Annotated in this window: 58 protein-coding genes and 1 tRNA gene (2 of these 59 only partly in view); 27 read left to right on the plus strand and 32 right to left on the minus strand. The window is 56.4% G+C overall.

Annotation, left to right across the window (positions count from 1 at the left end; all coding sequences use genetic code 11):
- From ligA to AC2FIO_RS02515, 3 genes are all read left to right on the plus strand, one after another.
- Window positions 1-2,115, plus strand: the 3' portion of a protein-coding gene (ligA, locus tag AC2FIO_RS02505; protein ID WP_496695427.1) for an NAD-dependent DNA ligase LigA. The gene continues 12 nt to the left of window position 1, outside the view; 2,115 of the gene's 2,127 nt are visible here — the last part of the coding sequence; its start codon lies beyond the left edge, outside the window; it ends in the stop codon at window positions 2,113-2,115.
- The gene (gene recG, locus AC2FIO_RS02510) at window positions 2,112-4,202 is read left to right on the plus strand and encodes an ATP-dependent DNA helicase RecG (RefSeq protein ID WP_496695647.1); all 2,091 of its coding nucleotides are present in this window, start codon (window positions 2,112-2,114) and stop codon (window positions 4,200-4,202) included. Before ligA ends, recG begins: the two co-directional genes overlap by 4 nt.
- Before the next feature lie 111 nt (window positions 4,203-4,313).
- Window positions 4,314-4,436, plus strand: coding sequence for a hypothetical protein (locus AC2FIO_RS02515; protein WP_255414864.1), 123 nt, complete (start codon window positions 4,314-4,316; stop codon window positions 4,434-4,436).
- Window positions 4,437-4,622: 186 nt separating this feature from the next.
- Here AC2FIO_RS02515 and AC2FIO_RS02520 read toward each other — a convergent pair whose 3' ends face one another.
- Together AC2FIO_RS02520 and AC2FIO_RS02525 are read right to left on the minus strand one after the other, a co-directional pair.
- Window positions 4,623-5,261, minus strand: a complete 639-nt coding sequence (locus tag AC2FIO_RS02520) for a MarC family protein (protein ID WP_058277905.1) — start codon at window positions 5,259-5,261, stop codon at window positions 4,623-4,625.
- 59 nt (window positions 5,262-5,320) lie between these two features.
- Window positions 5,321-5,773, minus strand: coding sequence for an iron-sulfur cluster assembly scaffold protein (locus AC2FIO_RS02525; protein ID WP_496695429.1), 453 nt, complete (start codon window positions 5,771-5,773; stop codon window positions 5,321-5,323).
- Window positions 5,774-5,821: 48 nt separating this feature from the next.
- Here AC2FIO_RS02525 and hisI point away from each other — a divergent pair, with 48 nt between their 5' ends.
- On the plus strand, window positions 5,822-6,211 hold the full coding sequence (gene hisI, locus AC2FIO_RS02530; RefSeq protein WP_496695431.1) for a phosphoribosyl-AMP cyclohydrolase: 390 nt from the start codon (window positions 5,822-5,824) through the stop codon (window positions 6,209-6,211).
- Window positions 6,212-6,216: 5 nt separating this feature from the next.
- Here hisI and gluQRS read toward each other — a convergent pair whose 3' ends face one another.
- The 4 genes from gluQRS to AC2FIO_RS02550 all read right to left on the minus strand — a co-directional run bounded on the left by gluQRS (window position 6,217) and on the right by AC2FIO_RS02550 (window position 10,152).
- On the minus strand, window positions 6,217-7,113 hold the full coding sequence (gene gluQRS, locus AC2FIO_RS02535; RefSeq protein WP_496695433.1) for a tRNA glutamyl-Q(34) synthetase GluQRS: 897 nt from the start codon (window positions 7,111-7,113) through the stop codon (window positions 6,217-6,219).
- Window positions 7,110-7,724: a class I SAM-dependent DNA methyltransferase gene (locus AC2FIO_RS02540; RefSeq protein WP_496695435.1), complete on the minus strand. Its 615-nt coding sequence runs from the start codon at window positions 7,722-7,724 to the stop codon at window positions 7,110-7,112. Before AC2FIO_RS02540 ends, gluQRS begins: the two co-directional genes overlap by 4 nt.
- A gap of 37 nt (window positions 7,725-7,761) precedes the next feature.
- Window positions 7,762-9,102 (minus strand): methylenetetrahydrofolate--tRNA-(uracil(54)-C(5))-methyltransferase (FADH(2)-oxidizing) TrmFO, encoded by a 1,341-nt coding sequence (gene trmFO / locus AC2FIO_RS02545; RefSeq protein WP_058271586.1) that lies wholly within the window; start codon window positions 9,100-9,102, stop codon window positions 7,762-7,764.
- A gap of 264 nt (window positions 9,103-9,366) precedes the next feature.
- Window positions 9,367-10,152, minus strand: a complete 786-nt coding sequence (locus AC2FIO_RS02550; protein ID WP_496695436.1) for an enoyl-CoA hydratase — start codon at window positions 10,150-10,152, stop codon at window positions 9,367-9,369.
- Between the two features lie 58 nt (window positions 10,153-10,210).
- Here AC2FIO_RS02550 and AC2FIO_RS02555 point away from each other — a divergent pair, with 58 nt between their 5' ends.
- Window positions 10,211-10,654, plus strand: coding sequence for a PaaI family thioesterase (locus AC2FIO_RS02555; protein WP_496695438.1), 444 nt, complete (start codon window positions 10,211-10,213; stop codon window positions 10,652-10,654).
- Between the two features lie 59 nt (window positions 10,655-10,713).
- Here AC2FIO_RS02555 and AC2FIO_RS02560 read toward each other — a convergent pair whose 3' ends face one another.
- Entirely contained in the window at window positions 10,714-10,941 is a 228-nt protein-coding gene (locus AC2FIO_RS02560) for a DUF1127 domain-containing protein (protein ID WP_058271589.1), read from the minus strand.
- A gap of 99 nt (window positions 10,942-11,040) precedes the next feature.
- Between AC2FIO_RS02560 and AC2FIO_RS02565 the strand changes: the two genes are divergently transcribed.
- Window positions 11,041-12,444, plus strand: coding sequence for an aminotransferase-like domain-containing protein (locus AC2FIO_RS02565; RefSeq protein ID WP_108858649.1), 1,404 nt, complete (start codon window positions 11,041-11,043; stop codon window positions 12,442-12,444).
- 4 nt (window positions 12,445-12,448) lie between these two features.
- Here AC2FIO_RS02565 and AC2FIO_RS02570 read toward each other — a convergent pair whose 3' ends face one another.
- On the minus strand, window positions 12,449-12,811 hold the full coding sequence (locus AC2FIO_RS02570) for a nuclear transport factor 2 family protein (RefSeq protein ID WP_496695441.1): 363 nt from the start codon (window positions 12,809-12,811) through the stop codon (window positions 12,449-12,451).
- Between the two features lie 242 nt (window positions 12,812-13,053).
- Between AC2FIO_RS02570 and rplM the strand changes: the two genes are divergently transcribed.
- Window positions 13,054-13,512, plus strand: a complete 459-nt coding sequence (gene rplM / locus AC2FIO_RS02575; RefSeq protein ID WP_058271592.1) for a 50S ribosomal protein L13 — start codon at window positions 13,054-13,056, stop codon at window positions 13,510-13,512.
- 5 nt (window positions 13,513-13,517) lie between these two features.
- Window positions 13,518-14,003: a 30S ribosomal protein S9 gene (gene rpsI, locus AC2FIO_RS02580; protein ID WP_058271904.1), complete on the plus strand. Its 486-nt coding sequence runs from the start codon at window positions 13,518-13,520 to the stop codon at window positions 14,001-14,003.
- A 74-nt stretch (window positions 14,004-14,077) separates the two neighbouring features.
- On the opposite strand, the gene AC2FIO_RS02585 is transcribed toward rpsI, so the two are convergent.
- The 16 genes from AC2FIO_RS02585 to AC2FIO_RS02660 form a co-directional block, all read right to left on the minus strand.
- Window positions 14,078-15,238 carry an ABC transporter substrate-binding protein gene (locus AC2FIO_RS02585; protein ID WP_496695443.1) on the minus strand — a complete coding sequence of 387 codons (1,161 nt, stop codon included), beginning with the start codon at window positions 15,236-15,238 and terminating at the stop codon, window positions 14,078-14,080.
- Between the two features lie 30 nt (window positions 15,239-15,268).
- Entirely contained in the window at window positions 15,269-17,155 is a 1,887-nt protein-coding gene (locus AC2FIO_RS02590; protein WP_496695444.1) for an AMP-dependent synthetase/ligase, read from the minus strand.
- Window positions 17,156-17,160: 5 nt separating this feature from the next.
- Window positions 17,161-17,934 (minus strand): ABC transporter ATP-binding protein, encoded by a 774-nt coding sequence (locus AC2FIO_RS02595; protein ID WP_282168330.1) that lies wholly within the window; start codon window positions 17,932-17,934, stop codon window positions 17,161-17,163.
- Entirely contained in the window at window positions 17,931-18,695 is a 765-nt protein-coding gene (locus AC2FIO_RS02600; RefSeq protein ID WP_282151185.1) for an ABC transporter ATP-binding protein, read from the minus strand. The genes AC2FIO_RS02595 and AC2FIO_RS02600 overlap by 4 nt, the downstream gene beginning before the upstream one ends.
- On the minus strand, window positions 18,692-19,789 hold the full coding sequence (locus tag AC2FIO_RS02605; protein WP_282168329.1) for a branched-chain amino acid ABC transporter permease: 1,098 nt from the start codon (window positions 19,787-19,789) through the stop codon (window positions 18,692-18,694). Before AC2FIO_RS02605 ends, AC2FIO_RS02600 begins: the two co-directional genes overlap by 4 nt.
- A gap of 3 nt (window positions 19,790-19,792) precedes the next feature.
- Window positions 19,793-20,668, minus strand: a complete 876-nt coding sequence (locus AC2FIO_RS02610) for a branched-chain amino acid ABC transporter permease (RefSeq protein WP_058277918.1) — start codon at window positions 20,666-20,668, stop codon at window positions 19,793-19,795.
- 75 nt (window positions 20,669-20,743) lie between these two features.
- On the minus strand, window positions 20,744-21,772 hold the full coding sequence (locus AC2FIO_RS02615) for an alcohol dehydrogenase catalytic domain-containing protein (RefSeq protein ID WP_496695447.1): 1,029 nt from the start codon (window positions 21,770-21,772) through the stop codon (window positions 20,744-20,746).
- 183 nt (window positions 21,773-21,955) lie between these two features.
- Entirely contained in the window at window positions 21,956-22,450 is a 495-nt protein-coding gene (locus AC2FIO_RS02620) for a hypothetical protein (protein ID WP_282118451.1), read from the minus strand.
- Window positions 22,451-22,885: 435 nt separating this feature from the next.
- The gene (locus AC2FIO_RS02625) at window positions 22,886-24,307 is read right to left on the minus strand and encodes an AMP-binding protein (protein ID WP_496695449.1); all 1,422 of its coding nucleotides are present in this window, start codon (window positions 24,305-24,307) and stop codon (window positions 22,886-22,888) included.
- Window positions 24,300-25,145: a hypothetical protein gene (locus AC2FIO_RS02630; RefSeq protein ID WP_496695451.1), complete on the minus strand. Its 846-nt coding sequence runs from the start codon at window positions 25,143-25,145 to the stop codon at window positions 24,300-24,302. The genes AC2FIO_RS02625 and AC2FIO_RS02630 overlap by 8 nt, the downstream gene beginning before the upstream one ends.
- Window positions 25,142-26,473, minus strand: a complete 1,332-nt coding sequence (locus tag AC2FIO_RS02635) for a hypothetical protein (RefSeq protein WP_496695453.1) — start codon at window positions 26,471-26,473, stop codon at window positions 25,142-25,144. Before AC2FIO_RS02635 ends, AC2FIO_RS02630 begins: the two co-directional genes overlap by 4 nt.
- A complete protein-coding gene (locus AC2FIO_RS02640; RefSeq protein ID WP_496695455.1) occupies window positions 26,470-27,570 on the minus strand; it encodes a BtaA family protein in 1,101 nt (366 codons plus the stop codon). Before AC2FIO_RS02640 ends, AC2FIO_RS02635 begins: the two co-directional genes overlap by 4 nt.
- Window positions 27,563-30,019, minus strand: coding sequence for a PEP/pyruvate-binding domain-containing protein (locus AC2FIO_RS02645; RefSeq protein WP_496695457.1), 2,457 nt, complete (start codon window positions 30,017-30,019; stop codon window positions 27,563-27,565). Before AC2FIO_RS02645 ends, AC2FIO_RS02640 begins: the two co-directional genes overlap by 8 nt.
- On the minus strand, window positions 30,016-30,927 hold the full coding sequence (locus AC2FIO_RS02650; RefSeq protein WP_496695458.1) for a UbiA family prenyltransferase: 912 nt from the start codon (window positions 30,925-30,927) through the stop codon (window positions 30,016-30,018). Before AC2FIO_RS02650 ends, AC2FIO_RS02645 begins: the two co-directional genes overlap by 4 nt.
- Window positions 30,924-32,162, minus strand: coding sequence for a hydroxymethylglutaryl-CoA reductase (locus AC2FIO_RS02655; protein WP_496695460.1), 1,239 nt, complete (start codon window positions 32,160-32,162; stop codon window positions 30,924-30,926). The genes AC2FIO_RS02650 and AC2FIO_RS02655 overlap by 4 nt, the downstream gene beginning before the upstream one ends.
- A 553-nt stretch (window positions 32,163-32,715) precedes the next feature.
- Window positions 32,716-32,805 (minus strand) — tRNA-Ser (locus AC2FIO_RS02660).
- Between the two features lie 123 nt (window positions 32,806-32,928).
- Here AC2FIO_RS02660 and AC2FIO_RS02665 point away from each other — a divergent pair.
- The 10 genes from AC2FIO_RS02665 (at window position 32,929) to AC2FIO_RS02710 (ending at window position 40,874) form a co-directional block, all read left to right on the plus strand.
- Window positions 32,929-33,771: a DUF2059 domain-containing protein gene (locus tag AC2FIO_RS02665; protein ID WP_496695462.1), complete on the plus strand. Its 843-nt coding sequence runs from the start codon at window positions 32,929-32,931 to the stop codon at window positions 33,769-33,771.
- Complete coding sequence (locus tag AC2FIO_RS02670; RefSeq protein WP_496695464.1) at window positions 33,771-34,571, plus strand: DUF2059 domain-containing protein; 801 nt, start codon at window positions 33,771-33,773, stop codon at window positions 34,569-34,571. The genes AC2FIO_RS02665 and AC2FIO_RS02670 overlap by 1 nt, the downstream gene beginning before the upstream one ends.
- 208 nt (window positions 34,572-34,779) lie before the next feature.
- Window positions 34,780-35,397: a 50S ribosomal protein L21 gene (locus AC2FIO_RS02675; protein WP_058271645.1), complete on the plus strand. Its 618-nt coding sequence runs from the start codon at window positions 34,780-34,782 to the stop codon at window positions 35,395-35,397.
- Between the two features lie 11 nt (window positions 35,398-35,408).
- Complete coding sequence (gene rpmA / locus AC2FIO_RS02680; protein WP_058271644.1) at window positions 35,409-35,678, plus strand: 50S ribosomal protein L27; 270 nt, start codon at window positions 35,409-35,411, stop codon at window positions 35,676-35,678.
- An 84-nt stretch (window positions 35,679-35,762) separates the two neighbouring features.
- Window positions 35,763-36,263, plus strand: coding sequence for a GNAT family N-acetyltransferase (locus AC2FIO_RS02685; protein ID WP_496695466.1), 501 nt, complete (start codon window positions 35,763-35,765; stop codon window positions 36,261-36,263).
- Complete coding sequence (locus tag AC2FIO_RS02690; RefSeq protein ID WP_496695468.1) at window positions 36,260-36,868, plus strand: LysE family translocator; 609 nt, start codon at window positions 36,260-36,262, stop codon at window positions 36,866-36,868. Before AC2FIO_RS02685 ends, AC2FIO_RS02690 begins: the two co-directional genes overlap by 4 nt.
- Window positions 36,865-37,401, plus strand: coding sequence for a GNAT family N-acetyltransferase (locus AC2FIO_RS02695; RefSeq protein ID WP_058277925.1), 537 nt, complete (start codon window positions 36,865-36,867; stop codon window positions 37,399-37,401). Before AC2FIO_RS02690 ends, AC2FIO_RS02695 begins: the two co-directional genes overlap by 4 nt.
- Before the next feature lie 37 nt (window positions 37,402-37,438).
- Complete coding sequence (gene obgE, locus AC2FIO_RS02700; protein ID WP_108858609.1) at window positions 37,439-38,473, plus strand: GTPase ObgE; 1,035 nt, start codon at window positions 37,439-37,441, stop codon at window positions 38,471-38,473.
- Complete coding sequence (gene proB / locus AC2FIO_RS02705) at window positions 38,461-39,567, plus strand: glutamate 5-kinase (RefSeq protein ID WP_496695470.1); 1,107 nt, start codon at window positions 38,461-38,463, stop codon at window positions 39,565-39,567. Before obgE ends, proB begins: the two co-directional genes overlap by 13 nt.
- 44 nt (window positions 39,568-39,611) lie before the next feature.
- Window positions 39,612-40,874 carry a glutamate-5-semialdehyde dehydrogenase gene (locus tag AC2FIO_RS02710; RefSeq protein ID WP_496695648.1) on the plus strand — a complete coding sequence of 421 codons (1,263 nt, stop codon included), beginning with the start codon at window positions 39,612-39,614 and terminating at the stop codon, window positions 40,872-40,874.
- Here the strand turns inward: AC2FIO_RS02710 and AC2FIO_RS02715 are convergent.
- Window positions 40,871-41,467 carry a histidine phosphotransferase family protein gene (locus tag AC2FIO_RS02715; protein ID WP_496695472.1) on the minus strand — a complete coding sequence of 199 codons (597 nt, stop codon included), beginning with the start codon at window positions 41,465-41,467 and terminating at the stop codon, window positions 40,871-40,873. The two genes, AC2FIO_RS02710 and AC2FIO_RS02715, sit on opposite strands and share 4 nt — an antisense overlap.
- A 44-nt stretch (window positions 41,468-41,511) precedes the next feature.
- Here AC2FIO_RS02715 and AC2FIO_RS02720 point away from each other — a divergent pair, with 44 nt between their 5' ends.
- The 5 genes from AC2FIO_RS02720 (at window position 41,512) to tsf (ending at window position 45,311) form a co-directional block, all read left to right on the plus strand.
- Window positions 41,512-41,694 carry a DUF3553 domain-containing protein gene (locus tag AC2FIO_RS02720; protein WP_058271637.1) on the plus strand — a complete coding sequence of 61 codons (183 nt, stop codon included), beginning with the start codon at window positions 41,512-41,514 and terminating at the stop codon, window positions 41,692-41,694.
- A gap of 98 nt (window positions 41,695-41,792) precedes the next feature.
- Complete coding sequence (gene olsB / locus AC2FIO_RS02725; RefSeq protein ID WP_496695474.1) at window positions 41,793-42,548, plus strand: L-ornithine N(alpha)-acyltransferase; 756 nt, start codon at window positions 41,793-41,795, stop codon at window positions 42,546-42,548.
- A gap of 4 nt (window positions 42,549-42,552) precedes the next feature.
- Complete coding sequence (gene olsA, locus AC2FIO_RS02730) at window positions 42,553-43,389, plus strand: lyso-ornithine lipid O-acyltransferase (protein WP_496695476.1); 837 nt, start codon at window positions 42,553-42,555, stop codon at window positions 43,387-43,389.
- 166 nt (window positions 43,390-43,555) lie between these two features.
- Window positions 43,556-44,359 (plus strand): 30S ribosomal protein S2, encoded by an 804-nt coding sequence (gene rpsB / locus AC2FIO_RS02735; protein WP_496695478.1) that lies wholly within the window; start codon window positions 43,556-43,558, stop codon window positions 44,357-44,359.
- 76 nt (window positions 44,360-44,435) lie between these two features.
- Window positions 44,436-45,311 carry a translation elongation factor Ts gene (tsf, locus tag AC2FIO_RS02740; RefSeq protein ID WP_108858613.1) on the plus strand — a complete coding sequence of 292 codons (876 nt, stop codon included), beginning with the start codon at window positions 44,436-44,438 and terminating at the stop codon, window positions 45,309-45,311.
- A 373-nt stretch (window positions 45,312-45,684) separates the two neighbouring features.
- Here tsf and AC2FIO_RS02745 read toward each other — a convergent pair whose 3' ends face one another.
- The 3 genes from AC2FIO_RS02745 to AC2FIO_RS02755 form a co-directional block, all read right to left on the minus strand.
- A complete protein-coding gene (locus AC2FIO_RS02745) occupies window positions 45,685-46,440 on the minus strand; it encodes a LuxR family transcriptional regulator (RefSeq protein ID WP_108858614.1) in 756 nt (251 codons plus the stop codon).
- Window positions 46,437-46,886 (minus strand): type II 3-dehydroquinate dehydratase, encoded by a 450-nt coding sequence (gene aroQ, locus AC2FIO_RS02750; protein ID WP_496695480.1) that lies wholly within the window; start codon window positions 46,884-46,886, stop codon window positions 46,437-46,439. Before aroQ ends, AC2FIO_RS02745 begins: the two co-directional genes overlap by 4 nt.
- A gap of 126 nt (window positions 46,887-47,012) precedes the next feature.
- The gene (locus tag AC2FIO_RS02755) at window positions 47,013-48,014 is read right to left on the minus strand and encodes an NADPH:quinone oxidoreductase family protein (protein ID WP_496695482.1); all 1,002 of its coding nucleotides are present in this window, start codon (window positions 48,012-48,014) and stop codon (window positions 47,013-47,015) included.
- Window positions 48,015-48,148: 134 nt separating this feature from the next.
- On the opposite strand from AC2FIO_RS02755, the gene AC2FIO_RS02760 reads away from it, so the two are divergent.
- On the plus strand, window positions 48,149-48,967 hold the full coding sequence (locus tag AC2FIO_RS02760; protein WP_496695484.1) for an SDR family oxidoreductase: 819 nt from the start codon (window positions 48,149-48,151) through the stop codon (window positions 48,965-48,967).
- Window positions 48,968-48,990: 23 nt separating this feature from the next.
- Window positions 48,991-50,016, plus strand: a complete 1,026-nt coding sequence (locus AC2FIO_RS02765; protein WP_282168316.1) for a phosphotransferase family protein — start codon at window positions 48,991-48,993, stop codon at window positions 50,014-50,016.
- 8 nt (window positions 50,017-50,024) lie between these two features.
- Here AC2FIO_RS02765 and AC2FIO_RS02770 read toward each other — a convergent pair whose 3' ends face one another.
- The gene (locus AC2FIO_RS02770; protein WP_282168315.1) at window positions 50,025-50,633 is read right to left on the minus strand and encodes a 2-hydroxychromene-2-carboxylate isomerase; all 609 of its coding nucleotides are present in this window, start codon (window positions 50,631-50,633) and stop codon (window positions 50,025-50,027) included.
- 196 nt (window positions 50,634-50,829) lie between these two features.
- Between AC2FIO_RS02770 and AC2FIO_RS02775 the strand changes: the two genes are divergently transcribed.
- A complete protein-coding gene (locus AC2FIO_RS02775) occupies window positions 50,830-52,059 on the plus strand; it encodes a serine hydrolase domain-containing protein (RefSeq protein ID WP_496695486.1) in 1,230 nt (409 codons plus the stop codon).
- A 49-nt stretch (window positions 52,060-52,108) separates the two neighbouring features.
- On the plus strand, window positions 52,109-52,978 hold the full coding sequence (locus AC2FIO_RS02780; protein WP_496695487.1) for an acyl-CoA thioesterase: 870 nt from the start codon (window positions 52,109-52,111) through the stop codon (window positions 52,976-52,978).
- Here AC2FIO_RS02780 and AC2FIO_RS02785 read toward each other — a convergent pair.
- From AC2FIO_RS02785 to phoB, 3 genes are all read right to left on the minus strand, one after another.
- Window positions 52,975-53,742: an SDR family oxidoreductase gene (locus AC2FIO_RS02785; protein WP_496695489.1), complete on the minus strand. Its 768-nt coding sequence runs from the start codon at window positions 53,740-53,742 to the stop codon at window positions 52,975-52,977. The genes AC2FIO_RS02780 and AC2FIO_RS02785 overlap by 4 nt on opposite strands.
- A 120-nt stretch (window positions 53,743-53,862) precedes the next feature.
- Complete coding sequence (locus tag AC2FIO_RS02790) at window positions 53,863-55,092, minus strand: acyl-CoA dehydrogenase (RefSeq protein WP_058271625.1); 1,230 nt, start codon at window positions 55,090-55,092, stop codon at window positions 53,863-53,865.
- A 125-nt stretch (window positions 55,093-55,217) separates the two neighbouring features.
- A protein-coding gene (phoB, locus tag AC2FIO_RS02795) for a phosphate regulon transcriptional regulator PhoB (protein WP_109311502.1) crosses the window boundary here: on the minus strand, window positions 55,218-55,404 show its 3' portion. The gene runs 503 nt beyond the window's last position; 187 of the gene's 690 nt are visible here — the last part of the coding sequence; its start codon lies beyond the right edge, outside the window — the gene reads right to left on this strand; its stop codon occupies window positions 55,218-55,220.

Genomic DNA, 55,404 nt, shown 5'->3' on the forward strand with positions numbered 1-55,404 from the left:
ATTGCGGTAACAGAGCTGACGGAAGATCAAGCACGTGCCGAGCTGGCACGGCTTTCGGAATTGATTGCGCGGGCCAACACGCTGTATCACGCCGAGGACGCCCCAGAGATCTCGGACGCCGACTACGATGCGCTAAAGAGGCGAAACGCGGACATCGAGGCGCGTTTCCCCAAGTTGAAACGGCTCGACAGCCCCACAGATCAAGTGGGCGCAAGACCGGCGGAGGGATTTTCAAAACTCGTACACGCTGTCAGAATGATGTCCCTGGGCAATGCGTTCAACGATGAGGACGTTTCGGATTTTGACAGGTCAATCCGCAAATATCTGGGATTGAGCGACACGGCCGAGCTGGGTTTTACTGCTGAACCCAAGATTGACGGTCTGTCCCTATCGCTAAGATATGAACAGGGGAAGCTCCTGCAGGCGGCAACCCGAGGCGACGGCGAGATTGGTGAAAACGTGACTTCGAACGCGCGGACGATCTCGGACATTCCGCACAGCGTCAAAAACGCTCCGGAGGTTCTGGAGGTGCGCGGTGAAGTTTATATGTCGCATGAAGACTTCGACAAGCTGAACGCGCGACAGATAGAGCTGGGCGAAAAGATATTTTCAAATCCACGAAACGCTGCCGCGGGGTCGTTGAGGCAGCTTGACGCGAAAATCACACGATCCCGTCCGCTGCGGTTTTTCGCTTATGCCTGGGGTGAGTTGTCTGCCCCTTTGGCCGATACACAAATGGGTGCCATCGAACGGTTGGCGGAATTCGGTTTCTCAACCAACCCACTGACAGCATTGTGCGAAACAACAGATCAGTTGATCGGACATTACCGCAGAATCGAAGCCCAACGCGCCACTCTTGGCTATGACATCGACGGCGTTGTCTACAAGGTGAACGACTTGGCGCTGCAGGCCCGGTTGGGGTTCAGGTCCACGACCCCAAGATGGGCCATTGCGCATAAGTTTCCCGCTGAACTTGCATGGACAAGGCTGGAAGCCATCGACATTCAGGTGGGTCGAACGGGTGCGCTCAGCCCGGTTGCCCGGCTGCACCCGGTAACTGTTGGTGGCGTCGTCGTGTCCAATGCCACGCTGCATAACGAGGACTATGTCGCTGGTCGCGACGCAAAGGGCGGTACGATCCGGGATGGGAAAGATATTAGGGTCGGCGACTGGGTGCAGGTTTATCGCGCGGGCGACGTGATCCCAAAAGTGGCGGATGTCGATATTTCGAAACGTCCAGATGGCGCGCAACCTTATGATTTTCCCACAACCTGTCCGGAATGCGGCAGTGATGCGGTTCGGGAAGAAGGCGATGCCGTTAGACGTTGCACCAGTGGGATTATTTGCCCGGCGCAGGCTGTTGAAAAATTGAAACATTTCGTATCTCGGAAAGCGTTCGATATCGAAGGGCTGGGCGCCAAGCAGATTGAAATGTTCTACGATGACCCGGACTTGCCAATTAAAACCCCGGTGGACATCTTTACACTGCAGACCAGAGATGCGGCCAATCTCAACAAGCTCGCCAACCGTAAGGGTTGGGGTGCGCAAAGTGCCGGGAACCTTTGGGCTGCAATTGATGAAAAACGCCAAATCCCATTCGGACGCCTTCTTTTTGCATTGGGCATTCGACATGTCGGAGAGGCCGCATCGAATCTGATCGCGAACCACTATGGCTCCTGGCAAGAATTTGAACGCGCCGTCACCGCAGCCGCTGATTTCGAAGGTCCTGAGTGGGACGAGCTTTTGGGTATTGATGGCGTAGGTGACGTCATGGCGCGCGCGTTGGTTTCTGCATTTGCTCAGGACGCAGAACGCGCCAGCATCGACGCTTTGGTCGAGCAATTGGACGTGCAGGACGCCAAACGACCCGACACATCGGGCAGTCCGGTGGCTGGCAAGACGGTTGTCTTTACAGGGTCACTTGAAAAGATGACCCGCGCCGAAGCCAAGGCCCGGGCCGAGGCACTGGGGGCCAAGGTCTCTGGTTCGGTCAGCAAGAAGACCGATTTGCTGGTAGCAGGCCCGGGTGCGGGCTCCAAGGCCAAGAAGGCAGCAGAACTTGGTATCGAGACGCTGGACGAAGATGAATGGCTGCACCTGATCGGCACCGCATGAGCGGCCGCCCTGAAATCCTGTTTCCCCTTTTCGCGGGGCTCGAGACTCTGGAGGGCGTTGGCCCCAAGACTGCGCAGACAATGGTGCAGGCGGGGATCGAGTCGCCGCGTGATGTGCTGTTCGGCTTGCCCTACGCTGTCGTGGACCGCAGGCGGCGCGATACAATCCAGGGGGCTGATCTGCCAACGACATTGACGGTTGAGGTCACGGTCGGTACCCACCGACCGTCGCGAAGCAAGGGCGGGGCCTACCGCGTTCATGTCGAAGACACGCAGACCGAGTTTCAGTTGGTCTTTTTCCACGCGCGTGGCGACTATTTGAAAAAAGTTCTACCACAAGGCAGCCGTCGTGTGATCTCTGGCAAGCTCGAACTGTTCGACGGCATGGCGCAGATGGTCCATCCAGATCACATGCTGCCCGTGGAAAGCGCGGATGACATTCCTGAGTTCGAGCCGGTTTATCACCTGACGCAGGGCATCACCCAAAAGACGGCGTACAAGGCGGCACGTAGCGCATTGACCCGCGCACCAAAGCTGGCTGAGTGGATTGACCCTGCGCAAGTGTCAAAACAGGGCTGGGCGGATTGGGCCACGGCTGTATCCGCGGCGCACAATCCACAGGGGGCGGGTGATGTGGCCGCGCATGCGCCAGCCCGGGAACGCCTTGCCTATGATGAGCTTTTTGCCCATCAGGTGACGCTGGCTTTGGCGCGACAACGCGAGCGAAAGGCCCGGGGCATCGTGAGCGTCGGCACTGGTGCTCTGCAAGCTAAAGTTCTTGCTAATCTGCCTTACAAACCCACCGGGGCCCAGGCGCGGGCGATCAAGGAAATAACCGCCGACATGGGCTCGGACGCACGGATGAACCGATTGCTGCAAGGCGATGTGGGCGCAGGGAAGACCTTGGTCGCCTTCATGGCACTTCTGGTCGCGGTCGAGGCTGGTGGACAGGGTGTCATGATGGCGCCGACCGAGATTCTGGCCAGGCAGCATTTGGAAGGCCTGCGCCCGCTTGCCGAAGAGGCCGGAGTCGTTCTGGAAATCCTGACGGGACGGGACAAGGGCGCCGAACGGCGTGCAAAGTTGGCCGCCCTAAAACTGGGCGATATTCACATCCTTGTCGGCACCCACGCGGTGTTTCAAAGCGATGTGGAGTTCCACGCCCTGCGACTTGCCATTGTGGACGAACAGCACCGGTTTGGGGTCCGACAAAGGATGGAGCTGTCCGAAAAAGGGCAGGGCGCGGATGTTCTGGTGATGACCGCGACACCGATTCCGCGCAGCCTGGCTTTGGCGCAATATGGGGACATGGACGTCTCTGTTCTGGATGAAAAACCACCGGGGCGGAAACCTATCAAAACGGCGATTATCAGCACCGAGCGTATGGATGACGTCGTGGCGCATTTGCGTCGGGCTATCGATGAAGGACGTCAGTGCTATTGGGTCTGTCCGCTGGTCGATGAATCCGAAGTCTCGGACCTGACGGCAGCGGAAGAGCGGTTCAAACGGCTGCGTGCCATACTGGGCGAGGGTATTGTCGGCCTGGTCCATGGCCAGATGCCCGCGTCCGACAAGGATGCCGCAATGGCCGCGTTTCAAGAGGGCCGAACAAAAGTACTTGTTGCCACGACTGTAATCGAGGTTGGCGTGAATGTTCCGAACGCCTCGATCATGGTGATCGAACGGGCTGAGATATTCGGGTTGGCTCAACTACACCAGCTGCGCGGCCGCGTGGGACGGGGTGAGGCGGACTCGACCTGCTTGTTGATGTATCAACCCCCGCTCAGTGAAGGTGGGCGCAAACGGCTGGAAGTTCTGCGTGAGACCGAAGACGGGTTCCGGATATCAGAGACTGACCTGCAGATGCGCGGCGCAGGTGACCTGATCGGTACGGCCCAATCCGGGTTGCCTAAATTCCGGATTGCGGACCTGGAACGCCAGGCCGGATTGATGGCTGTAGCACAGACGGACGCACGCAATTTGCTTAGCAAAGACCCGACCCTGGCCACGGAACGTGGGCAGACGGTGCGTGTTCTACTTTGGCTTATGAAACAGGATCAGGCAATCCGTTTAATTTCAGTGGGTTAGTAAATTAGTTCTGCAAAGTTCACAAATGTTCTCAAAAAGTTCTTTACCGACTCGGTAAAATATGAGAACAAAAGGTCAACAAAGGATTAAAACCCGACCGGAGGTGAGACCATGCTGACCCAGATCAAGACCGCCATAAGCCGTTCGCATTCCACGCTATTGCAGGATGCGGCAGGTGCGGTGTCATTGGTGGTGATGCTGGTGGTTGCCCTTCACCTTCCCGGAGCGTTCTGACCCTTTCTGCCTGCGATCTCGTGCCGAAAACTCCGCGCCGTCGTCCCCATTTCTGTCAAGGGTGACCTGCCTGTCCCAATTCCCTTGAAAGGGCCATGCCTCGGCCCTGCGCGGAAATCCGGATCCCACGCGAGACACGCATTGCCTGCCGCCGCCCTTTCCGCCCGGAAGGAGCGGCGGTTTTTTTTACAACTGACCGGTTTTGAAGATTTCGAGCATGGCCGACAGCACGGAATTCACTGCAACCGATGCCAGGATCATCCCCATGATGCGGCTGATAATGGCGGCACCGGAATGGCCAATCAGTCGAATGATCGGCTCGGCCAGCAGCATCAAAACAAAAGCGATAGCCACGACAGACAACATAACCAATGCCGTGATGCCTTGATCCGCCACGCTGAACCGGTTGTTGTCGGTCAGTATAACCACGGCCAGCATTGCACCCGGCGACGCCAGTGAGGGTACCGCCAGCGGAAAGATCGCGGGGTTGGGCTTGTGGAATTTGTCTTCCTGATCGTCTTCTGCTGCGCGTTGTTCAACCTCTTGTTTGCTTTCGCCAAAGATCATCGTCAGGGCGAACAGGAACAGGATGATCCCTCCGGCCACTTGGAACGAGTTCAACCCGATATCCAGCGCCTCGATCAGCAGTTGTCCAAAGACAAGGAAGAACAGCAAAACCCCGGCACTTATGAACGCCGCCAACAGGGCTGTTTTACGACGCGCCGCCGCCCCAAGCCCGGCTGTAACGGCGATAAATACGGGAATTGTTCCAATCGGATCAATAACGACCCACAGGGTAACAAAATGTTCCAGCAAACTATTCAAACCAAATTCTCCCCAAAACTTTGGCGGAGGTTAGATGGGTTTGAATTGAATTACCATCTTCAGGCGCAGTTGGCCTGTTCGGCTTTTTCCATAGCTTCAGCAGTAGCATCCAACGCCAGCAGAATCGAAGCGTGCCGGTTCTTGTAATCACGCGCAGGCATAAGAACTTCCAGCCCGTTAAACGGTGCGTCCGGAGCAGGGCCGTCTTTCTTCAACATAGCCGACAGCTGATCCCGCGCGGTTTCGATTTGCGCGCGCGTGGTGCCAATTACAGCGGATCCAACGACCGAGGCCGAGGCCTGACCCAAGGCGCAGGCCTTAACGTCCTGACCGAATCCGGAAACGCGGCCGTCCTCAACCTTGACGTCCACGGTTACGGTAGACCCGCACAAAGGCGAACGTTTCTTTACGGTTGCATCTGGGTTTTCCAGCCGTTCCAGATGCGGAATATCCGCAGCCAGGGCCAGAATGCGCCCGGAATAGAGCTTTATCAGGTCGTTCTCGCCAGACATGGCTTTCCCTCGTTGCGTGTTCCCCATACATAGTGAGCATCCAACGGGATGCAAAAGGTTTTTACAATGTCTGAGACCGTCACCTTCGATCCGTCCAGCCTGACGTACAACGACGCTGGTCTGATTCCAGCCATCGCACAAGATGAGGCCTCGGGCGAGGTATTAATGATGGCGTGGATGAACGCCGAAGCGATTGAAAAAACACTGGAAACGCGCCGCGTAACGTATTGGTCGCGGTCGCGTCAATCGTTCTGGATCAAGGGAGAAACCTCAGGCCACATGCAAGAGTTGGTCGATTTTCGCGTTGATTGTGACCGCGACTGCCTGCTTGTTTTGGTGCGACAGACAGGCGCGGCCTGCCACACCAACCGGCGCACTTGTTTCTACACTGCTGTTCGGGATGATGCAGAAGTCGAACTTATGGGCCCAATGGAATAGGCCAATTAAAGCCCGACCATTGCCCGTATCTGTTTCGCGGAAACGCCTTCGGCGCGGTATTTGGAAATGGCGCGAGCATCGTCACGTTTGGCCAAACGTTTGCCCAAGTCATCTCGGATCAGCTTATGATGGTGATAGACAGGTGTCGGCAAGCCTAGCAGGGCCTGCAACAGAACATGGATACGCGTCGCCTCGAATAGGTCCTGACCGCGTACGACGTGGGACACGCCTTGTTCCGCATCATCCAGAACGACGGATAGATGGTAGGATGTTCTCATATCGCGCCGGGACAATACCACGTCTCCGATTGTGTCTCGTAACTCATCGGCCGTGAAAGCGACTGTGCCCGATTCCCCGTTTGGTCCCACGCCATTTTCTTCGAAGAACGGCTTTTGGGCAGATGGTTGAGTGGCGATCCTAAACAGATCTGGAACCACACGCGCAGCCATTTTAATGTCCAATCGAAGGGGCGTTTCGTGCGGGATCGGCCCCGTTCGATCTGACACATCCCTGCACGTGCCCGGATAAATGATCCCATCCGGCCCATGAAGAGGTATACCTTCCTGTGGTGCCCCGGCGGCTGCGGCAATGTCCCGACGATTGCACGTGCACGGGTACAGCAAGCCCCGCGACCACAATGCCCTCAGAGCGTCTTCGTAGGTCGACACACGAGACGATTGCCGCATCACGGGTTCTGGCCAGGTCAATCCAAGCCAGGTCAAATCGTCATAAATCTGCTCTTCCCAATTTACCCGGCAGCGGGAGCGGTCGATGTCTTCGATCCGCAGCAAAAATTGACCGCCTTCAGCGGCGGCCATATCACTGGCAAGAAGTGCAGAATAGGCATGGCCAAGATGAATCGGCCCCGTAGGAGATGGGGCAAATCTGGTTATGAATGTCACGTCTTTTCAACAACATATACGTCAGATTTAAGGTCCATCCCGGGAAGATGCGGCCCGTATTCCCGAAACAACAACCGCGCAGCGCCCATGTCCAGCCAATCGTTCAAACGGGTGGTGAAGGACGGGTCGTCAAGTGTGTGATCGTTGAAGGAAAAGGCCAGTAAGCCACCTCTGGGTAGCGCCTTCATCAAAAGGTCGAATGTCTCTGGCGGGGCGGCGCCGGTTCCGATCACGCCAATCGCTGTGATTGCCTTATAGGCATCTTGCTCAAGCGGTTCCGGATCGGTGATCTCAAACGTCGTGAGGTTTCTGTAAACCCCCTTGGCGGCCGCCCCTTCAAGCATCTTTGGTGTGGGATCCACACCATCGATCACCTGAAATCCCGTATCGTGCAGGGCTTTGCCGGACAGACCCGTGCCACAACCGTAATCCAGAACAGGCGTCTGCGGTTCGGGCATCTGAGACCAAAGTGCCTCGGCCACGCGGCCAGGCGTGGCGTAGCCATGTGACCCCACTTCGGCGTCGTATGACGAGGCCCACTTCTGATAGTGCGTACGGGTCGCTTCGGGCGTATCAAGCCCGTAGGCGTCTTTGAGGTATTTGTCGCTCATACCCGTATGTTAGGCCGGTAGGGTGCAATGCGTCCAGTCAGCAATGCGCCAGCCAGTCTGTCCATTCCGTCTTGGCCCGGTCGGTGTAGGCCTTGTACCGGTCCTTACGGCCCCGGCGCCCCCCTTTGAGGCCATCAACCGGGCGAAACAGACCAAAGTTGACGTTCATGGGTTGAAAGGTCTTGGCTTCGGCCCCGCCGGTGATGTGGTGTATCAACGCGCCCATGGCACTGTCCTGCGGGATCTCGGGCAGGGAACGCCCCAGGATCTCGGCAGCAGCCAGCCGCCCAGCCAACAAGCCCATTGCAGCGCTTTCCACATAACCCTCGACGCCGGTGATCTGGCCGGCAAACCGAATATTCGGCTTTGATTTCAGCCGCATCTGCGCGTCCAGCAATGTCGGAGAGTTGATGAACGTGTTGCGATGAATCCCGCCTAGGCGCGCGAAACTGGCATTCTCAAGACCGGGGATCATGCGGAATACGTCAGTTTGTGCACCATATTTCATTTTGGTCTGAAAGCCGACGATGTTGAACAACGTACCCAGTGCGTTGTCTCGGCGCAGTTGCACAACAGCATGAGGTTTGACGTCAGGCTGATGCGGATTTGTCAGGCCGACCGGTTTCATCGGACCGTGGCGCAGCGTCTCGCGGCCCCGTTCCGCCATAACCTCGATGGGTAGGCAGCCGTCAAAATACCCGGCAGTTTCACCTTCGTGAAATTCGGTTTTGTCAGCGGATAGCAGGGCGTCAATGAAGGCCTCGTACTGATCGCGGTCCATGGGACAGTTCAGGTAGGCCGTCCGCTCTTCTTCGGTTTCGCCCTTGTCATAACGTGACTGCATCCATGCCTGGCTCATGTCGATGCTGTCGGCATAGACAATGGGCGCGATCGCGTCGAAGAACGCCAGAGCCTCAGCACCTGTCTGAGCCCTGATCGACTCGCCCAGCGACGAGGATGTCAGCGGACCCGTCGCAATGATCCAGTGGCCGTCGTCGGGTAGGGCAGTGACTTCTTCGCCCGTCACCTCGACCCGTGGATGGGCCTGCAGTTTGGCGGTCACTGCTTCGGCAAACGGATCACGATCCACGGCCAATGCGCCACCGGCGGGCAGGCGATGCGTATCGGCGGTGCCCATGATGATGCCGTTGGCTTCGCGCATTTCCCAATGCAGCAGACCGACGGCATTCTGTTCGTCGTCATCCGAGCGGAAGGAGTTCGAACACACCATCTCGGCCAGATTGCCGGTCTGGTGCGCAAAAGTGCCCACTTTGGGCCGCATTTCGTGGATTACAACGTCCACACCCATTTCCGCTGCTTGCCAGGCCGCCTCGGACCCTGCCATGCCGCCGCCAACTATATGCAATTTCTGTGTCATGAGGTGCCACATAGGGCACAGCATCGCGCAACGCAACACACGCAAGATTTCGCGTTGATTAGCTAGTAATTTAAGGAGGGTACTTGGGGTCGCCGCAGCGGGAATGTCAGCGCCGGTGAGAGAAACCAGCTTGGAGGGACCTTCCGCCTACAGCGACCCAAAAGCGTATTTGGGCCTAAGCCATGTCTCAGCTTTGCCACAGTGTGGCCCTTTTGAAAAGGACTAAATTGCGAACAGTCGCGAAAATTACCTTAAATAATCTCGTTATTGTTCCCAATTTGGCGGTCTTTTTTCGATAAATGCAGATATTCCTTCTTCGGTATCCCGATGCATCATATTCTGCGCCATTACCTCTCCGGTATAGGCGTAGGCCTGTTCGATCGGCATATCCAATTGCTTGTAATAGGCCTGTTTGCCCACTTTGACCGCTGATCCAAGCTTGTCCGCCAGTTGTTCGGCCAGCGCCATCGTTTCATGTTCCAACAACATTTCGGGTACTGCGCGATTGACCAGGCCCAGCTCTGTCGCGCGTTCTGCGGAGATGAACGCGCCTGTCGTCAACATCTCAAATGCCTGTTTCCGGGGGATATTCCGGCTGAGGGCCACCATTGGGGTCGAGCAAAACAACCCGATATTGACCCCGTTTACACCAAAGCGCGTGCCTTCGGCTGCAATCGCAAGATCACAAGTGGCCACCAGTTGGCAGCCGGCGGCTGTGGCGATGCCGTGGACTTGCGCGATCACGGGTTGCGGCAGGGATTGAATCGAGAGCATCATTTTGGCGCACTGCGCGAACAAGTCCTGGAAGTAGGCTTTTCCCCCATCCTCGCTCTGACGTCCGGCAGTCATCTGTTTCAGATCGTGACCTGCGCAAAACGCGTTGCCTTCGCCGGACAGGATCACGGCGCGAATGCTCGAGTCGTTACTTAAGGCGTCGAATTCAGCCTGAAGTGCTGCCAGCATCTCTTCGCTCAGGGCATTCAGGCGCTCTGGCGCGTTCATTTTTAAACGGGCAACGCCATTCATGTCGTTACGTTCCAGAATTCCCATCTTGCTCTCCGATCTGATGTCAGGCCAACTCTAGGGCGGCAATTCGAGGAGGGGAAGTATGTCGTTGGTTTTGAACCGCGAACAACTGTCAGATTATCTGGTCGAGGTTTTTCCACAGGTCGAGAAGGACTTTGTTATCGACAGCCTGGATGAAAACTCAATCACCATGCGGCTGAAGGTCGGGGACAGGCATCTGCGGCCAGGGGGGACAGTTTCAGGCCCGTCGATGTTCGGTCTGGCCGATGTCAGCGTCTATGCAATGATCCTTGCATTGAAAGGACGTCAGTCGCTGGCGGTGACGACGGGGTGTTCGATGGATTTCATGCGCAAACCCGATGGGGCCAACGATATGATCGCGCGCTGCAGCTTGCTGAAACTGGGCAAGACGCTTGCGGTAGGCGATGTTCTGATGTTCTCGGAAGGCTCTGTCAAACCCGTTGCGCGGGCTACGATGACCTATTCATTGCCACCTGCAGGGTCTGCAGCAGCGTCGTTTGGATAAAAAAAGGGCCGGGTATGAAACCCGGCCTAGGAAGAGGTCCCTATAGGGACTGGGGATAATTAATACTGCCAGAAATAGCGTTTGATCTCGCGGTCGGCCGCGGGGCGGGTCAGGCCGACATCTTTAAGCATGCGATCATCCAGCTTGGACAGGTTAATTCTGCTACGGCGCTGTCGTTCCCACTGTGTGACAGTCGCCGCAAACCGCACGGCCAGCGCGGCGATCATCGGCAGCCGAGGGCTATCGTTCAGCAGCATGAGGGCGGGGTTGTGCATATGGCGTGTCATCTTGGGTATCCTTTCAAATTGTATTGACACAAAGTACTAATGTTCGGTACATGTGTGTGATACATTCGGGATTGTGTCAAAAGCAAAGGAAGAATTGTAATGGATACAATTTGGCCAGAGGCGTTACCAAAATCCAAAGGTCCCAAGTACACACTGGTCGCCGACACAATACGAAAAGCGATTGAGAACAAAGCGCTGGAGATAGGGTCTAAACTGCCTCCAGTCCGGGAGCTTGCGTATCGGTTACAAATAACGCCCGGCACGGTTGCCCGGGCATATACGATTCTGACGGAAGAAGGCTTGCTACAAGCCGAGGTTGGACGTGGTACATTTGTCGCCCCTCCAAAATCACCTTTGCTGGACGATGTGTGGGCAAGACAACTTCACCTGCGCGACGACAAGTACAACGCCGATGTCAGCCTGTTCAGCCCCAGATTACCGGACGTGGGGCAGGTGGCATTGATCAGGGAATGTCTTAAGAAAGTGTCCCAAGCCGATCCGCGTTTGCTGATGAATTACCCGACGCGCGATGCGTACCAACCCATGCGGCAGGCGGTCGTTGAATGGCTCTCAGATCTGCCGCTTGGCGCAGTGACCCATGATGATGTGGTTCTGACGCATGGTGGGCAAAATGGTCTTTGCCTTGTGTTTCAGACGATCCTGCGCGGCCCCAAGCCGGTCGTTCTGGTTGAAGATCTGTCATATGCCGGTTTCCGTCGGGCAGGTGAGTTGATGCGAGCCGAGGTTGTCGGCGTGAAGATGGACAAGTGGGGCGTTGACCCTCAGGCTATGGATCACATTTTGCGTCAGACCCAGGCGCAAGCAGTTTGCGTCTCGCCCGAGGTGCAAAACCCAACCGGTACACATACGCCGCTGGAACGTCGAAAAGAGGTTGTGGAAGTCGCCCGCCGCCATGATTTGCAGATCATTGAAGACGATTGCTATCGAATGGGGGACGCACGCGAGCCCAGCTATCGCGCTTTGGCACCTGAACGGGGTTGGCATGTTTCGTCGATCTCAAAGATCCTGACGCCAGCCCTGCGGGTCGGGTTCGCCATCGCCCCGCGCGAACGCAGCGTCGATCTTCGGCGCTCAGCCGAATACGGCTATTTCGGTTTGGCACAACCGCTTGCAGAACTGACCCGGCTGTTGCTGTCTGATCCACGGACACGGCAGATCGCCAGGGACGTCCGTGCCCGGATGGGCGATTATGTCCGGGTGACGGTCAATGCGCTTGGCGGCTTTGATCTGAACTGGGCGCCGGACGTGCCGTTTGTCTGGCTGAACCTACCGTCGGGTTGGCGTGCCGCCGCATTCAGCCGTGCTGCTGAACGCGAAGGCATTCAGTTACGGTCTGCCGACGAGTTCGCGCTGCGGGACGGGCGTGCCCCCAACGCCGTACGCATTGCGATGAATGGGCACGTGTCGTTGGAGCGGTTCGAGGCCGCAATGCAGCGCCTGCGTGCACTTTTAGATAATCCGCCGGAACAGATCAGCGTCTAGGCCCCTAGCTCAATGGGGCGGGGTCACCAAAGAACCCGGCCAGATGTGAAATCTTGCCTTGTTCATCCAATTGAACGAAATCGTGACCGGTCACCATTACGGTGCCGTCGGGGTCAACCATATGCCAAGTAAAGTGGACGACATCGTGATGATTATTGGGGTTACTGGTCAGCTCAACCCGTCCGCCAGAGCTTTGGAGGACTTCCCCGATATGATCGCACAGATTTGACCGTCCGTTCACTTCTGCCGTCGGGTCTACATAGACGCCATCCGTGGCGAAACACTTGGTTAATAGGTCAAGGCGTTGACCTTGGTCCGCCTGTTGCCAGGCCGCCCCGTAATCGGCGATGGTTTGCTGCCAATCCATTCTCTGGCCACTCCTTTTTTGATCGCTGGTCTACGACAGTATATCTGGCCGGGGATATTTGCGGAAATTGATGGCGATTTCATGGGGTAAAATAATACCTATTTCGTAATATGCTGTAATTGCTAGATTATTTTTGATTCCATGTTCTTGACGCGCCACAAGGGTACATCTAAATACGCAACATCGAATTCGGGCCGCTCCGTATGTGGGCGGTCTTTCACATCAAACAGGACTATCCTGCCATGAAAACCTTTTCTGCAACACCTGCAGACATCGACAAGAAATGGATCCTGATCGACGCCGAGGGCGTTGTTCTGGGTCGCCTTGCTTCGATCGTCGCCATGCGTCTGCGTGGCAAGCACAAAGCGTCGTTCACCCCGAACATGGACATGGGCGACAATGTCATCGTGATTAACGCTGACAAAATCCAGATGACCGGCAAGAAGCGCGAAGAAAACTTCTACTGGCACACTGGCCACCCGGGCGGCATCAAGTCGCGCACCAAGCAGCAGATCCTTGAAGGCAAGCACCCCGAGCGTGTTGTGACCCAAGCGGTCAAGCGCATGCTGCCTGGCAACCGCCTGTCGCGTCAGGTTATGACCAACCTGCGTGTTTATGCCGGTGCTGAGCACCCGCATGAAGCCCAGTCGCCCGAAGTTCTGGATGTTGCATCCATGAACAAGAAAAACACCCGGAGCTAATGACCATGGCTGATCAGATCAATACTCTCGAAGAGCTGAGCGCCGTTGCAGGCGTTGAGGTTGTGGCCGAAGAAGTCATCGTGCGCGAACCCGTACGTGACGAACTGGGTCGCTCTTATGCCACCGGCAAGCGTAAAGACGCTGTTGCCCGCGTTTGGATCAAGCCGGGTTCCGGCAAGGTCACCGTAAACGGCAAGGATCAGGACAAGTATTTTGCGCGTCCCGTTCTGCAGCTGATCCTGCGCCAGCCGTTCCAGGTTGCCGGTGTTGAAGGTGAATTCGACGTTGTCGCAACCGTCAAAGGCGGCGGCCTGACCGGTCAGGCCGGTGCGGTCAAGCACGGCATCTCGAAAGCGCTGCAGCTGTACGATCCGTCGCTGCGTGGCGCACTGAAAGCCGCTGGCTTCCTGACCCGCGACAGCCGTGTTGTTGAACGTAAAAAATACGGTAAGCGCAAAGCGCGTCGTTCGTTCCAGTTCTCGAAGCGTTAATTCGCCACCGAGTACACAAAATCAAAAGGGCTCGCATGTGCGAGCCCTTTTTCGTTTGAGATGCGTGTTGGGGGTTATTCTTCGTACACCATCTTCCAGGCACCGTTTTCGACAACATTCACATAGACTGAGTCAGCCCCCTGATGGTCATCAGGTCCAAAAGTCATGTGGTTGCCCACCAGTTCATCCTGATAGTCCAGCGTTTCCATCGCTGCGATAAAGCTTTCATGCGTCAGATCGGGGCCAGCAGCCTCAAGCGCTTTGACCATCGTTTCGGCCGCAGAATATCCCAGCATGGCAAATCCGACGGGGTCTTCACCGGTTGCCGCTTTATATTCTTCGATAAAGGCGGCAGGGGCGGGGTCTTCTGCGCGGGACCACAGATCCTGCCACGACGCGGCGGCGTAGAACCCGTCTGTCACTCCGCCCGGCACCTGCGCAACAACAGTCAGGAAACTGGCCGATGTACCGAGAAACTTCATATCCGTCAGGCCCATCTTTTTGGCGGTGCCGACAACGGTAATGGCCTGACGCACACCCAAAGCGATCGTGACGATATCGCACCCTTCTTCCTTGAGCTTGCTCAGCGAGCCCACGAAATCCGTTTCATCCGGCTTGTGCGTGGTCTCGGCGACAAACGCGATACCGGCTTCTTCGGCACCGGCCTTGGTACCTTCGACGATTTCGGCACCAAAATCGGTTGGCAAGTACATCGAACATACAGACTGCCCGCCGAATTCGCCCGCCAGATACTTCACGCCAACACGGCTTTGGTCAAAGTAGGTCGAAAAGGCCGTGAACTTGTTGTCCATCGGTTCCTGCAGCATTTGCCGTGCAGCGGACAGTGGGGCGACATTGGGAATACCTTTTGGATCCAACAACTTGAAGCCCGCGACATTCATCGGAGTTCCCAGCGACTGTAGCATCGCAAACACCTTGTCGCGGTTCAGCAGCTTATTATAGCCCTGCATCGCACGCGGCATCTGATATCCGTTGTCCTCGACCACATAGCGGATCGTACGTCCGTGCACGCCGCCATTGGCGTTCACGCGATCGAACACCACATTCGCACCTTTGGTGGCCGGAACACCGACTGCGGCGAAGATACCGCTCAGATCGTTGACCGAACCGATGATGATCTCATCATCCGTGACACCCTGTGTCTGTGCGTTGGCAAGGGTCGCCGAAGCCGTGAAGGCGGTGGCCGCCGCCAGCCGCATGATCACATTCTTCATCTTTCTCCTCCCTTTAGGTTATCTCTTTTTTTAACTGTACATGTCTTCAATAAGATGGCCGTGTTTCTTTTCGACAAAACTGCGTTTCAGCTTCATTGTCGCGGTCAGTTCATCATCATCTGCGGTCAGAAGCACATCGATCAGGCGAAAGTCCTTGATCTGCTCGACCCGTGCAAAATCCTTATTCACAACATCAATTTCCGCCTGAATCTGATCTTTGACTTCGGATGCGGCACATAAGGATGCAAAATTCGTGAACGGGATCTTCCGATCTTGTGCAAATTTCTCAACGTTTTCCTGATCAATCATGATCAGCGCGGTCAGATACTTGCGCTTGTCGCCGATGATCACCGCGTCCGCGATATAGTGGCTGAATTTCACTCGGCTTTCGATCTCGGCCGGGGTGATATTCTTGCCACCGGCAGTGATGATGATGTCTTTCATGCGCCCCGAAATGGTGACGTAGCCGTCATCATCGATATGCCCCAGATCGCCGGTTCGCAGCCAGCCATCGGCGGTGAAAGTCTCGGCCGTTTTGGTGTTGTTACGCCAATATCCCTGAAAAATATTAAGGCCCTTTAGCTGAATCTCACCGTCGTCGGAGATACGGATATCATTTCCGGGCACAGCGCGTCCGATGGTTCCGACCTTATTGCTTTCAATGGTGTTTAGCGTCGCCAGACCCGAGGTCTCGGTCATCCCGAACCCCTCGACCAACGGCACGCCAATTGCCCAGTACCATTTCAGCAAGTCCGTTGAAATCGGAGCCGCGCCTGAACCTCCGCGCCGCATCTTGTCCATACCCAGCATGCGGCGCAGGTTGCGCAGAACCAGCCGGTCCCACACCCAGAATTGCGCGGCGACACCGGCTGGGACGGGTTTGCCGGCTAGAATGTACTCGGCCCGAGCAAGCCCTGCCTTCAGGGCCATGCCAAAGGCTGCGCGGCCCGTGGGCGTCGCATCCTGCGTCATGATCTGAACGTAGGAATAAATCTTCTCCCAAACACGCGGAACAGCGGTGAAGGTCGAGGGTGAGATCTCTTGCAAGTTCGCAAACACGGTCTCCGGGCTTTCGGCAAAATTTACGATGCATTTGGCGGCAAGTGGGAAGTAGATGGATACGTCACGCTCTAGAATATGGCACAGCGGTAGAAAGCACAGCTGTTCGTCCGTCTCTAAGGCAGGCAACGCATGTGCCCCACATTCTATTGCCGCAAGGATGTTCTCATGGCTCAGCATCGCGCCTTTCGGCATTCCCGTGGTGCCCGAGGTGTAGATCAACAGCGCGGTATCCTGCGGCGACGCCAGCGCGATTTCAGCCTCGAAACGATCGGGATCTTCAGCCTCGGCTTGTTGGCCCAGCGTATACAGCGCGTCGATCATCATGCAGCGCGCATGATCTAGGTCGTGCAGCCCCTCATCGTCAAGAATGATGACATTCAGCAGCCCGGGAACCTCATCTTCGACCTGCAGGAACTTGTCCAGCTGCTCTTCGTTTTCGACGATCAGAAATCGGCTGTCGCTGTCATTGATCAGGTATTTCAGCTGGTTGGCCGAGTCGGTGGTGTAGACACCAGACGCGATGCCACCAACGGCCTGAATGCCCATGTCGAACCAGGCCCATTCCTTGCGGTCCTCTGACAGGATCGAGACAACCTCGCCGCGCTGCATCCCCAGTTTGCGCAGGGCCAGCCCAATCCACTTTGCGTGCTGCCAGTAATCTGTCCACGAATACGACCTCCAGATGCCAAGGTCCTTTTCGCGGTGCGCCGTTCGATCACCAAGCTCAGTGCAGCGGTTCCGAAACAGCTCGCAAATCGTGGTGCTTCCATCGACACAAACCGGGCGTTGGCCGGGGGTTGCGTTCAGGCGAACGCCGTTGACTGTGATCTGAGGGGGCAGGGTGCTGATATTCATCTGTCTCACCTCCACGTCTTTTTCCGCTTCCAACGGCGGTTTTCCCGCGCGCCTTCTTCCTGAACGCCCAGATAGAAATTCTGGATGTCCTCTGACCGCATCAGAACATCTGCTGCGCCGTCCATGACGATGCGTCCGACCTCCATTACATAGCCATGGTGGGCCAGTTCCAGGGCGGCGTTGGCGTTTTGCTCGACCAGCATCATGGTCATGTTTTGCTCGTCATTCAGTCGTTTGAGGATGCCAAAAATTTCCTGAACCAGCAGCGGTGACAGACCAAGCGAGGGTTCATCCAACAGCATGATCTTTGGGTTGGCCATCAAGCCACGGCCGATTGCCAACATCTGTTGCTGCCCGCCAGATAATGTTCCCGCCTCTTGGTTGCGACGTTCCTTGAGGATCGGAAAGTATGAGAACACCAGATCCCGATCGTGATCGATCTGACCCTTGTCCTTCAGGGTATAGGCCCCGAGGCTGAGGTTCTCGTCGACCGTCAGCAATGGAAACACTTCACGCCCTTCGGGCACGTGAACGATGCCTTGCTGCACGACCTTATGTGGCTCGGACCCCTGAATTTCGTCGCCTTCAAACGTGATCTTGCCCTTTTCCGGATCCATCACGCCAGAAACGGTTTTCATCAGCGTGGTCTTGCCCGCGCCATTGGCGCCAAGGATCGAGACAATTTGGCCCTGATGAACATCCAGAGAAACACCCCGGATCGCCATGATCGGACCATAAAAACTTTCGATGTTGCGGATTGTCAGGATCGGCTCGCTCATGAGGCTTTCCCCAAATAGGCCTCGACCACCGCCGGGTGCGACTGAACCTCAGCAGGTGTTCCCAGCGCCAGTTTCGCGCCGTCCGCCATTGCAAGAACGCGGTCTGAAACGCCAGACACCAGCCCCATATCATGCTCGACCATCAGTACCGTGATCCCCATCTGCCGCCGGATATCGTCAATCCACCAGCGCATGTCGGTTGTTTCTTCGACTGACAGACCCGAGGCCGGTTCGTCCAACAATAGCAGCTTGGGATCGGTGGCCAGTGCGCGGGCCACCTCGACTACCTTACGCACGCCATAGGGCAGGCCAGAAATCATTTTGTCGCGGAACGCCTGCAGGTCGAGGAAGTCGATAATCTCTTCGACCTTTTCGCGGTTCTCCAGTTCCTGTCTTCGTGCGGAGGGCAGAAACAACACCTCGGACAGCATGTTGGTTTTGCGGTGGCGGTGCCGTCCGACAAGCAGGTTCTGCAAGACCGTGGCATGCTCGAAGAGTTCGATGTTCTGAAATGTCCGCGCCACACCATATGCAGCCACGCCGGACGGTTTGGCCTTAAGCAAGTCGTGCCCGTCGTAACGGATTTTGCCTGCGTAGGGGTCGTAGAAACGCGAGATCAGGTTGAAAACCGTGGACTTCCCTGCACCATTAGGGCCAACGATGGCGAAAACCTCGCCTTCCTCGACTTCGAAAGATAGATCATTGACGGCAGTCAACCCACCGAACTTCAGGGTGACGTTTTCGAACTCAAGAAGGCTCATCTCAGGCGCTCCGTCTTGAGGTAGGATTTCTGCCGCTTGAACATGTCCTTGCGATAGAAGGGAAACAACTCGAACCACGTGCGGATTTTCAGCCAGCGCCCGTACAGGCCCATCGGTTCAAACAGGATGAAGGCGATCAGGATCATACCGAAGATACCGAACTCCAACCCCGGGATGGCGACGGTATTGCCACCAAACACTGCGCCCACGTACTCCTTTGATATCGACAGGAACTGGGGCAGGAACCCGATCACGATTGCTCCAAGGAACGCGCCGTGGATGGATCCCAGACCACCGATCACGATCATCATCAGTAGCTGGATTGAGATCAGGACGCTGAACGTCTCATTGTTGAATGCACCCGAGAACATGCCCATCAACGCGCCCGCCCATCCGCTGACCGCGCAGGACAGCGCGAACGAGATCATCTTGGTCCGGGCAATGTCCACGCCCATGGCCTGTGCCGACACTTCAGAATCCCGAACAGCGATAAAGCTACGCCCCAAAGGCGCGCGCAACAGGTTGATGTAGCCAAGCGTCACCAGCACCGCCACACCAAGAACCAACCAGAAGAACTGAACCGGAGTGCCCCAGCGGTCGACCAGGAACCCGAAGATCTCGACACCGCCAAGATATTTGCCCGCGACACCGCCCGTAATCGGCTCGGCCAGAACGATGACGTCATCCATCAGGATGGACAGGGCCATTGTGAAGATCGCGAGATATATCCCGTGCAGTCGCAGGGCAGGGATGGCGACCGTCACTCCGGCCAACCCGGTCAGAATACCAGCCAAGGGGAAGGCAATCAGGAACGGCACGCCAGCTTCAAGAAGAATGACGTTGGCGTAGCAACCAAAGGCCAAAAACGCGGCATGACCTAGGCTGACTTGCCCTGTGTGACCCGTCAGGATCATCAACCCCAGGCCCGCGATGGCCCAGATCAGCACGTTTGTCAGCTCACCCAGGTAGAAGTCGTCCAGCCACCACGGAGCGGTGGCGACAACTGTCAGCAAGATCAGGTACAGGCAAAGCTGATACGCGTCCTTCCAAGGTCGGATATCCTGCATGTAGTTGGTTTTGAACACAATCCGCATGACTTAGACCTTCTTGACCCGAACCTGGCTGAACAGCCCATTCGGGCGAAAGATCAGCACCGCAAGCAACAGCGCATAGGGCGCAATCTGGCTGTACCCTGCTGCAATGTAACGGCTGGCAAAGGGTTCAATCACGCCGACGATCAGCCCGCCAGCCAATGCCCCCGGCAGGCTTCCAAAGCCACCGATTACGGCTGCGGCGAAGGCCTTGATGCCGAGCAAACCAGTGGTTGGATCGACAGACCCCTTGGCCGCGAACAAGATGCCTGCAATCCCCGCGACAACCCCCGCCAGAGCCCAGATAAAGCCCTGCACACGCTTCACCGGTATTCCCATGTAATACGCTGCCAACTGGTTCTGCGACGCGCCCTGCATCGCAAGACCCAGCTTGGTTCGACTGAAGAAAACATACAGCCCCCAGGTCAGCAAGATGGTCACGACGATGACCGCGACGTCCTCCATCCCCAGCACCAGTCCGCCAAAGCGGACTTCCTTGCCGGCCAACGGGTTTTGAAGCGTCTGTGGCTCGTGCCCCCAGATCAATCCGGCTGCGAACCGGATTACGAAACCCAAAGCGATGGTCAGGATAACAACTGCCGTTTGGCTTTCCCCAAACAAACGCCGGATGATCAGGCGATCAAGCAAGTAGCCCAACGCGCCCATGATCCCCAATGAAATCGGCAAGGCCATCCAGAAGGGCAGCCCCATATACTCCGTATTCGTAAGCCCGATCGTCACGAAGGCGCCCAACATCATGAAGTCGCCCTGCGCGAAATTCACCGCCTCGGTGGCCTTGTAAATCAGCACAAAGCCAAGCGCGATCAGGCCGTAGACACAGCCATTCGCCAGCCCGCTGATCAGCAGCTGTGCGTTATCCAAGTTTGTCCTCCCATGCCGGTTGGCCCGGCGTTCCTTACGTCCCGGACATCCTCCTTCGTCCGGGGCTTTGTTCTACTATGGCGTGATAATCACCTTCCCGTCACTCTTTTTCAGAGCATTGGCCAGATTTGCCACCACATCGCGCAAGCCAAGCCGTTCAGAAACATCCGTTTTCCAGCGTCCGTCAGCAAACCGGGCCTGTACTTCACCAACAACTCTCATCTGGTCCGCCGGAGGCGTTGACATCATCCACTTGGTCAACCAGAACCCCTCGATCCGCTTGCCCATAAAGATCAACTGACCGGTCTGTGTCAGTTTTGGCAATTCGGGGCTGAGCTTGCCGTAGATGACCCACCGCGCACCGTTGGGCATCGAACAGAAAATCTGCTCGGAAACCTGATCCGTCACGGCATCCAGAAAGACACATGGCTTCAGTTCCATGCTGAGCGCTGCGAATTTCTGTATCATGTCCGGGTCGGACGTGACCAAGACCTCATGAGCGCCAAGTTCTTTCAAGGATTCAACTGCCTCGGCCCGACGCACGATTGCGATTGGTTTCAGTCCCAAATCGCGTCCAAGCGAGCACATGAGTTTGCCCAACTGGCTGGTGGCCGCGGAAACGACAAAAGCATCGCCCGCACCCCGCGCGATGTCCACCATGGCCATCGCCGTCATGGGATTGATGACCTGGGCGGAACCATCTTCGTCTGAGATATCGGGTCGCAGTGGGATACACATCAGCGCCTGCGTCACGACATACTCCGCCCACGCCCCGGAACCAGCCGCCACAAAGGCAACCCTTTGTCCCTGCAACGCTTCGGCACCGGTGCCGGTGGCCACCACGTCGCCACAGCCTTCGAACCCGGCGGGCGTGCCTTTGACACGCGGTTGCCCGTATTCTCCCTTGATAAAGTGGAGATCGGATGGATTCACCGACGCCGTCCGTAATTTGATCAGCACCTGACCGGGACCAGGTTCGGGCACGGGAAGCTCGGCCTCGGCCAGCCAATCGGCGGCATCCTCGATAAAAGGACCTGTGGCCGATCCGGAATAGCCGTCATGGGTTTGAATGACGGCGAACATGTTTGGGGGCAGGGTGGTCATTATGTCTCCTATCTCCTGTGCGGACACAGCACAGAACAGGTCTGTTGCAAGTGGTGTTGCGTTGGATTTAGGGGCAGCCAATCAAACGGGTGCTGAGACGTCAATCAGAGTTGCGCCTGACGTAACGGGAATGCGCGCCCGGTAAAGAAAAAGGGCCGCTCAAAATAGAACGGCCCCCAGAAATTATTGTTGTCCAGTCAAAAGCGTGCGCAGCTCTTCGATCTTCTGAGCAATCAACTGAGGGGATGCCTTGATTTCATCCAGGATACCCAAGGCTTTTGTTTTCAGGTCCTGTGACAACTGGCTATCCTGAACCGAAGCTACCATGGCGTCATAGTCAAAATTCTCGACGGAAAGCGTACCTTCTTCGATCCAGGAATTCAGCAAGTCTTGCCCCTGATTGGCCAGGGACGCGACCTGATCTCCGGCCTGGTCGGCCAGATCGGAGGCCGCCTGTCCGGCTTGTTCGGCCGCTTCGGTGGCCTGGTCAGCAATGGAAGATGCGGCTTCGCTCGCCTGTTCGGTGGCGGCATCCACGGCATCATTTACGGCCGCACCTGCGTCCTGGGCCGCCGATTGCAGGCTTTCGGCAGGCGTGGGTTCGGGTTGATTGAGGTAATAGTAAGCTCCGGCGCCAAGTCCGGCGACGATAACAGCTAATATGAGAGTACGCGACATGGGGTTCTCCTTGAAATATGTGTCGCTTAGATGAGGGTAAATTATCAGTGATCAAAGGGGAATTCCCAGAAATTCATTTCAATTCGGGGGTTTGAGCCAGCCTGCGCCGATGTGATGGAACCAGGTGGCAATAACACGCCGTCATGCGGACAGCACGGCAGGTGAGCTTGATTATTCGCCAAAATCCGAGGCGGAATTGGGCCGGAAGCAGACACATTCGGCACAAAAGGCGAGCGGTGGTGTCAAAGTAAAGTGACATAGTGGGGTGGATTAATGGCGCCGATTGAAAGCTTGGAACGGTGAAATTTTCAAAAATGGGCGGGAAGCTGCCGTTCACCGCGCGAATTAAGCCCTATTTCTCGCATTGCGAGCGCGGACACTCAGGCTTGAATTTCCCGACCAACTAAAAACGGTGCGGTTTCGGCCCATTTTTCATCAATAACCCAAGATGCGTTCAAGTTTCGCGCGATCAACTTTGGAGGCGTGACGCTTGTCCATGGGGATTTTGTCAATTGAAATCACCTTGGGGACACCAAAGCCAAGCGCACAACTACTCCAAGCCTCAACTTGACCAGGTAACCCTTGAACGCAAAGAGCCGGGCCTTCATTCGTATTTATTAGTGCGCAGTGTTCTACACCCGACCATTGCCTTGCCGCGACTTCGATTGCGAAGGGAAAAAGTGAACCCGAGTGCACTTCAATTTCGGACCCCATCCGCCCCCACAACCACAATCGTCCGAGTTCGTCCAATGTGCCAGCATCACCGGTTCGGTGCCAAATGACGCCACCTTCTTTAATTTTGTTATCCGCTGATTGGGCCGGATCAAGATAACCGTTGTTCACATGCGCCCCAGCGACCTGAATTTCATTGTCGCAAATACGGAGCGTGATCTCAGGCACTGGATATCCGACGAGAAGCCCATCGCCACCGGACATCCGACGGTAATCCTCCTCCGAGATGTCCCTGACGTCGAGATGGGCAATCGGTTCAGCCTCGGTCGATCCGTAGACGCAAACAACCGAAAGCTTGTACCGGTCTCTCAACGTCTCCACCAGGTCCGGAAACACCGGGCCACCGCCCGTGAACACCGTGTGCAACGGACCGGTGTCGCCGGATTGGGCAAGTTTTTCACACAGCGACGGCGGGATGAGGGTTCGGGTGATTTGCTGCACATGGATCCAGCTGTCCAACTGTTCCGGCGACAAGCGGTCCAGCTTGCTCAACTTCCAGTTCGGGAGAACACTTGTGCGCCCAGCCACCAGATTGATCAGTGTGAACACCGGAAAGGCCACCAGATCGCGCTCGGCATTGTTGCTGGCGAGGAGGGGCGCGATGGCATCGTGCTGCGCCATCAGAAATGCATGCGAGCGGGGAATGGCTTTCGGCTGGCCCGTCGTCCCGGAGGTGAAAGAAATAAGGGCGATATCCTCCGGTCGAACCTCATGGACCACCGGATCGCAGCGACTTTCCCCCGGCTTCAGCAGAGGTAGGGACCAAAGGTTCGGAATCAGAAATTTTAGCAAAGAATACGCGCCCGCTGCACAGAACGCTTTTGGATTCGTGGTCCGGGCGGCATGACGCAGACCGGCCAACCCCATGGCCGGTTCCGGCAAGACAACAGTGGCGCCAAGGGACCATAGGGCGGCTAGACTTGCATAAAGGTCCGCATCGACAGGCATGGCCAAAAGAACACGATCACCTGTTTGGATACCCTTGTCCTGCCACCTACCTGCCAAGTGCTGAACCCGCGTGTGCAGGGTTTGAAAACTAATCTGGCGGCCCTTGCCGTCCACTATTGCGGTCCTGTCCGGAAAACGTTCAACCGCAGCCGAAAAATGGGCGAGCAGGTCAGCCATTCAGCTTCCGCCCAAGCAGGGAATATCGCCGGAAAATCGTTGAACCTTCCGCGGCACTGCGGTCGGCCGAGCTGTTGTCATCATGGATCAGCGCATGAATGGCGGTGTCGTACCCCATGCTGAATGCCGTCTTGTGGAACCTGTGTGCCAGATGCCGCCCGGCGCCGGGTTCGAGACTTGCATAGGTCTTAAGGATTGCGGATGTCGGATCGGGGCCTTCGGCAAAGTTGGGAATGCCGAACAGAAACCCGGCTAATGACCCGTCGCGGCGGCGCGCAAACAGGATCAACTCGCGCTTCATCATTGGCACAACCGGCATATACATGGCCAGAAAATCCGCCTCGGATATCGGCTTGTAGAATGCGTTCTTTGAGAATGCTCGGGTTGAAAGTTCGAATACCTGGCGGAACAGGGCCTCGGGATCTGCTCCATCCCACTCTTCCACCACGAACCCTTCGGTTTCCGGCGGTGCCGACCGGGCGGCGGCCTGCAGTGGGACTCGGGCCGAGAAGTACCGGCTGATCTCTGTAAATCCTGCCGACCGGAACACCTTGGGCTCATGAGGTTTATTGGTGGGTTCCATCAGGAACGGAGCAGACCCGTCGCTGCGCGAGACAAACCGGTAACTGTGCCAGGTATCGCCAGACATCGGCCCGATGATCCGGTCGAGGCCCGCGTCTATGACCAGCAGCGTCCCCTTTTGCAGGATTTCGGCGCCGGCCTCGGGGGTTTTGCAGGAAAAATCACCGAAGGTTGCGGCGGGAACGCCGTCCCAGTTTGGGCCGTTCAGATACACGGTCAGCTTAGCATCAGCCGTTTTGATGGTCTCTTTGGTCATGAAACCACTCCGGCAAAGAACCGCGCTCCAAGCGATCCAGCAACGACCCAAACATAGGAGAGCAAGGGCAGGGCGAGGGCCAACAGCGTCAACCTAAGAACCCGGTCTTTTCCGAACCAGTGTGGCCGGGCCAATGGAACCGCAACTGTGCACAGCAGTGAGAGCAGGGTCAGAGCCGTCAACGGCTCAGCCCAGTTCGACTGTTCAGAATTCTGGGAAACAGCCCAAGTCCGAATTATGAACAGGAAAGCCGCAGCAAACGGTATCGCAATAGGATTGGCACACAGCGCCACAGCAGTGAGCCCCATAGCCAACCCCATCGCACTGAGCCCAAAAAAAGAAATCGCATCCCATCCCGTTGCATTTCCTGCCGCAAGCCAACCGAATCCCAAAAACCCTAAGGCGGCTACGATATCCAGATCGGGGTACTTACTGTCACAAGGAGAAGCGGTGCGCGCCCAGCCATGTGCGGCAAGAACCATAATCGGCAGTACTGTGTTCTGCAGTTTAGCGGCCGCAAGCAGCAAAAAAACCGCGACAACATACACACGGGTCGTATGCTTGGTCAGGCCCAGCTTGGTTCCCACCACGCCGAAACTGGCAAGGGCGGCAAAAAACATGGCAGCCAACAGGGCGAGCTCTGCCAAAGAGCTGTGATAGTGGCCGTTCAGAAAAATTAGCAAGCCAAGCGGCAGGAACAAGTTATCAAACCCCCGCCAACTTTGCGCCTCGACCAATGTGCCAAAGGCCGCAACCATAAGACACAACATCATGACGTTAGATGGCGGGAGTTTCGACAAGAATAAGAAGCAGATGATCGCAACCAATAGCGTTACGACAAAAAACACCACTGACCCTTCTAAGCTCTTGTCGCCATCTTCCACCACGTAGCGTTTGGTTCCATACGCGGTCCCGGCAAGCGCCGCGGCGGCATCTGCGAGTGTCAGAACTGCGATTGGCAGCAAGTAGAACAACGTGTTTTCGCCCGCCAGCAAGAAGCAAAGCCCAACGGATAAGGCGAGTAGAAAGTCTCCGTAGGATGTGCGTTCCACCCCGTGTAGGGTCGCGCCAAGACCCGATGAAAAACGCGGTAGGCGCAGCACAAGCATCACCAGCATTGTGGCTGCGATCAGCATGTAAACCGGCCAGCGATCGGGAAAGAGCCAGGGCAGTAGCAACGCAAAGAGGCCCGTACTGACATGCATCAGCTTGCGCTGCACTTCGGCGCTCAAGCCCGCCGTGTTGGCCAGATTTCGGATGACCATCATTACTCCGACAAGAGCCAATACGGACCCCGCCGCCAGCAGAACCTGCCCAGGAACGGTCACGGCTGCACCTCTTCAACGACGAAATCCGAATAGAAGAATGCCATGTCACGGGCTTTCTGCTGCGTTTCGATATCGGTCAGGGTGTCTATCTGATCCCTGTATTCCGGCGGAACCCGCCGGGGTGCCATCATGTTCCAATAGACCAGTCGGGCGTGTGGCTCTGCGGCGGTTAGGATGGCACCGTAAACCTGTCGGAAGGTTTCGAGCGACATGTACTCGAAAATGTCGGAAAGGTTGAACCCGCTGGCTTTCTCACCGGCCGACACAAAAGCCTCCAGCGACCCGAGGCGGATGTCCAAACGATCCAGCCGGGATCGGATGGTCTCATAATGTTCGGGACGCCATGCCAATGGTAGCGCGTCACCGTGGTCGCCCTTGAGTATCCAATGCAGATAGGGATTTTGCGAGGGATCGGTGGCGACCCCCGCATGACGGATGCGGCGGGCGACATGTTGGGCCGGGCTGCCTTCGACATGATCGAAAAATGCGCTGTCCCGGCCCATGCGCCCCATGACGAAGCGAGAAAAGAAGATGTTCAGCAGAAGACGCCAACGGAATGTGTTGAACCGCGTGTCGAAAAAGGTTTTCCGTGCTTCTGGGCTGCGTGGAGTGAACACTTCGTCGATGGTTCGGCGTGAATGCACCAGCGGCAAAAGCCGGGTCCGAAAGACGCGAAAATAGCGTTCAAATTTGCCGACGCCCCCAATACCGTATTTTTCGACCTCCGGAGTCAGAGCCTCCCAGAAGGCGCGCGTGTCGGCATCTGTGGCATCCAAAACCCGGCCCAGCAATGCATCCCGTCGGGTACTTGGACGCGAGCCAGTAAGCTCGATGAATTCGGAATGAGTCAGCCGCTGATAGGCCGCGATTCTGAGTTTGAGGCAGGCGATCTGCGCCGGTGACAGGTCCAGAACCACGACGCGCGAGGGATCGAGTGTCAGCATCGCCAGCGCATTGTCACCGGCCGAGCAGATGGACACCAATGTCTTACCCGTACAGTCGCCCAGTGCAGAAGTCAGGACATCTGCGTCCTCCCACAGTTGGGCATAGCGGATATGGTCGAAATCCGCTTTTTGTGCAATCTCACTGCTACTCATCGCACCGCTCCACCGCGCCGATTGCCCCGTCGACCGAGATCATCTCGCCATCCTCGATCCAGTGCGTGGCGCCTTTCAGGCCAACCACGCAGGGGATACCAAGCTCGCGCGCCACAATGGCCGAATGCGACAACAACGAGCCCCGTTCGACAATGATGGCCGATGCGTTTGAGAATACGGCGATCCAGCCCGGGTCGGTGTGGCGCGCCACCAGAATGTCTCCGGGGTCCAGGGCCTCAGTGCGTGGATCGCGGATCACACGCGCACGCGCCTTGACCTGTCCTGCAGAACAGCCCGTGCCGTGCTTCACTCGTGCCGTGTCCACCTCGAGTTCCACGCATTCGGACCAGATCGGCGCGATGGCGGGACCACGGATTTCGATGCGTTCCGGCGGGTCGGGGCGTCGGGATGAGGCTTCATCCTCTTGTTTGCGCCGCGCAACGATGCCTTTCAGATCAGGTGACAGGCTATAGCCTTCGACTGCTCCGAGAACCTCATGTGTTGTCAGGAAAAACACATCCTTTGGTGATGAAAGCAGATCGTGGGCGGCGAATTCCCGGCCGATACCCAAAAACACACGCCGAGCATAACCAAAGATTCGCGTGCGTTCAAAACGCAGGTTTTCGCGGTCGCGCACACGAGCCTTGGTCCAGCCCAGGATCCATTTGGCCGACTGCCGTTTGAGGGCGTTTGTCGGAAACAACGCTTGCCAATCCGGCTCGGCTCCTTCCTGACGCCCGGGCGGGGGGCGCTCCGCGCTGGCTGCAATGGCCAGCAAAAGGCTGGTCGGATTGTCGCGCAGCGGAACGCTTTCCAACTTGAGCTCTTCGGTGCACCGGTCGCCGAATTTTTCAAGATACGCATCAACCTCGGCTTCGATTTGCCGGTTCCCGGACAAAACCGACAGCTGCGCGTTGGCCTTCAAAGTTGTGGCAAGACCTGCCTCCCGAACCAGCTTTCCTATTTGGGCAATGCGCTGAGCGGGTTCTGCCGAAACGATATCGCCTTGCCCGATCATGAGGTCATTGTGCAGGGTCAATCCGTCCTCACCCAGCCACTTTTGCAGCAGGTTGCGCGAGCCGCCAAAGGCAATCATGCATAGAAAATCGTTGATCAGTGGGGCGTCCCAACGATCCAGCAAGGTGCTTTCGATGCGCCGGTACTCGGCCGCCAGCTCGGTAGCGTTGGAGGTGTTCACATCCAGCCCCGCCTGCAATATGTCGTTCAGCCTGTGATAAAAATTGCGCCGGGTCTGCGGCAGCCGGACAGCCTGCCAGATCAGACCGCCCGCAACCTTGGCGAGTTTCGCGTATTCCACGACCCTGATCCAACCAGTGGTGGGGGGCGGAGCAAGAGCATCCGTGACCTCACGCGGCATCGGTTCAGAAACGCCCATCATCGTTTCCATATAGTCGCGGTTCTGTGAAAACCCGGGCAACAGTGCCAGCGCGCGATACCAGTTGATCAGATTGTAATAGGCACGCCCATCCACCCGCCCCAGCAAATTGTCAAACACAGTTGGGTTCCGGGCAACCGTGTGCCGCGACACGCCCAACAGCCCGACGAAAGCGCGATACACCTGAGAATACACATGCAGAGCAAAAGAATAGGTCAGCGGGCTGACGATGCCCGGATAGCTTTCGACGATATTGGAGTTGTCAAAAATAGTAAGTGTCTGGTCTTCGAGCGGCACAGGACGTAAGGCCGTGGTGATCGGTCGAGCCTGCAAAATATGTAGCCCTTGCGCATCAATGGCCCATTCGATGTCCTGAGGTGATCCAAACAGAGCTTCGGCCTTTTGGGCAAGGGCCGCGATGGATTGCGCCTCGTTCACGGTCAAATGTGTTGGGGTGTCTGGTGCGCTTTCCGGTGTGCCATCCGCACCGATGATCCAGTCCTCTCCGTCCGCTTCACCTGACACAAGCTGGTCTGCAAGGCCTTCAATGGCCGAGATCACGACCACATTGCGCCGACCACTGACCGGATCGGCGGAAAAGGCGACACCGGCCGTCTTTGCATCGACCATGCATTGTACGATGATCGCAGGAGCCTCGGCTTGGCCGCCGGATTTGACCGCCCGGTAGGTTTCGACCGTTGCCGAGAAACCGGATTGCCACACCTGCTTGGCCGCTGCGATCACACTCTTGCCAGGAACGTTCAGGACAGACTCGAACTGTCCCGCGTGACTGTGATCCACGCCATCTTCGGACCGGCCAGAGCTGCGCACCGCGTAAGGCCCGGGCCCAAGCGTTTTAAGTGCGCAGGTCACAGCCGATCGCAGGCCCTTTTTCGCGATGGGCCCGGACTGCCCCATGCGAAATGCGTCATTAGTGATGACAAAGAACTCGGGTGGGGAAAAACCGTGCTGCGTCAGATGCGACAGTACCGCCGCTTTGCCTCCGACAACCGAGACATCGTTGGCATCCTTTTGGGCGACGATGAAAGTCATACAGCGGCTCCGAACAAGAAGGGCAGGAAACCAGCCGTGGCATAGCAAAAAAACACCCAAAGGCCGGAAACAGTGTCCATCCTGTTCTGGGCTTTCTCAGTTGGTGACTGACTATAGCGGAACGCGGCAGCCCCGCAGGGAACCAGCGCCAGCGCGCCGATCAGGGCACTTGGCCAGCCAACGCCTGTGGCGCTGCCCGTGCCGACAAGAAGCGCGTAGGACAGCAGGACGCAGCCGATCCAGATACGCCCGGCCGGACGCGGACCCCATAGGGCGGAATAGGTGTCGACACCGGTAATCTCGTTTTCAGGAGCCCACAGTTTGCGCCCGATCTCAAGGACGCAGCCATTCACAAAGGACAACGCCAGGAACAGCCACAGAGAGGGTGCCGCACCGCCTGCCGGCAGCCATTCGAGACCGGTCAGCAACAGATCAATCAAGGGCATGATCGCCATATGGCTTAGCAGGTAAAAAACCGGCCGCGCCTTCAGCCAGGCCGGGACACCGAATTCGACAGTCATCGCCACGAGCCAGATCCAAACCGCGCCCAACAGCCACAAAACCGACGTGTGCCAGAACCAGGCAGCCGTAAAAGCCACTGGAATGGTCAGCAAACCCAGGCTCAGAACTTCGCCCGGTGAGACCAATCCGCGTGGGATCGGCCTTTCGGGCCGGTAGCGCCGGTCGTCTTCGGCGTCCTTGAACTCGTCACAGACCCGCATCTGGAAGAACAACGCCATGGCCAGTACAAAGCCGACGGCAAAGGCGGGCCATTCGGGTAGGGGGCGGTCTGCCAGACGGGCGGACACGCAGATACTGGCCGAGGAAAACACCAGCAGCAGAGGGACGGTTTTCTTCAGCGGAAAACGCTCGGATTGATAAATCCAGAATCGGTTCTGAATGCTCATCTGTGGCGGGCCAGACTTTCATGGGCGCGGGTAAAATGGCCTGCAGCAATCGCGGCGACGATGGAGATTTCACCGCACAGGCACGTGGCCGCGGCCACTTCAGCTAAAGCTGTCCCACTCCCGCTGCCCCGTAAGCCGAGTATGTTCAGCGCTGCTGCCTGGCTGGGCAATCCAGTGCCCCCGCCGACCGAGCCAACCAGAATGTTAGGAAGCGTCACCGAGCAGAAAAGATCGTCGCCCCTAGGTTCCATTCGCGTGACTCCCATTGCGCTTTCGGCAACGCAGGCCGCGTCCTGTCCGGTTGCAATGTAGAATGCCGCCAGCCCGTTGGCATAGTGCGCCTGCGCCCCAAATTGGCCGGACAAAAGCGCCCCCAGATTGGCGACACGGCCATAGTCAAGCATCGCCTCGACCGTCGTTCCAAGCGTCTTTTTGACAACCTCAGCCGGAAGCGTGACCGAGGCGCTGACCTTACGCCCGCGCCCCGTCACCAGCCCCAGCGCCGAAGCCTTTTTATCCCCCGAAAAATTACCTTCGACATACCAGTTCTCAATCGCGACAGGGCAGCTATCCGCGATTGCGTGGCACAAGGCGTCGGTGGCGATGGTCACCATATTCTGACCCGCTGCATCACCTGTGGTGTAGCGGCAAATCAAAAAAACGACGTTTGTATCAATGAAAGGCTCCAGCGATACAAGCTTGCCATGACGGGTCGTCGCTTCGGCCGCAGATTTGAGTATGTCGACATTTGTCACAACCCAATCCACAAATTGCCCGGCCTTAAGAAGGCTCTCGAAAACAAACGCTGGTGTCCGCAGAACACCTTCGTACAAAACAGCTGTACTGACACCGCCCGACCGGGTGGCGGCATAAGCGCCACGGGCGTAAGACGCGACCAGCGCTGCCTCGGTAGTTGCAAGGGGGATATGAAAATCGCCGTTTGCGTTCATTCCGTTCAAGCGTAAGGGTCCAATGACCCCGACAGGAAGCTTAACCGTGCCGATAAAGTTCTCAATATTGGTGCCATAGGTTTCGGCAGCTTCTACCGTTTCCGGATCAGCGATTTGCGCTTGATCCTCGTCGCTGGCCGTGGGTTTCAGCTGCTCCCAAAAACGCGCGACCATCTCTTGTGTAGGCTTGCGGGACGGGCGCAGTGTTGAAAACTCGGCATTATTGGGTGCCATCTGTTTCGGTATCTGATCAGCGTCAAATCGTGCCCTGATGCGTTGAAGCATTTCCCGAACATGAAACGGAATTATCAAGAGTGCACTCCAATAGATTTTCCGCAATAAGCGATTACAATCACAATCTGATGCGTATGCAAGTTACTAATAGATCGACTAATGACCAGCCAAATTTTCTTTTATCAAGTATTTGATCCGAAAGGGTCTCGTATATGTTGCGTTTGATAGTTCTTTCTGTTCGATAAGCGTATCTATTGCCAAAACAAGCACAGATCGTGAGAGCCGAACACTCTTGCGAGCATATCAGCAAGAGCCCAAAACTTGGATGTAATCCATTCAAAAGTTTAGCTGCTTGAAGTGTTGATAGAGAGACAAATAGGATTTGCTGCCGCCCTGCGTAATATAGGAATGATCGAATGTCCGGTGTGGCCGAATAGAGGCTGCAGGAAGAAGCTCGCTCACCTGTGCAGATATATTTGCTGAAACTGAAAAAAGCTGATTTGGTATTTCTGAACACAGACCCCTCTGTTGTTTGACGAAAAGAACACCGATAGTGAGTGATGCTTCGCACCGTTGACCAGGGTATGTGGCGGTCTTGGGATAGTGGCGGAGAGACAGGGATTCGAACCCTGGGTGGGCTTGCACCCACAACGGTTTTCGAGACCGCCCCGTTCGACCACTCCGGCACCTCTCCGCGGGGGTCTGTGAGGGGGGGATTTAGTGAGGAACGCGCGGGGGTGCAAGCAGAAAATTCCTGAAAATGACAAAGGCGGGATTTTCCGTTGCCTGACGCGGTATTTCCCCTAGGCTCATAGGTATGACATATCCTTTACGCCAAACTATCCTGCCGCTATTCGCCGCCGTTCTGTTCGTGATTTCCGGGTCGCAGCAAGCATTTGCTGCCGGACGGGATCGGATCGAAGCCTTTTTGACAACAACCGGGTTCGACGTTGCACTTGAAAGCATCGCTCTGGCCTCGGCCTCAGCCCCGCAAATGTTGGGGATCGATCCTGATGGGTTTGGGTCCGACTGGACACGCCTGACCGAAGAGGTCTTTGATACCAAGGAAATGCGCGAAACAGCCGTGTCTATTCTGGAACAAACGTTGAGCGATGAAGCTCTGACCCATGCGGTCGAGTTTTATGCATCCGATCTTGGGCAACGGCTGGTCGAGTCCGAGAATGCATCGCACATGGTTGAAGATGACGATGCCAAGCAACTTGAAGGGCAGAAAATCGTCTCGGACCTGATCAAGGGTGGATCGAAACGGGTCGAAAATCTGAAACGCATGAACAATGCAATTGATTCCAGCGGGACGGCATTGCGTGCGCTGCAGGAAATTCAGGTGCGCTTTTTGCTCGCTGCCAGCGCCTCGGGGGTGATCGACTTGCAACTGGGCGCGGATGAGCTGCGTCAGATGATGAAGCGCAATGAGACCGGCATGCGTCAGGCTTTGCAGCTGTCCGCACTTGCCGGGGCAGCCTATACCTATCAGGACTTCTCGGATTCTGAGGTCGTCGCCTATGCTGAGGCTTTGGAGCAGCCTTTGATGCAAGAAGTCTATGAGCTGCTGAATGCCATTCAATACGAAATCATGGCCATGAGGTTTGAAGATCTGGCCGCGCGTATGGCGGAACTACATCCGGCCCAGGATATCTGATGCGCCTGATCGCTGCTTGTTTCGCCGTGTTTCTGTCAGCCATGCCACTGGCAGCGTCCGAGCGGGTTGAACGCCTCATGCTGGCACTTCAATTGGAGCAGGTCGTCGATATCCTGCGCGACGAAGGTTTGGCACAGGCGAAAGACCTGAACGACACATTTCTGGGTGGTGACGGCGGGCCGTTTTTTGATGATCAGGTGGACGAAATTTATGATCCACAGTGGATGCAGGAGCAAATTTCAGGGATTTTTGAGGTCAGCCTGACAGCCAGCCAGATGGATCGCGCCATCCTGTTCTTTGAAAGTGATGTCGGGCAAACCGTTATAACTCTGGAAAACTCGGCCAGAAGGGCCTTCGCGGATGAAACCATCAAGGACATGGCGCGTGAAAATTATCTGAATGGGGCAGGCGGCACCCAACTTTACGGGCTGGTCGGCGAGTATATCGAAGTCAATGACCTAATCGAAAAGAACGTACAAAGCTCGCTTAGTTCGGATTATAACTTTTTTCGCGGCCTCAGCGCGGATGCCGGAACCAGCTCTGAGGATATTCTGGCGCAGCTTTTGTCGGACAAGGACAGGCTTACCGAGGAAAACCGCATCTGGTTGTATTCCTTCCTTCTGGTGGCCTATCAACCGCTCGATGAGGCTCAGATGCGGGAGAACATTGCTTTTTCCCGAACTGAGACCGGGCGCGCCGTAAACGAGGCCTTTTTCGATGGTTTCGATAAGATGTATGACCAGATCTATTTTCAACTGGGACAGGCGGTCTCACGGGCGCTTGGCGCATCGGATCTTTGATCCTGTATTTGATGTTGACTTTGCCGATTATTCTGTGGATAAGCGCGCATCCCGGCCGGTTTTCCGCGCCGGGTGTCGTTATTATTGACCCTAGGACCTTGTCCCACGGGTCGTCACACAGCCCGAAAAGGGCGCGCTGTTCGAGGTGGCGAAAGCCAAAAACGCCCGGTCGGGGACCATAGAACGCGATTAGACAAAGGAAAGACGCATGTTTGCGGTCCTCAAGACTGGCGGCAAGCAGTACAAAGTTCAAGCGGGCGATATCCTCCGCGTTGAAAAATTGGCTGCCGACGCAGGTGAAACAGTTCAATTCAACGATGTTCTGATGCTGGGCGGCGACGCTCCGGTTGTCGGTGCACCGTTCGTCGCAGGCGCAGGCGTTCAGGCCGAAGTGATCGAACAGATCAAAGGTGACAAGGTCATCAACTTCGTAAAACGCCGTCGTAAGCACAGCTCGAAGCGTACCGTTGGCCACCGTCAGAAGCTGACTCTGGTCAAGATCACCGACATTTTGGCGTCAGGCGCCGACAAGTCGGGCATCAAAGCTGCAACCGGTTCGGCGCCGGCTGGCGAAGCTGCCCCCGTGGCAAAAAAGCCTGCCAAGAAAGCTGAAGCCAAAGCAAAGGCACCTGCCGCAGCTGCTGCCGCTGACGATCTGACTCAGTTGACTGGTGTCGGCCCCGCCGCTGCCAAGAAGCTGGCCGAAGCCGGTATCGAGAGCTTTGCCGCTCTGGCCGCCTTGTCGGACGATCAGATTGCTGCTATCGAAACGGTCAAAGTGAAACCCGAATGGGTTGAGCAGGCCAAAGATCTGGCTAAAGGCTAAGGAGAGACAGAATGGCACATAAAAAAGCTGGCGGTTCCTCCCGTAACGGTCGCGACTCAGCTGGTCGCCGCCTTGGCGTGAAACTGTATGGTGGCCAGGCCGCCATTTCAGGCAACATCATCGTGCGTCAGCGCGGCACCAAGTTCTGGCCGGGCGAAGGCGTAGGCATGGGCAAAGATCACACCATCTTTGCAACCGTGGATGGCGCCGTGAAGTTCCACAAGGGACTGAAAAACCGCACCTTTATTTCGGTCCTGCCAGTGGCGGAGGCCGCAGAGTAAGCCGAAACCCAGAAGGTTTAAGAAAATTTCATGGGGGACCGGCAGAAAGTGCCGGTCCCCTTTCTCGTTTTCAGGAGCGGTCCCATGACCGAAGTGATAAAAACAGAGCGTCTTGTCTTGCGTCGGTTTCGGCGTGAGGACTCGTCGCGTCTTGTCACTCTTCTGAACGATCTGGACGTGGTGCGCTGGTTGACGGTTGTACCGCACCCCTATGAGAACGCGCATTCGACCGAATTTGTTGACGAAATGGCTTCCGAGCATGATGCCTTTGCCATTACTCGGGAAGGGAACCTTATCGGCTGTATCTCGACCGGATCCCAGCTGGGGTATTGGGTTGCCAAAGCGTTCTGGGGGCAGGGCTATGTGACCGAAGCTTCCCGCGCGATGATTTCGAGGTTCTTTGCGGCTGATCAGCAGAAACTGACCTCGGGTTATCATGTCGGCAACGAACGGTCCAAGGCGGTCTTGTCAAAACTTGGGTTCAAACCAAATGGCCAGCATCGTGCGACGGCGCGGTCGACCAACGAAGATGTGATAATTCAGGACGTTTTGCTGCGTCGTGTGGACTGGGAGGCGATGCAATGACCGTTGCAACAACTAGTTTCCTGATCTTCGCAGCCTCTCAGGTCGGAACGCCCGGACCCGCCAATATGGTTCTGCTGGGCACAGGTGCACGCTATGGGATTCGGGCGGCTCTGCCGTTTGTGGCCGGAGTGATCCTGGGCAAACAGCTGATCATCTGGCCCGTTGGTTTTGGTCTGCTGCAACTCGCGGATCAGGCACCGATTGTCTTTTCGGTCCTGAAATACGCCTCGGCGGCGTATATCTGCTGGCTGGCCTGGAAGATCGCGAACCTGCGTCTTTCGCGCAGTGAAACCACTGGAGACGTGCCCGGTTTTTGGGCGGGGCTGATCGTTCATCCCCTTAACCCAAAGGCATGGGCCATGATCATAGCCGGTTTTACCGGGTTCGTTGCGGTTGGCACGCCCAGCTTTAACGCGACGTTCACGATCGCTCTCTGTTTATTGCTTTGCCAGGCGGTTTTACACCCAATCTGGACATTTGCCGGAGATAGAATTGCCCACGTGGTTGAAGGTCGGCCCGTAGAAAAATATCTGATGTGGACGTTAGCGAGTCTCACTGTTGCGTCCGTATTTTTTGTGTTGTTCGGAGGAGGAACGCACTCATGAAACTCGAGACAATAATAAACCAGCCGGTCCTCGAAACCGAGCGGTTCGATCTGCGCCCCTTGCGCCGGTCGGATATGGGTCTCATCGAGCATTATGCAGGCGATGAGCGCGTGGCACGTATGACCACGTCGATCCCGCATCCGCTGCCACCGGGGTCGGTCGAGGCGTTTGTGACGCGTTCGATGGCTGAAGACCGGGATGAGGACGTCTGGGCGATGGACGCCACCAAAGATGGTGGGCCGGAACTGATTGGTCTGATTTCGCTTACACGGCTGGATCGCAATCAGTCCGAAGTTGGCTATTGGGTGGCGCCTGTTTACTGGAATACAGGCGTAGCCTCACTGGCCGTTGAGATGTTGGTGAAAGCTAACCCGCTTGAAAACTCGAATTTGTTTGCCAGCGTGTTTCAGGACAATCCTGCCTCGGCCCGGGTTCTGACCCATTGTGGGTTCCAGTATCTGGGTGATGCCGAAAGTTACTCGGTGGCGCGCGATGCGAATGTGCCCACCTGGACATATAGTAAAAAACTCTGACTTGTGGCCGATGGGGCCCTTGCAGTAGGGGACAGTTATGAAATTTCTCGATCTTGCAAAGGTCTACATCCGGTCCGGGGCCGGCGGTGGCGGGTGCGTCAGCTTTCGGCGTGAAAAATACATTGAATACGGCGGTCCCGATGGCGGTGACGGCGGTAAGGGCGGGTCTGTTTGGGCCGAGGTTGTGGATGGGCTGAACACCCTGATCGACTTCCGCTATCAGCAGCATTTCTTTGCCAAGAACGGTCAACCCGGTCGTGGTCAGCAGCGCACGGGCAAGGATGGTGACGAAATCATCCTGCGCGTGCCTGTCGGAACTGAGATTCTGGACGAGGACGAAGAGACCGTCATCTGCGACCTGACAGAGGTTGGGCAGCGTGTTCTGCTGGCCAAGGGCGGCAATGGTGGCTTTGGCAACCTGCACTTCAAATCGGCAACCAATCAGGCTCCACGCCGAGCCAATCCGGGTCAGGCAGGGATCGACCGCACGATCTGGCTGCGGCTGAAGCTGATTGCGGATGTGGGTCTGCTTGGCATGCCCAATGCTGGTAAATCGACTTTTCTGGCGGCCACATCGAACGCGCGACCCAAGATTGCTGACTATCCGTTCACGACCCTGCATCCTAATCTTGGTGTTGTCGGTGTCGACAATGTGGAATTTGTCGTCGCGGATATTCCCGGCCTGATCGAAGGCGCCCATGAGGGGCGCGGGATTGGAGATCGGTTCCTTGGTCACGTGGAACGTTGTGCCGTTCTGCTGCATCTGGTCGATGGCACCTCGGAAACCGTCGCCGAGGATTACCGCACCATCATTCATGAGCTTGAAGCTTACGGCGGTGAACTGGCTGAAAAGCCCAGGATCACAGTTCTGAACAAGGTCGATGCGCTGGACGAAGAGGAACAGGCGCTGCAAAGGGCTGAGCTGGAAGAGGCTGTTGGTGGCCCCGTGATGACCATGTCTGGCGTTGCGCATCTGGGCGTGACCGAAGTGTTGCGCGCTTTGCGTGCCCAGATCGACGAAAACCGTCTGCGACAAAAACCCGTTGAGGAGACCAAGTCTTGGCAACCCTGACCGCAGCACGCCGATTGGTGGTCAAAATCGGCTCTGCCTTGCTGGTGGACCGCGATACCGGGTTGCTGAGGTCGGATTGGTTGCACTCGCTGGCCCAAGACGTGGCCTGGCTCAAAGGGCAGGGAACTGACGTCATTTTGGTCTCATCCGGCTCCATTGCATTGGGGCGCGGTGTTTTGGGCCTGCCCATGGCGGATTTGCCGTTGGAACAATCTCAGGCCGCCGCTGCTGTTGGCCAAATTCGGCTGGCCCGGGCTTATGAAGAGGCTTTGACGCCGCACACAATCACAACTGCGCAGGTTTTGGTGACGCTGGAAGACAGCGAAGACCGGCGGCGGTATCTGAACTCTCGCGCGACGCTGGAAACGCTGCTGAGCTTGGGCGTGGTTCCGATCGTCAACGAAAACGATACGGTGGCTACGGATGAGATCCGCTACGGCGACAATGACCGGTTGGCGGCGCAGATCGCGGTGACGGTTGGGGCCGATCAATTGATCCTGTTGTCAGATGTCGACGGTTTCTACACCGGGAACCCGAGTGAAGACGGAAACGCCAAGCGTTTCGATGTTATTGAGACCATCACGCCCGAGATCGAGGAAATGGCAGGCGATGCCGGTTCCGGCCTGTCCAAAGGCGGAATGAAGACCAAGCTGCTGGCCGCCAAGATGGCAACTGCTGCTGGTTGTGATATGGCGATCACCGAAGGTTCGACTTTGAACCCACTGAAATCGCTTGAAGATGGCGCTAATTGCACTTGGTTTACAGCTACGCTGGACCCACATGCCGCGCGCAAGCGCTGGATTTCGGCCATGAAACCGCGCGGTGAAATCGTAGTGGACGCAGGCGCGGCCAAAGCGTTGGGTAATGGTAAAAGCCTGCTGCCTGCTGGTATCGTTGAAGTAACGGGCGATTTCGGCCGCGGTGATCCGGTTGCGATCATGGACCACCAGTCGAGGCGTTTGGCGCAGGGCCTCAGCCGGTATACCGCGCAAGAGGCGGATGCGATCAAGGGTCGGAAGTCCTCAGAGATCGAAGCCACACTGGGCTATCCAGGCCGGGCCGTCCTGATCCATCGAGATGATTTGGCGTTGTAATGGCGCGATGATAAAACCAAATGACCGACCGAAAGGCACCTGAGATGAAGGATTTCGACAACATTCCCGCCCTTATGGCCGATCTTGGTAAACGCGCTAAAGCAGCCTCGGCCGATCTGGCATTTGCAAGTGCCGAGCGTAAACATGCCGCCCTGATTGCCGCGGCTGACGCTGTTTGGGCCAACCGCGCGGATATCATTGAGGCCAACAAGAAAGACCTGGAGTTTGGGCGTGAAAAGGGCCTGAGCCCGGCGATGATGGACCGGCTGATGCTGGACGAAGCGCGAATCCAGGGCATGGTCGACGGGCTGCGCACGGTCGCGGATCAGGCAGACCCCGTGGGCGAGGTTCTGACCGAATGGGACATGGCCTCGGGCCTGAACATCCAGCGTGTTCGCACGCCTCTGGGCGTTATCGGAGTGATTTACGAAAGCCGTCCGAATGTGACGGCGGATGCAGGCGCATTGTGCCTGAAGTCGGGCAACGCGGTGATCCTGCGCGGAGGCTCTGAAAGTTTCCATTCCTCGACCGCCATTCACGCCTGTCTGGTCCAAGGGCTAAAGGCTGCAAACCTGCCAGAAGACGCCATTCAACTTGTGCCCACGCGAGACCGCGCCGCTGTGCAAGAGCTGCTGACCATGACCGATTGTGTGGACGTCATCGTTCCGCGCGGGGGAAAAGGTCTGGTTGGGTTGGTTCAGCGCGAGGCACGCGTGCCCGTCTTTGCGCACTTGGAAGGTATCGTGCACATTTATGTCGACAAGGCTGCGGACCCCCAGAAAACGCTGGACGTCGTGCTGAACGCCAAAACCCGGCGCACTGGGATATGTGGTGCTGCTGAGTGCTTGCTGATCCATCAAGATGTGGCTGAAACACTCGGCCAGGATATCATTTCCGCCTTGCTTGCTGCGGGCGTCGAAATCCATGCCGAAGGCGCGTTGGCCCTGGACGGCACCATAGCGGCCACGGGCGACGACTGGGGCAAAGAATTCCTCGACAGCATCATCGCAGCCAAGCCGGTGGCTGATATTGATCAGGCAATCGCGCATATCCGCCAGTTCGGTTCGAACCACACCGATTGCATCATGACCGAGGATGCTGATGTCGCTGCCCGGTTCTTTGAGCGGCTCGACAGTGCGATCCTGATGCACAATGCCTCAACCCAGTTTGCCGATGGTGGCGAGTTCGGAATGGGGGCCGAGATCGGAATCGCAACCGGCAAAATGCATGCGCGCGGCCCGGTCGGGGCCGCTCAGCTGACGAGCTTCAAATACCTTGTCCGCGGAAACGGGACCGTCCGGTCTTAAAAACGGATAGCGACGCGGGTTGAGGTGGTTTCCGCCACAACCCGCCGACCCATCGAGGCAGCGGTCTGGGGCAGCAGTGCAAACTGCACCTGTGCTGGCGTCACCTTATTCGCAAATTGGCCTTTGGGTAGGTTCTTCCAAAGATCAGACTCTATATTCAGCTTGTCCGCCACACCGGTCACCGTCCAACTGCCACCGTTATTTTCCACGGTGACGTCGCCCCCCATCGGCATGGCTCTTTCGCAACACATCAGGGCCAAAAAGGCGAGCTTGACCTGATTGCGTGGCATCGCATCGGTCACGTGCCAGTTGACACGCACTCGACCAACGCTTTCAACATCTTTCAACAGCTCTGTGACCTCGGCCCGGCCCAACGGTTGATCGCTGGCCGACCCAAAAGCGACGCGAAAGAACCTGATCTTTGCTCCGGCGCTTCCGACGCTGCCCGAGATCAGCTCCATCTCGGGGCCCTGCATGGTTCCGACCATCTCAAGCAGTTCCAGCCCGTTGTTTATTGCGCCAATAGGGCTGATCAGATCGTGACAAATTCGCGACCCAATCAGTTCGGCCAGATTGACGTTGGTGTCGCCCATGCGTACCTCTCCTGTTGTATCTGCCGCCGGACCGGAGCCCGATCATGACAGACCTCAATGCCATACTTGCACCGGGCATGTATGTCCGCCACCCCGATTTCCCCGACTGGGGCGTCGGACAGGTGCAGTCCAACATTGGGGGCAAGATCACCGTGAATTTCCAAGAACAGGGAAAAGTGGTGATTGACGGAACCCGCATCGCCCTGACGCCCGTCTTTGATCCGTGAAACTGGTTTAAGAATGGTTAACGATGGGCCGCCGCCGCGCCGGTTGCCATTTGACCGAAAACTGCGGTATCAGCGCGCAAACAAAAGCGGAATAACTGATGCCGGATGCAGGCCCTTCTTTCACCGTTAAACTTGCCGAATCCGAGGCCGAACTGCGCGCAGCCCAAAGGCTGCGATATGACGTATTCGTCCGCGAATTGGGCGGCGGCGGCAAGATGGTGGACCACGAGGCAGGGTTAGAGCAGGATCAGTTCGATCCTTATTTTGATCACATGCTGGTTTATGATGATGCCACTGGCGAGGTTGTGGGCGTTTACAGGCTGTTACCGGGTGAACGAGCCATCGAATTGGGGCAGTTCTATTCCGAGGATGAATACGACCTGACTGTTTTGAAACAGAGCGGCCGCAAATTGTTGGAGCTTGGACGTTCCTGCCTTCACCCGGACTATCGGGGCGGAACGGCGATGTACCATCTTTGGAATGGTCTAGCGGGATATGTGGCTGAGCGCGAGATTGAGGTGCTGTTCGGGGTCGCCAGCTTCCACGGCATCAATGTACAGGAATTGGCCCAGCCTTTGTCGATGTTGCACCACAATCATCTGGCCCCGCCGGACCTGCGGGTCAGGGCGCAACCCGATGTGTTTCAAAGCATGGACCTTGTCGCGCCGGATGCGCTGGATCGCCGTGGGGCGATGGTACAGGTTCCCGCGCTGATCAAGGCGTACCTGCGGTTGGGTGGCTTTGTGGGCGAGGGGGCGTTTATCGACCACGCGTTCAACACAACAGATGTTTGCCTGATCCTCGACACGGCGCGCATGAACGAGCGCCAGCGGCGTATTTACAGCGGAGCCTAATCCAGTGAACGATCCGCTTTGGGACAGTGACGACGCGCCAGACCCGATTAAATTGGGCGTATTTGGCTGGGCATTGGTAATCTTGCGCGGCCTTCCCTTGGCACTGCTGGTTTTTGGCGGGCTGCTCGTTTTGTTGACCGTTCGCCTGATCGAGCGCCCGCTGTTCGGTTTACGGCGTCCGATCACACCGTTCATTGCGCAGTTTGTCTGCCGCAATGCGCTCCGGCTTCTTGGCATCGGCTTTCGCAGTTCCGGTGAATTGATGCGCGAACGCGGCGCTGTGGTCGCGAACCACACTTCTTGGCTCGACATCTTTGCGCTGAACGCCCGTAAGCGGGTGTACTTCGTGTCCAAGGCCGAGGTGGCCAAATGGCCGGGTATCGGCTGGCTAGCCCGCGCCACGGGCACGGTGTTTATCGAACGAGATCGCAAGAAAGCCCGCGAACAGACCCTGATCTTTGAAGAGCGCTTGAAAGTCGGCCATAAGTTGTTGTTTTTCCCAGAGGGCACCTCGACCGACGGCCTTCGTGTTTTGCCCTTTAAAACAACGCTTTTTGCCGCGTTCTTCTCGGATGAATTGCGGGACTTCATGTATGTTCAGCCTGTTTCCGTAGTCTTTCACGCGCCAAAAGGACAGCCTGACAGGTTCTATGGCTGGTGGGGCGATATGGATTTTGCCCCGCATCTTCTCAAGACCTTGGGCGCGCGTCGGCAGGGGACGGTGGAATTGATTTACCACGTTCCAGCCAAAGTCAGCGATTTTGCCGACCGCAAGGCGTTGGCGGCACATTGCGAAGAGGCAGTGCGCCACGCGCATGCAATTGCGCGGCTTGAAAAATAAGGCCATTTGGCACTTGCACAGGGCGAATTCCTACCGTATACGCGCGCCATTAAAACCCGCAGGCGGGGTTTGGGCTATTTGAGGGAGACATCCTTATCTGGCCCGCCGGTTGGAGCATCCGCTTCTTTCACCCCCGCCCAGGCGTAAACCGGAAAAGGAAAATAGCATGGCTCTTCCCGAGTTCACCATGCGTCAGCTGCTGGAAGCTGGCGTTCACTTTGGTCACCAGACACAGCGTTGGAATCCCCGCATGGGCCCGTTCATCTACGGCTCGCGCAATGGCATCCACATCATGGACCTGACCCAGACCGTTCCAATGTTGGACCAGGCTCTGCAGGCCGTTCGTGACACCGTTGCAAAAGGTGGCCGCGTTCTGTTCGTTGGTACCAAGCGTCAGGCAGCTCAGCCGATCGCAGAAGCCGCTGAAAAGTCGGCTCAGTACTACATGAACCACCGCTGGCTAGGCGGCACGCTGACCAACTGGAAAACCGTTTCTCAGTCGATCAATCGTCTGAACCAGATTGACGAAGCCATGGAATCGGGCGCCGAAGGCCTGACCAAGAAAGAGCGTCTGGGCATGGAACGTGACCAGGGCAAACTGCAGGCATCGCTGGGCGGTATCCGCGAAATGGGCGGCGTTCCTGATCTGCTGTTCGTCATCGACGTCAAAAAAGAAGCACTGGCCATCGCCGAAGCCAACAAGCTGGGTATCCCGGTTGTGGCAATTGTCGACACCAACTGCTCGCCCGATGGCGTGGATTACATCATCCCCGGCAACGACGACGCAGCGCGCGCGATCTCTCTGTATTGCGATCTGGTTGCTCGTGCCGCTCTGGACGGTATGACCGCTCAGATGGGTGCTGCAGGCGTTGACCTGGGCGCATTCGAAGAAGCACCGGTTGAAGAAGTCGTTGTGGAAGAAGCACCCGTTGCAGAAGAAGCCACGCCGGAAGCCAAAGCCGAAGCGTAAGCTGCCCGTCACGTAAATGACATATGGGGCAGGGTAGACCTGCCCCAATTCCGTTTGAATTGAGGAGAGCCAAAAGATGGCAATCACAGCAGCAATGGTTAAAGAACTGCGCGACTCGACCGGCGCAGGCATGATGGACGCAAAAAAAGCGCTGACCGAAACCGGTGGAAACATGGACGAAGCCGTTGATTGGCTGCGCACCAAAGGTCTTGCCAAAGCGGCCAAGAAATCCGGCCGTACTGCAGCAGAAGGTCTGGTCGCAGTTCACGTCAACGGTGGCAACGGTGTTGCTGTCGAAGTGAACTCGGAAACCGACTTCGTCGCAAAGAACGCAGAGTTCCAGGAAATGGTTGGCAAGATTGCTTACGCGGCAGAAGGCGTCGACAATGTCGAAGCTCTGTTGGCCGCTGATCTGGGCGGCAAGAACGTTGCTGACACCCTGACCGACAAGATCGCCACCATTGGTGAGAACATGTCAGTTCGCCGCATGGCGAAACTGTCAGGCGACACTGTTGTGTCCTACGTTCACAACGCAGCCACCAACGGCATGGGCAAAATCGGTGTACTGGTTGCTCTGTCCGGTGGTGACGAAGTGATCGGCAAACAGATTGCGATGCACATCGCAGCCGTGAACCCGGCGGCCCTGTCTGAAGCGGACATGGATCCGGCTGTTGTCGAAAAAGAAAAGCAGGTTCAGATGGACATCGCCCGCGAATCCGGCAAGCCGGAGCAGGTGATCGAAAAAATGATCGTTGGCCGCATGAAGAAATTCGTGGCGGAATCAACTTTGTTGAACCAGTCGTTCGTTGTGAACCCTGACCTGACCGTCGAAGCCGCTGCCAAAGAGGCAGGCGCAACCATCACTGGTTTCGTCCGTCTGGAAGTTGGCGAAGGCATCGTGGTGGAAAAAGAAGACTTCGCAGCTGAAGTTGCCAAAGCCGTACAGGGCTAATTCTGGCAGAGGCCCTGACAGGGGCCTCAACCTGAACAGAGTTAAAACCGGCTACTTTCCTGTAGTCGGTTTTTTTGCGCCTTCCGGCGTTAGGAACAACAGATCATACACTACTATCGGAAGGATTGAGGGGCCCCGCAGATGGGGATGGTCGAGGCCCCCCAAAATTCCGACTAAGAGACGCGGACAAATAGACGCCTTTATGTCAGAGCGACCGGAGAGCTTTGGTATTGCAAAGATCCGATCAAAACGTTCCCAGGCTAAAGCCACCACTCACGGAACAATATCACTTTGCAACTGGGGCTCAGATTCGGGAAGTCATGTTTTCCTTACCCTACGTAAATTGACGCAATTTAGCGTCAAAAAAAACACATCATGCTTCCATGATGAACATCTGATTTTGCAGGGATGCTTTGAGCACGGCTTGCGCTGTTGTTTCCACTGAAAGGGACTCCCGGGCCAGCCTCAAATGCTTTTCAACGGTCGCCGATGTCAGGCCCATCAAAAGCGCTATGTCTTGCGTCGTCTTCCCATCACCAACCCATTCCAGCGCCTCGCGCTGACGCTTCGTCAGAGCGCGATTGGGGGTGTTGTAGGGCAGGGTAAGTATCTTCAGATGCGCGACATTGTTCATCAATAAGATGTCATCGCCATGTTCAGCCCAGATTGCATCGACCTCATCCTGACCAACGGCCCCGCCAGCCGAAAGAGAGATCGCACCCTTGGACCGCATCGACACCGAGGTGAAACTGATAGTGTATCCCGCCACAACGCCTTTTGACCGATTGAACTCGTATACTTGGCGTTCCTGCGCGGTCATCGTGCCGTCGGAATTCATATCCTGAATCATTCTCCAACTGGCCGCGCCTTCATTGTGAAGCGCCCATTTCAGCATGGGTGCATGAAAGTACAGCCCATCGCGAACGAAACCATCAATGTACTCTTTGCCGTGGTTTGTAAGGATGGTGAAGTCTTCGGGGTCTCCCAAAGACGTTTCGGTCCTGTAGCGCGTATAGCCGTATAGCAGACGGTCGAAACCGAAAATTGCCATCTGGCGGCAATGAGCGTCCCAAAGCTCTTCCAGAGTTTTGACGTAGCTGAGGAAATTCAGATACTCACCCAGCTTCATACGGACCCCTCATTTTGCAAATGCGCCGACAGCGCATCCAACGCCATCACATAGCCCTGCAGCCCAAAGCCGCAGATCTGTCCCAGCGCAACCGGCGCCACATAGGATTTGTGCCGGAAGGGTTCACGTGCGTGTATGTTCGACAGGTGAACCTCAACAACCGGCAGGTCTACCGAAGCGATCGCATCCATCAAAGCGACCGAGGTGTGTGTATACGCCCCAGCGTTCAGAACGATCCCGTCCTGATTGCCTTTGGCCGCGTGGATCGCGTCGATCAGCACACCTTCGTGATTGGATTGCAGGTGTGATACGTCCAACCCGATAGACGCGCCGTGGCTTGCACAGGTTTCTTCGACCATTTTCAGCGTTGTTCGGCCATAAACCTCGGGTTGTCGTGTGCCCAGTAAGTTCAGGTTCGGACCGTTCAAAATCAGAACTTTATGCATTCATTCTCCGTCCCATTACTGGTTGATAAACGTGATTAGGTATGGATGTCCACCAGCCTGCGCACTCATCAGGCGAGTGTCGCGCATCTAACACCATCTGATCTTGAACCTAGCGTCGAAAACCAGTCAGGATTCTGGCATCGTTACCACAACTTTTCCAAGAACGGTGCGGTCGTTCAATAATTTCAGTGCCTCGCTTGCATCCGCTAAAGGAAACCGCCGACTGATTTGCGGCTTTATCTGTGAATTGGCGTATAAGTCGAACAACTCGCTGACATTTTCGGCATGGCCTTTGGGATCACGATAGACCGAAGCCCCCCAGAACACGCCAACGACCTGGCAGCCCTTCAACAATGGTAGATTGAGTGGGACTTTGGGAATACCGGCCGGAAACCCGACAACAAGGAACCGGCCATTCCACGCCATGCTGCGCAGCGCTGGTTCGGCATAATCCCCACCAACGGCATCATAGACTACATCCACGCCATTTGCGCCCGCTATGGCCTTGATTTCACCAGAGAATGCCTTTTGGGCATCACGATCCATCTGGCGGGAATATACGATTGTGTCGTCTGCGCCGATTTGACGGCAAAAATCCGCCTTTTCCTGAGAAGATACGGCCGCTATGACACGCGCCCCCATCGCCTTGCCCAGCTCAATGGCCGCGCTACCGACACCACCTGCGGCACCCAGCACCAAAAGCGTTTCACCAGGCTGCAATGCGGCACGGTCTTTCAGCGCGTGGTAGGACGTGCCGTAGGTGAAAATGAAACATGCCGCGTCATCGAATGGCATCGATGCGGGGAATTTCACGGCTGTAGCCGCCTTGACCGTCAATTGCGTGGCAAAACCGCCAAATCCGGTCAGCGCCAGAACCCTGTCCCCAACCTCGAACCCGTTCACGCCTTCTCCAACGCCCAATACCTCACCTGCGATTTCCCCCCCGGGGGCAAATGGTCTTGGTGGTTTAATCTGATACAGGTCCTGGATCATCAACGTATCGGGGAAATTGACGCCAGCAGCCTTGACCCCAACCAGCAACTCTCCCTTTCCTGGCACCGGGTCGGGCAGGGTCGTAAGTTCCAATGTATCCGGTCCGCCCGGCGCGACGCTGAGTAACGCTTGCATATTGACTGTCTTGTCCTTGTTATTCGGTTGAGAGGACCTTTGGCGCAGCGGTGAATGTTGTCAAGAATTCCGCAGGGTGCAAATCTCGCCGAAAATTGCCACCTGTGCCACAATTCAAAACCGAGGAGCAGACCATGACCCCTGAAACCCTATTTTCGCTGCAGGGAAAAACCGCACTGGTTACAGGCGGTGCCACCGGCATTGGCCGGATGGCTGCGGAATCGCTTGTAATGGCAGGGGCACGCGTGCTGATCGCGTCGCGCAAGGGGGAAGCCTGTGAAACCGTCGCGGCCGAGCTGAATGCTCTGGACGCGCCCGGAAGCGCCGAAGGTTTCAGCGGAGATGTCGGAACGGAAGAAGGCGTTCTGGCCATGGTCGATGAGGTCAAGAATCGCACGGATACCCTTGATATCCTGATGAATAATGCGGGCATCTCTTGGGGTTCACCGCTGGGACAGTTTCCCCATCACGCGTGGGAAAAGGTCAATTCCGTCAACGTCGCTGGTCTGTTCGAACTGACGCAGCGTCTGTTGCCGATGCTGATGAAGTCCGGAACACCTGATTATCCGGCGCGCGTGGTCAACGTTGGATCGGTAATGGGTGAGGTACCGATGGGCGACGGTGCCTACAGCTATTCCGCATCCAAAGCTGCGGTGCTGCACTTGACCAAGATTCTGGCCAAGGAATTGTCGCCCTATCACGTCACTGTTAACGCGCTTGCGCCGGGACCATTTGTATCACGGATGACAGCCTTTGCGACGGCAGACGAGGGCACGCGCGAAAAGGTTGGCAAGACAGTTCCGTTGGGCCGTGTAGGTCGCGACGAGGATATCGCCGGGTGTTTGTTGTTTCTGTGCGGGCGTGGCGGCAGCTATGTGACCGGAGCCGTTATCCCGGTTTCTGGGGGCCTGAACGTGGTGACCGCCGGTAATCTCTTCGCCGAAGCACTATAGGGCCGGGGGAATAGTTATTGGAAATGCGTGATAAATCACAACTCGACCTGACGGCGCTAGACACCTATCTCAGCGCAAATTTGGACGGTTACATGGGGCCGCTGGAAGCGACGAAATTCGCCATTGGACAATCCAACCCGACTTTCGAACTGCGCACACCGTCCAAGACTTACGTGCTGCGCCGTAAGCCGCCAGGCGTTTTGCTGAAATCAGCCCATGCTGTGGAACGCGAGTTTCGCGTTCAAAGCGCACTGGCCGATAGCGCGGTTCCGGTCCCTCGGATGATGCTGCTTTGCGAGGATGACGACATCATCGGTTCGGCGTTTTATGTCATGGAACGGTTGCAGGGGCGTGTATTCCTTGAACCTACGACGGATGAGGCCGACAACCCAACTCGCAGTGGTATATTCGACGAAATGAACCGCGTGCTGGCCGATTTGCATGACGTCGATGTGGACGCGGTAGGCCTGTCCGATTATGGCCCGCCGGGCAACTACTTTGAGCGCCAAATTGCCCGTTGGACCAAGCAGTATCGCGCATCCGAGACAACGACCATCCCCGAAATGGACGCGCTTATTTCCGCGCTTGAGGGGGCCATTCCAAACGATGACGGTCAGCGAACTTTGGTGCATGGTGACTACCGCATTGATAATCTGATGTTCGAGCAAAACGGTTCGCGCTGCATTGGCGTTCTGGATTGGGAGCTGTCAACGATTGGGCACCCATACGCAGATCTGGCGGCAGTCATCATGCAGTGGCAATTACCCCCCGGAAACGAGGGGCGCGGGTTGGCAGGCATCGACCGTCAAGCCCTGGGAATACCGTCGGATCAAGAGTTTATCGGGCGATATTGCCAGCGTCGCGGCCTACCCGGAATCAAAAATTTCGGGTTCTACCTGGCGTTCAATTTCTTCCGAATGGCCGGAATTCTACAGGGTGTGTACAAGCGCGCATTGGATGGCAACGCGTCTGATCCCAAACGCGCGCAGGTATTTGGGGCTTATGTTCCGGTGTTTGCAAAACACGGGCTGGAAGCACTGAATTCGTAGATCTTCCGTTAGGCTGATGGCCGGGAAAGCTCCAACTCAATATTGCCAAGGCTGTTTTTGCCAAAAAACATCTCGGTGCCCACAAACATTGTGGGCACACCGAATACGCCTTGCTTTACAGCGGCTTTGGATTGCTCTTTGAGCCGCTGCTTTATTTCGGCACCCGTCATGGCCTCGCGGATCTTGCGCGCAGGAAGTTTGTTTTCCTGCAAGATATCCATCAGCACTCCCAGTTCATCAACTTTCTGGCCATGCACCCAAATCGCATCAAATATTGCGTTTATGTATTTGGGTTCCCATGATTTTCCCGAGGCGAATACAGCGCCGCGCGTGGCAAATTTTGTGTTCACCGGGAAATGCGGGCTCATATGAAAGCTCAATCCGCGTCTGCGAGCAAAGCGATGAAGATCATGGGTCAAATAGGCCGTTTTTTGGCGATTTTCCGAAAATGCCTCGAACGGGTTCTGATTATGTGTCGCCTTGAATATCGTCGGCAGTAACACGGGCACATAGCTTACCTGCATGCCATTTCGTTTCGCCAGTTCGGGCAAAACCTTATGGGCCAGAAATGCGTTTGGGCTGCAAAAATCGAAAATGAAATCTATGGTCTGCGTCATTGTCTAAACTCCGATACGACGATCTGTGAAATGAACTCTGAACCACCAGACGAATCTATAACGCGTCTAGTGTACAGGCGGGAAGGCTGGCGCGCACTGGCCGTTGGTCACGATGTGGGAAATCAGGAATTCCTCTATTAATTCAGTGCGTCACCGGTCAAGATCAAACAAACCACCGAGGAGGTTCGAGAAACCCATGCGCAGCCAGACCACCCTTGATCCCGCCCGCCTGAACCGCATACGGGACTGGATGCAGCGATATGTCGATGAGCGCAAATACGCGGGCAGTTCATTACTATTGACCCACCACGGGTCCGAGGGGTTTTTTCACGCCTGTGGCCTTAGAAATGTTGAAAAGGACCTACCGTTTCAGCGCGATACGCTTGTGCGGATTTATTCTATGACGAAACCCATCACCTCGGTCGCGGTGATGATGCTGGCCGAGCGTGGGTTGTTCCACCTCGACGCGCAGCTTTCTGAATTTCTGCCTGAATTTGCTTCCGTTCAGGCTCTTGTTCCTGGGGCGGAGAGGCTGGATCAAACCGAAGATGCATCATCCCCGACACTGCATCAGCTTCTGACACATACAAGCGGATTCAGTTATCCGTTCAATCCCGGTGTTCTCCCGGCAGCGATGGATGAACAGAAGCTGATTTTTAGCCCAAATCAAGGGCCTTTGAGGGACAGGATCGGCGCACTGGCACAGCTGCCATTGGCATTCCAGCCAGGAACCCGTTGGGAGTATTCAGTTTCCACTGATGTGTTGGGCCGCATGGTCGAGGTTGTGTCCGGCAAAACCTTGGATCAGTTCTTCGCGCAAGAGATCTTTGAGCCGCTAGAGATGGCCGAGACCGGATTTTCTGCACCCAAAGGGGCAGGGGATCGGTTCGCGTCTCTCTATACGCCGCTGGCCGGGGACGCGATGGCGCTGAATTCAGCTGAGACCGGCGACGACACTCTGCGATTGACAGACGAGGCAGGCGCATCCCCATTTGAAAAGGCGACGACCTTTTCGGGCGGTGGCGGTCTGATTAGCACGATCGACGACTACGTCAAATTCACCGAGATGATGCGAAACCGGGGGCAGGGAAACGGCCACCGCTTGCTGGGTCCAAAGACAGTCGACTTCATGCTGCAAAACCACTTGTCGGGCGATATCGCCTCGATGGGCCCGCAAAGCTTTGCCGAGCAACCGATGGAAGGCATGGGATTTGGTCTGGCCGGGTCTGTCATCATCAACCCTGGTAGAACCCGAACACCTGGGTCATTAGGTGATTTTAGTTGGGGCGGTATGGCTTCGACATTCTTCTGGATTGACCGCAGCAACGATCTGTCGGCCGTATTCTTCACCCAATTGTCGCCGTCCAGTTCTTACCCGTCCCGATCCGAGCTAAAGGCGCTGGTAATGGGCGCGTTGGTTGATTGACCCGGGTGGCGCTGATACGCCTTTTTCATAGCCAACCGGAGAGTCGCCAATGACCGAAGCAGAACGTGTCCTTCTTGACCTTTTGAACCTCGAGAGGCTCGAAGTTGACCTGTTCCGAGGCACCGGTTCGGGCGGCGAGACTCCGACGCGAATCTTTGGCGGACAGGTGGTGTCGCAGGCTCTGGCGGCGGCGTACCGTACTGTGGATGATCGGTTGTGCCATTCGCTGCATGCGTATTTTATTCGCCCGGGCGATCCATCTATTCCTGTTATTTATCAAGTTGATAGAGCCCGGGATGGAGGTTCATTTACCACACGACGCGTGGTCGCGATCCAGCATGGCAAACAGATCTTGAACGTATCGGCCTCGTTCCACATTCAGGATGAAGGCTGGGATCATCACCATGAGATGCCCCCGATGGAGGATCCGGAAAGTTATCCGTCGCGCACTGAACTGCGCAAGAAATACGTGGATTTGGTACCCAAACACATGCGTGGTGAGCTGACACGCGAACGGCCGATCGAGGTCCGTGAGGCCAGCCATCTTGATCCGTTCCACCCTGAAATATCGGACGATCGAAATAAGGTCTGGTTCCGCATGCCCGGTGCAGTGGGGGCGGATTCTGCCACTCAGCAATTGCTGCTCACTTACGCGTCTGACATGTATCTGATGGGATCAGGTATGCGACCGCATGGCCTCAGCTGGTTTACGGGGCAGGTCAATGGGGCCAGCCTGGATCACGCCATGTGGTTCCACGCGCCGATCCATTTTGAAAACTGGCATCTGTATTCGATGGATTCGCCCTGGAGCGGGCGAGGGCGCAACTTCAACCGAGGATCGATCTATGCACAAGACGGCACTTTGGTAGCTTCGGTCACGCAGGAAGGCCTGATGCGCAAAGCGCAGAAGAAACTTTAATCATCGCCCGTAAACTGTTGATTTAACTTGTTCATACCCCTGAGCCAACTGTCGTAATTGCTGGATTTGTGCCGAATGTAGTCCAACACTCTCGAATGCGGCAGCACCAGAAACTGTTCGGACTCAATGGCTTCGACACAGGCTTGGGCCACGTCTTCAGGCTCTAGCATACCGTCGATAGACGCTACCGAATCCTCAAAGCCACGTGTCATTTCGGATCGAACCGCTTGCGGACATAGAACGGAAACGCGCAAGCCTTTATGGCTGTATGTCAGCGACAGCCATTCGGCAAAGCCCACGGCGGCGTGTTTAGAAACGCCGTACGGTGCGGCGCCAGGCTGGTTCAAAAGTCCTGCAGCCGAGGCCGTTGTCATGATGTAGCCACCGCCGCGCGCGATCATATGCGGAACGAGATGACGCGCGGTCCAGACATGCGACATGACGTTGATCTTCCAGATCCGATCCCAGTCTTCGTCCGGAACGTCCAGGCCACCAAGGGTCAGGATACCAGCATTTGCACAGAACAGATCAATCGGGCCAATCTCATCTTCGACGTGATCAATCAACGCTTTGATACTGTCTTCGTCTGAAACATCGCATATGACCGCGTGTCCGTTGATTTCCATGGCCACAGAACACGCAGCTTCGGTGTCTATGTCTGCACATACGACCGTTGCACCTTCGCGCGCGAACCGGGTTGCCAGACCTTTACCGATACCGTTGGCTGCACCGGTGACCACCACAGTTTTGCCATTCAAATTCATTAGGGCCTCCGAATTGCACGATTTGAAAGGCATCGTAAGACATTGGCAATTTTGGGAAAACCGGAAACTGCCAATGCTATTTATTTACCATAATACCGATTATGCGGTATTTAAAATATCCTAGTAGAAGGCCTGAAGTCCGGTCTGTGCCCGCCCCAAAATCAACGCATGAACGTCGTGTGTGCCTTCATAGGTGTTTACGGTTTCCAAGTTGACCATGTGACGGATAACCTGGAATTCCAGTGAGATGCCATTGCCGCCGTGCATGTCGCGGGCATTCCGCGCGATCTCCAAAGCCTTGCCGCAGTTGTTTCGCTTAACGATCGAGATCATCTCGGGCGCAGCTTCTGCCTGATCCATCAAACGGCCAACGCGCAGACTGGCTTGCAGGCCCAGGGCGATCTCGGTTTGCATGTCCGCCAGTTTGCGTTGGAACAGCTGCGTCTGCGCAAGCGGCTTGTTGAACTGTTTGCGGTCCAGACCATACTGACGCGCACCGTGCCAACAGCTTTCAGCGGCGCCCATGACGCCCCAGCTGATCCCGTAGCGCGCACGGTTCAGACAGCCAAACGGACCCTTCAGGCCCTGAACATGCGGCAGCAAGGCGCCCTCGTCCACTTCGACGCCGTCCAGAACGATCTCACCCGTAATCGATGCCCGCAGGCTCATCTTGTTCTGAATTTTGGGCGCGCTCAAACCTTTGAGACCCTTGTCCAAAACAAAGCCTCGGATCTTGCCGTCATGAGCATCGGATTTAGCCCACACCACAAAGACGTCTGCGATGGGTGAATTCGAGATCCACATCTTGCTGCCGGTCAGCCGATAACCACTGTCGATCTTTTCCGCGCGGGTTTTCATGCCCGCCGGGTCCGAGCCGGCATCAGGTTCTGTCAGACCAAAGCAACCGATCCATTCGCCGCTGGCCAGTTTTGGAAGGTACTTCCGGCGCTGTTCTTCGCTGCCATAGGCATAGATCGGGTACATCACCAATGAGCTTTGCACCGACATCATCGAGCGATAGCCAGAATCCACACGCTCAACCTCGCGCGCGACCAGGCCGTAGGACACATAACCGCCACCAAGACCGCCGTATTCTTCGGGGATCGTGGTGCCCAAAAGGCCCATTTCACCCATTTCGCGGAAGATTTCCGGGTCCGTTTCCTCGTTCTGGAAAGCTTCAAGAACCCGTGGTTGCAGCTTTTCCTGACAATATGCCTGCGCACTCGCGGCGATCATGCGCTCATCTTCTGTTAGCTGATCCGCCAGACGAAATGGATCGTCCCACGAGAACGCCCCCATGTCAGGTGCATCTTTGGCGCGCAAAGTTGGTTTGGTGTTCGGGGCGTTCATTTTGGTTCTCCGCTAGTCGGCTTTGTCGCAAAATACCCTGCCGTAACCGCAAATAACAGCTACAGTTTCGCAACGAACCATGAGTAAACCGCATAGAGCAGGGCAGTGCGCCCTGCCCCGTGTTTTTACCCCAGCGCATACCCTGCGCCGCGAACCGTACGCACGGGATCTTCACCGCCATGCTGAGTCAGCGCCTTGCGCAAGCGGCCGATGTGAACGTCAACTGTTCTAGTGTCGACGTAGATATCGCGCCCCCAGACCCGGTCCAGCAGCTGTTCGCGGCTCCAGACACGACCCGGTTTTTCCATGAAC

The organism is Ruegeria sp. CDSB086, assembly GCF_059611065.1.

Excerpts from the sequence above, each read along its gene's own strand:
- recG (WP_496695647.1), top strand. The coding sequence starts at position 2,112 with ATGAGCGGCCGCCCTGAAATCCTGTTTCCCCTTTTCGCGGGGCTCGAG.
- AC2FIO_RS02515 (WP_255414864.1), top strand. The coding sequence starts at position 4,314 with ATGCTGACCCAGATCAAGACCGCCATAAGCCGTTCGCATTCCACGCTA.
- AC2FIO_RS02525 (WP_496695429.1), bottom strand. The coding sequence starts at position 5,773 with ATGTCTGGCGAGAACGACCTGATAAAGCTCTATTCCGGGCGCATTCTG.
- hisI (WP_496695431.1), top strand. The coding sequence starts at position 5,822 with ATGCAAAAGGTTTTTACAATGTCTGAGACCGTCACCTTCGATCCGTCC.
- AC2FIO_RS02540 (WP_496695435.1), bottom strand. The coding sequence starts at position 7,724 with ATGAGCGACAAATACCTCAAAGACGCCTACGGGCTTGATACGCCCGAA.
- trmFO (WP_058271586.1), bottom strand. The coding sequence starts at position 9,102 with ATGACACAGAAATTGCATATAGTTGGCGGCGGCATGGCAGGGTCCGAG.
- AC2FIO_RS02550 (WP_496695436.1), bottom strand. The coding sequence starts at position 10,152 with ATGGGAATTCTGGAACGTAACGACATGAATGGCGTTGCCCGTTTAAAA.
- AC2FIO_RS02555 (WP_496695438.1), top strand. The coding sequence starts at position 10,211 with ATGTCGTTGGTTTTGAACCGCGAACAACTGTCAGATTATCTGGTCGAG.
- AC2FIO_RS02560 (WP_058271589.1), bottom strand. The coding sequence starts at position 10,941 with ATGACACGCCATATGCACAACCCCGCCCTCATGCTGCTGAACGATAGC.
- AC2FIO_RS02565 (WP_108858649.1), top strand. The coding sequence starts at position 11,041 with ATGGATACAATTTGGCCAGAGGCGTTACCAAAATCCAAAGGTCCCAAG.
- AC2FIO_RS02570 (WP_496695441.1), bottom strand. The coding sequence starts at position 12,811 with ATGGATTGGCAGCAAACCATCGCCGATTACGGGGCGGCCTGGCAACAG.
- rplM (WP_058271592.1), top strand. The coding sequence starts at position 13,054 with ATGAAAACCTTTTCTGCAACACCTGCAGACATCGACAAGAAATGGATC.
- rpsI (WP_058271904.1), top strand. The coding sequence starts at position 13,518 with ATGGCTGATCAGATCAATACTCTCGAAGAGCTGAGCGCCGTTGCAGGC.
- AC2FIO_RS02585 (WP_496695443.1), bottom strand. The coding sequence starts at position 15,238 with ATGAAGAATGTGATCATGCGGCTGGCGGCGGCCACCGCCTTCACGGCT.
- AC2FIO_RS02590 (WP_496695444.1), bottom strand. The coding sequence starts at position 17,155 with ATGAATATCAGCACCCTGCCCCCTCAGATCACAGTCAACGGCGTTCGC.
- AC2FIO_RS02595 (WP_282168330.1), bottom strand. The coding sequence starts at position 17,934 with ATGAGCGAGCCGATCCTGACAATCCGCAACATCGAAAGTTTTTATGGT.
- AC2FIO_RS02600 (WP_282151185.1), bottom strand. The coding sequence starts at position 18,695 with ATGAGCCTTCTTGAGTTCGAAAACGTCACCCTGAAGTTCGGTGGGTTG.
- AC2FIO_RS02605 (WP_282168329.1), bottom strand. The coding sequence starts at position 19,789 with ATGCGGATTGTGTTCAAAACCAACTACATGCAGGATATCCGACCTTGG.
- AC2FIO_RS02615 (WP_496695447.1), bottom strand. The coding sequence starts at position 21,772 with ATGACCACCCTGCCCCCAAACATGTTCGCCGTCATTCAAACCCATGAC.
- AC2FIO_RS02620 (WP_282118451.1), bottom strand. The coding sequence starts at position 22,450 with ATGTCGCGTACTCTCATATTAGCTGTTATCGTCGCCGGACTTGGCGCC.
- AC2FIO_RS02625 (WP_496695449.1), bottom strand. The coding sequence starts at position 24,307 with ATGGCTGACCTGCTCGCCCATTTTTCGGCTGCGGTTGAACGTTTTCCG.
- AC2FIO_RS02630 (WP_496695451.1), bottom strand. The coding sequence starts at position 25,145 with ATGACCAAAGAGACCATCAAAACGGCTGATGCTAAGCTGACCGTGTAT.
- AC2FIO_RS02640 (WP_496695455.1), bottom strand. The coding sequence starts at position 27,570 with ATGAGTAGCAGTGAGATTGCACAAAAAGCGGATTTCGACCATATCCGC.
- AC2FIO_RS02645 (WP_496695457.1), bottom strand. The coding sequence starts at position 30,019 with ATGACTTTCATCGTCGCCCAAAAGGATGCCAACGATGTCTCGGTTGTC.
- AC2FIO_RS02650 (WP_496695458.1), bottom strand. The coding sequence starts at position 30,927 with ATGAGCATTCAGAACCGATTCTGGATTTATCAATCCGAGCGTTTTCCG.
- AC2FIO_RS02655 (WP_496695460.1), bottom strand. The coding sequence starts at position 32,162 with ATGCTTCAACGCATCAGGGCACGATTTGACGCTGATCAGATACCGAAA.
- AC2FIO_RS02665 (WP_496695462.1), top strand. The coding sequence starts at position 32,929 with ATGACATATCCTTTACGCCAAACTATCCTGCCGCTATTCGCCGCCGTT.
- AC2FIO_RS02670 (WP_496695464.1), top strand. The coding sequence starts at position 33,771 with ATGCGCCTGATCGCTGCTTGTTTCGCCGTGTTTCTGTCAGCCATGCCA.
- AC2FIO_RS02675 (WP_058271645.1), top strand. The coding sequence starts at position 34,780 with ATGTTTGCGGTCCTCAAGACTGGCGGCAAGCAGTACAAAGTTCAAGCG.
- rpmA (WP_058271644.1), top strand. The coding sequence starts at position 35,409 with ATGGCACATAAAAAAGCTGGCGGTTCCTCCCGTAACGGTCGCGACTCA.
- AC2FIO_RS02685 (WP_496695466.1), top strand. The coding sequence starts at position 35,763 with ATGACCGAAGTGATAAAAACAGAGCGTCTTGTCTTGCGTCGGTTTCGG.
- AC2FIO_RS02690 (WP_496695468.1), top strand. The coding sequence starts at position 36,260 with ATGACCGTTGCAACAACTAGTTTCCTGATCTTCGCAGCCTCTCAGGTC.
- AC2FIO_RS02695 (WP_058277925.1), top strand. The coding sequence starts at position 36,865 with ATGAAACTCGAGACAATAATAAACCAGCCGGTCCTCGAAACCGAGCGG.
- obgE (WP_108858609.1), top strand. The coding sequence starts at position 37,439 with ATGAAATTTCTCGATCTTGCAAAGGTCTACATCCGGTCCGGGGCCGGC.
- AC2FIO_RS02710 (WP_496695648.1), top strand. The coding sequence starts at position 39,612 with ATGAAGGATTTCGACAACATTCCCGCCCTTATGGCCGATCTTGGTAAA.
- AC2FIO_RS02715 (WP_496695472.1), bottom strand. The coding sequence starts at position 41,467 with ATGGGCGACACCAACGTCAATCTGGCCGAACTGATTGGGTCGCGAATT.
- AC2FIO_RS02720 (WP_058271637.1), top strand. The coding sequence starts at position 41,512 with ATGACAGACCTCAATGCCATACTTGCACCGGGCATGTATGTCCGCCAC.
- olsB (WP_496695474.1), top strand. The coding sequence starts at position 41,793 with ATGCCGGATGCAGGCCCTTCTTTCACCGTTAAACTTGCCGAATCCGAG.
- rpsB (WP_496695478.1), top strand. The coding sequence starts at position 43,556 with ATGGCTCTTCCCGAGTTCACCATGCGTCAGCTGCTGGAAGCTGGCGTT.
- tsf (WP_108858613.1), top strand. The coding sequence starts at position 44,436 with ATGGCAATCACAGCAGCAATGGTTAAAGAACTGCGCGACTCGACCGGC.
- AC2FIO_RS02745 (WP_108858614.1), bottom strand. The coding sequence starts at position 46,440 with ATGAAGCTGGGTGAGTATCTGAATTTCCTCAGCTACGTCAAAACTCTG.
- aroQ (WP_496695480.1), bottom strand. The coding sequence starts at position 46,886 with ATGCATAAAGTTCTGATTTTGAACGGTCCGAACCTGAACTTACTGGGC.
- AC2FIO_RS02755 (WP_496695482.1), bottom strand. The coding sequence starts at position 48,014 with ATGCAAGCGTTACTCAGCGTCGCGCCGGGCGGACCGGATACATTGGAA.
- AC2FIO_RS02760 (WP_496695484.1), top strand. The coding sequence starts at position 48,149 with ATGACCCCTGAAACCCTATTTTCGCTGCAGGGAAAAACCGCACTGGTT.
- AC2FIO_RS02765 (WP_282168316.1), top strand. The coding sequence starts at position 48,991 with ATGCGTGATAAATCACAACTCGACCTGACGGCGCTAGACACCTATCTC.
- AC2FIO_RS02770 (WP_282168315.1), bottom strand. The coding sequence starts at position 50,633 with ATGACGCAGACCATAGATTTCATTTTCGATTTTTGCAGCCCAAACGCA.
- AC2FIO_RS02775 (WP_496695486.1), top strand. The coding sequence starts at position 50,830 with ATGCGCAGCCAGACCACCCTTGATCCCGCCCGCCTGAACCGCATACGG.
- AC2FIO_RS02780 (WP_496695487.1), top strand. The coding sequence starts at position 52,109 with ATGACCGAAGCAGAACGTGTCCTTCTTGACCTTTTGAACCTCGAGAGG.
- AC2FIO_RS02785 (WP_496695489.1), bottom strand. The coding sequence starts at position 53,742 with ATGAATTTGAATGGCAAAACTGTGGTGGTCACCGGTGCAGCCAACGGT.
- AC2FIO_RS02790 (WP_058271625.1), bottom strand. The coding sequence starts at position 55,092 with ATGAACGCCCCGAACACCAAACCAACTTTGCGCGCCAAAGATGCACCT.